Genomic DNA, 57,671 nt, shown 5'->3' with positions numbered 1-57,671 from the left:
GTCGAGTAGGGCTATTTTCAATAGTAGCGGTGATGATAATTCGGCACCTTTTCTGTCAACAAGCTTTTGGAAGTGTGTTGGACAGTGCGCAAACATCACAGCTCCCCCCTAGCAGTTACGAAGTTAAGATAGTCGAAAGTAGTGAGCTCGACTATGCCTCTCATGCCTATTACTCTGCATTACTTAAATTAGCGCTTAGCAAAACAGAAGACCCTATTAAACCAACATATCTCGTAGAGAGTAGCGGCAATTTGGTGCAAGAACGCGTTCTGCGCCAACTAAACCAAGAAGGGGGAATTGACGTTTTTTGGACAGTGACGTCAAAACTACGTGAACAGCAAGCCATTCCGGTGCGGGTTCCTCTATTGAACGGAATCATGGGCTATCGCGTCTCTTTGATCCGCCAAAGTACTCTACGTGAGTTTAACAATGTTCGTAGCGCGCCTGACCTAAAGCGGTTTATTGCAGGTCAAGGTCACGACTGGCCCGATTTTCAGATTCTAGAGCACAACGGATTTACTACGTTAGGAACCAGTAATTACGACATTATCATTGAGCTTTTAAAGGCTGGTAGAATTGATTACTTTCCACGTGCGGCTCATGAGGCGGTGGTAGAGGCGAAATCACTAAACGACCCAGACATTATCATAGAGCCTTCAGTTTTATTGTATTACCCGTCTTACATGTTCTTCTTCGTTTCACAATCGAAACCTGAATTAGCGCAGCGCATAGAACGGGGATTAAATATTGCTCGACAAGACGGAAGCTTCGCCGCGTTATTTGAAAAATACATTAGTTTTAAAGATATTGAAAAAGCGCTGAAGCTTTCAGAGAGAACCGTACTTAAACTTAATAATCCACACCTCTCCGAAGCGACGCTAGAGGCAACAGCATCAGAAGCCCAACAACTTGAGGTTGTACAATAGGTAGCTCGAATAGCACGTTATAAGACTACAGCATCCTTATCAGTGTTACTTCTCATCAAGGAAAGTACTCCATTGATTCAACCGCACATGTAAAGTGAGAGACTTTTAAAGTACCTCTTCTGAAGCTGTATCCAAGTCCATATCTACTGCGACAAACAAAGTGCTTAAGCGCTTTACAGTTCGAAAAAATCCTCAACGAACGAATATCAAATGGTCGATTTTAGGTACTCACTACGTAGTAAGAGCATTGTTTATTTCGTGGAAATTATGTGTAGTGCATCCATCAACATGGCTTAAAGCTGACGACACTGGCCTGTATTGCGAGCCGGGTGAATTTTATATTGACCCGATGAATGAAGTGGCCACAGCACTTGTCACTCACGGACACGCTGATCATGCGCGCGCAGGCCACCACAGTGTCTATGCCAGTGCAGAAACACTGGCCATTATGAAAACCCGCTACGGCGATGAAATGGCAACACACCAACACGCCATAACGCTAGGTAAGTCAGTGACATTTAATGACGTTGCGGTCACTTTTTTCCCCGCCGGGCACATTTTAGGCTCTACCCAAATTCTTATCGAATATTCAGGTTATCGCGTTGTAGTTTCCGGCGACTACAAACGTCGCCACGATCCTACCTGCCCGCCGTTTGAAGTTGTCCCTTGCGATGTATTGATTACCGAGGCCACTTTTGGCCTTCCTGTATTTAAACATCCACCTATAGAGCACGAAATAGATAAGCTCCTTCACTCGTTACGTGTTTTTCCCGAACGATGCCACCTTGTTGGTGCGTATTCCCTAGGGAAATGCCAGAGGGTTATTTTAGCGCTACGTGAAGCGGGGTACGAAAAGCCCATCTACTTACATGGTGCGCAGCTAAAGCTATGCGATTTATATGAACAGCTTGGAATAAGTCTAGGCGCTTTAATTCCTGTATCCGACGTCGCAGATAAAAAAGCACTGGCAGGTGAGATTGTATTAGCGCCCCCCTCGGCATTGGCCGACAGGTGGTCGAGAAGCTTACCCAATGTGCGCCCTGTTATGGCGTCTGGCTGGATGCAAATTCGCGCCCGTGCGAAGCAAAGAAATGCCGAACTACCGCTTATTATTTCCGATCACTGCGATTGGCCAGAATTATTACAAACCATTGAAGAAGTGAATCCCAAAGAAGTATGGGTGACCCACGGTAGAGAAGACGCGTTAATGTATCAAGCTGAAAAAATGGGGTTCAAAGCTAGGGCATTATCGCTTGTCGGCTACGATGAAGAAGAGCAAGGAGGCGACTAATGAAAGCATTTAGTAATTTGCTTGAGCAACTTTATTACACGTCGGGAAACAAAGCCAAAGCGCAACTCATTGCTGATTACATTGCCAACACACCTGACCCTGATCGTGGCTGGGCTATAGCCGCTATGGCCGGTACGTTGCGATTCGATTTTTTTAAGCGTAACACTGTGAAAAAGCTCATTACCGAACACACTGACTCTGCACTTTTTGCAATGAGCTACGATTATGTGGGAGAGGTTAGCGAAACCGTGGCGCATTTATGGCCTTACAGTGAACCTACGGATAATCTTCCAAGTCTTACTGAAGTCGTAGAAACCTTTGCGTCTGTGAGTAAACAGAAGGTGTCGGAAACGCTAGCCAACTACCTGACGATAATGACCCCTGCACAGCGCTGGGCTTTATTGAAACTTGGCACCCGCGGATTGCGCATAGGCGTGTCGGCTCGCTCCATTAAACAAATACTGGCCGATTATGGCAATAAAGATATCAAAGAAATTGAAACGCTGTGGCACGCGGTTACACCACCCTACACCGACATGCTTGCTTGGCTAGAAGGCAAAGCTGACAAACCTGACATTGAAAATGCAGTTACTTTCCACCCCGTGATGCTCTCCCACCCTATTGAGGACAGCGATATTGATGCTTTTACGGAAAGCACGTGGCAAATTGAAAACAAGTACGACGGTATTCGCGTTCAGCTTGCTGTTAAATCGGAGCCTATTGCCAGTAAATGCGCCACAAGAAAAGACCAGAACGATAACAAAAAAGGGCAAACAATAGATGAAGAGACGCCGGATAAGGCGCTTTTCTCACGCACAGGAGATGACATTAGCCATTCTTTTCCCGACCTACTTGAAACGGTAAAAGGAAATATGGTGTTAGACGGCGAACTACTGGTTATTCATAACGTAAAAGGCGACGCTTATGACGCTATGGCTTCACAGCCGAATGTCGACACATTCAATGCACTTCAGCAACGCCTCAACAAGAAAAAGCCAAGTAAAGCACTGCAAGCGTCTTCACCTGTTGGACTTATTGTCTACGATGCCTTGGTGCTAGATGGCAAAGATTTAACTGAGAAAACGTTGAAGGAACGTCGCCAGGCGCTCCAAGAATGGTTTAACCATAACAAAAGCGAGCGCTTGTTTTTATCGGAAACCCTTTCTGCGAGCTCTCCTAAAAGCCTTCGTGAACTTCATGCCCACGTTTGTCAAAATCGCGCGGTGGAAGGGTTGATGATAAAGCGCTTAGATAGCAAGTACATCCCCGGCCGTCCCAAAGGGCAATGGTTCAAGTGGAAGCGCGACCCGCTGGTGGTTGATGCGGTAATGATGTACGCGCAGCGAGGGCACGGGAAACGATCGAGCTTCTATTCCGATTACACGTTCGGTGCATGGGAAGACGACCAGCTTCTGCCAATAGGAAAAGCATATTCTGGATTTACCGACGAAGAACTTAAGAAGCTAGACAACTGGGTACGGCGCAATGCAGTGGGGCGCTTTGGCCCTGTGCGGGAGGTAAAGAAAGATCTGGTGTTAGAAGTGGCTTTCGACGCGGTTCATCCTTCTTCAAGACATAAATCGGGGGTAGCGCTGCGCTTCCCTCGCATTCACCGTATTCGTTGGGATAAACCCGCCGCCGAAGCTGACACGCTAACCAACGTTAAAGCGTTAATCGAAAACTAACCACGTAAAAATACTTCCTAAGTAAGAAAAAATCGCTGAAAATGAAGTTTTACAGATGACCTCGGGCGGATTGCCTGAAGAGAACAAAAATAGGAAATCGCCATGCCTAAGGCTAGTGAAATCAAAAAGAATAACACCGTGGTATTTGACGGTAAGACCTGCATAGTTAGAGACATAGAACGTTCTGTACCCCAAGGTCGTGCAGGTGGCAGCATTTATCGCATGCGCATGTATGACGTCGTCACAGGTGCTAAGTACGACGAAACATTTAAAGACTCAGACACATTAGATATGGCTGATTTAATTCGTCGTCCGGCAATGTTTTCTTATGTTGATGGTGACGAATACATTTTCATGGATAAGGAAGACTACACGCCTTATCACTTGAACAAAGAAAGTATTGAAAATGAGGCGCTATTCATTAATGAAGACACCGACGGTATTCAGGTGGTTATCGTAAGTGAAGTGCCAGTAGCGTTAGATTTGCCAATGAGCGTAGAGCTTGAAGTTGTTGAGACAGACCCATCTATTAAAGGCGCCTCTGCTACGTCTCGAACCAAGCCTGCCACGCTTTCAACCGGACTGGTTGTACAGGTGCCTGAATACATCAGCACTGGCGAATGGATTAAGGTAAACACCGAGGAACGCAAGTTCCAAAGTAGAGCGGATAAGCACTAAGCAACCAATACATCAGCTGACGCCACCTTTGCCGGTGCGCAGCGATTGAAGAAAAAAGGGTTCATTTTGAACCCTTTTGTTTATCTTAAGATAATCGATACTTATTTAGCGATATTAGCCTGCGTTGGCAATGCGCTAAATGCACCATACTGCGTTACCGTGTAAGCACCACAGCGGATAGCAAATTCCGTAGCTTCGCTTACATTCTCGAAGTTCTCCGCCCACGCGTCGAAGTCATCAGCGCTTTTCACTTTTGTAGATAGGAAATATAAGAAGCCACCAATAAAAGAGTCACCCGCTGCCGTCGTGTCTTTTACATCCATTTTAGGTGACGCTAACGTGCCGCTGAAGGACTTGGTAATATAGTGAATGGGCTCACCACCATCGGTGACTAGCACCACTTTAACGCCACTATCTAACCACTGCTGAACCTTTGTATCAGCATTTTCTTCGCCATATAGCTCTGCGAGTTCTTCTCGGCTAGCCTTTAAAACAGACACTTTCTTTGCAGCTTCATCTATACGTGACGGCGCATTCGCTGTGTCATCCCAAAACGCTGGGCGATAGTTAATATCCAAACAAACCATCATGCCGTTTTCCTTCGCCTTGTTCAGAATAAACTCGGTACCAGGAATAAGTTCAGGGCCTGAAATAGAACCTGAGCAAAAATGAAGCACTGTATTTTTATCACAATCTATCGTCGACAAATCTTGCTCTGAAATGTGTTTATGCGCGGCATTATCAACATAAAAATCAAAAGAGCGTTCGCCGTCTGCATCCAAGTTTACAAATGCCAGAGCCGTATTACCTTCTTGTGTAGTCCACACGAAGTCAGTGTTTACTTTGTAATGCTCTAGCATTTCTTTAAGAAACGCGCCAAAAGTATCGTCACCTACTTTCGAGACCATCGCACTCTCACCACCTAGCTGAGCTACAGCGACTGCCACATTAGCAGGTGCACCACCCGCGTAGGGCTGGAAAGGTTTCATTGCTGGTATGTTGCCATCTTTGGGCGCAGCACCTTGGCTTAACATATCAATTAGCACTTCACCTAAACATAAAATCTTCATACCAGCCTCACTTAACAGAATTTAAAAATTGCAGCTTACCTATGCACAGTTCGCGCAAGGTTAACGAATCGTTAATTAATTGGGGCATAGTATTGTCGAAAGAATCAATTAAATCAACCTAATTGATTTAACCTTTTGCGCAAAAATCAATGGGTGTGATAGGGTTGACCTAGTACTGTCGAATAAAGTTATGTCTGAACAAGTACCTACACCATTTCTTAAATTTGATACACGGCTAGGTTGTTATTACACTCTAGCTTCTTAAAACGATAGATTGTAAATACATTGAATACTGAATCGGCCTTTCACCTGCCATCACAAAAAGCACCTACATTGCTTGATAGCCGCTCAGCGAATGAACGGGATATCCTTACCCTAATTCGCCAACGTTCTTCATTGCCTAAAGCTGAAATAGCACAGTTAACGGGGCTGTCTGCACAATCAGCGACAGTGATCATTAAAAAACTAGAGGCTGACGGCCTGGTAAGGCGACTAAAGCCAATCAAAGGCGGAGTAGGCCAGCCCAAGGTGCCGTTTGGTCTAAATGAAAACGGCGCGTTTGGTATAGGGCTGAAAGTAGGTCGACGAAGTTTCGATATGACGTTACTCGACTTGAAAGGCAATGTAAGAGCAACACTTCACGAGAAATTTGCCTACCCGACCGTAAGCAATCTGCTTACCTTTGCAAAACGTGCTTTCAATGTACTCATTAAAAATTTAGATACCGACCAACAGCGCCTAATCCGAGGTTTAGGCGTTGCTATGCCCTTCGAAATTTGGAGTTGGGCAGAAGAAGCCGGAGCCCCAAAAAATGAATTGGAAGAGTGGAGAGAGTTTAATCCACAGGCGGCGTTGGAAGATTTATTATCACTTCCTGTTTTTATAAAAAATGATGCTGGAGCAGCGTGCAGCGCAGAGATGTCTTTCGGTAATTCCCAAAACTACAATAGTTTTCTTTACATCTTTGTTGGCACATTCTTAGGTGGTGGCCTGGTACTCAATAACCAGTTAGTTAATGGAAAAACAGGCAACGCTGGGGCCATTGGCTCTTTACCTTTTTACAATGGCAGTACACAAAGCCAGCTAATAACCCAGTCTTCACTTTATTTGCTGGAAAGAAAGCTAAACGACGCTGGGCATAACGGTCAGCATATTTATGAATCGCCATCCCACTGGTCTTGTGACACGCGCTCAATAGAAGACTGGTTGAGCGAAACTGCCAGAGGATTGGCCTTTGCGACTCAATGTGCAATGAGCTTGTTAGACCTAGACGGCGTAATCATAGATGGCGCAATTCCTGATGATGTCAAAAACGCATTGGTCGCGCATACGCAAAGCGCGATGGAGACGCTTGATATGCGTGGCCTTGCTCAGGTACACATAAGCGAAGGTCTTGTAGGCAGAAAAGCGCAATCCATTGGAAGTGCAAACCTAGCCCTTCAGGCAAATTATTACTAATCATCTCACATCTCAAAAGGTTTGGCTTGGGGCAGCATGAAAGAAGGAATGCATGACATTTTAATTTTAGATGGCGGCATGGGGCGAGAGCTGAAAAAGACAGGTGCACCCTTTAAGCAGCCAGAGTGGTCAGCACTGGCACTAATGCAAACACCTGAATTAGTAGGTGATGTGCACAAACGTTTTCTTGAAGCTGGTGCCTGTGTTATTACCACTAACGCCTATGCGCTTGTACCTTTTCATATTGGGGAAAATACATTTAGGGAGCAGGCTTTTACTCTCGCTCAGAATGCGGCCGAACTCGCTCGAGGCGCAGTAAACGCACTAAAGAGCGATGGTGACAAGAGGCGATTTGTCGCGGGTAGCGTTCCTCCAGCTTTTGGTTCTTACCGCCCGGATTTATTTGATGCGAGCCGTGTAGCCGACATTCTCACCCCGCTTATTAAAGCCCAGGAGCCCTATGTTGATGTTTGGTTGATTGAAACTGCAAGTTCGGTAGAAGAAGCTAAAGCCGCGGTGTCACTTATAAAACAGCACTCTTCACTGCCTATATGGCTGTCATTCTCCGTTAGTAATCGAGAAACATCTAACGAGCCTGTGACATTGCGCTCTGGTGAGCCGCTAAGTGAGATAGCGCCAATATTGAGCGAAGTACAAAGCGTACTTTTCAATTGCTCGCAGCCGGAAGAGATGGAAGACGCTATTTCAATAACGCGAAGTTTAAATACTTCGATTAATATTGGCGCTTATGCAAATAGCTTTTCTGAGAGAAAACGTACACACGCGGCCAACGCGCTACTTTCCGAAATACGTGACGATATAACCCCCGCCCGCTATGTTGAATACGTTAAGACTTGGGTAGCTGCTGGCGCAACTATCATCGGGGGCTGCTGTGGTATCGGCCCTGAACATATTAAAGCCATCAGCGACGTTTAAACAGCAATTCAACGAATGTCAGTTTCGATTCACTTAGCCACTGACTACCGCCTCGTTCAAAGTGCCCCGCTCAATTCGCTATCGATGTAATGATTTTGGCACGCTGATATCCATTGTTCGACAAGGACTGGCCTTGGCCTACGTGCCTGACTTCATAGCAAAAAGCCATAACCTTACTAGCGTCGATGTATTAGGTTATGACTTTTATCATACGGAGCACTTCGAACTTGTTTACAAACCTAGCATGGCATCGGGATGGCTCAACCGGTTTGTCGACTCAGTTAAAAGCGCTATTTCGTAACAACATTTTTAGCCCCTTTGATCAGTGCTTCTCTGTCAATTTTATTCGGGACTTCCACTCCACGCCGTGCGGCTGGCCTCGCTTCAATACTGTTTTTCCAACGGGTTAAGTTGTCTAACCCTTCTATGCTTACACCAGACCATTCATAGGTACGCACCCAACACCAGTTCGCCATGTCAGCAATACTATAGTCGTCGACCAAATACTCTCGATTTTCTAGCCTCCCATCAAGCACAGTAAATAGGCGGCGTACTTCGTTCTGATAACGTGCTATCGCCACTGGAATTTTTTCTTCTAGGTAGCGGTGGAACACATTAGCTTGGCCCATCATTGGGCCTATGCCTCCCATCTGAAACATGACCCACTGTAAAACCTGGCTTTTTCGCTTTGCGTCGGAGGGTAAAAACATACCGCTTTTTTCTGCGAGATAAATCATGATAGCGCCAGACTCAAACACGATGTGACCGTCGGCTTCTCTATCCACAATTACAGGAATGCGGCCATTGGGGTTCATCGCCAAAAATTCAGGAGTTTTCTGCTCTCCCTTCATCAGGTTTACGGCATGGGCGGTGTATTCAAGCCCCATTTCTTCAAGCGCTACCGACGCTTTCCAACCGTTCGGTGTGGCTGCGGTGTATAAATCTATCATTAGGCTTTTGCACTCTCTCTGTTACTTACCGCCTCATACCAGCGCGCCAGATTGACATGCTCGTCAGTCATACGAATTTTTACCACACGGGCGAAATCCATAGCGCATAACGCAGTTATATCGGCAATAGAAAAGGTGTCCCCAGCAATAAACTCTTTAACACCAAGTCGACGCTCTAAAATGTTCAAATATTTCGACGCATTAATACCCGCTTCCTTACCGAATTCAGGAACCGGCGTCATACGATCTTTAAAGTAGCCTGTAGTATGTTGAAAACACATACCAATTTGCATCATAAACGCGAACTCTACTTGTCGTTGCCACATAGAAATAGTCGCTTTTTCAACGGGCGTTGTTCCCATTAGCGGAGGCTCTGGCTGCAGTGCTTCAAAATACGTACAAATGGCATCGGTTTCGGCAATACAGGTGCCGTCATCAAGCTCTAAAATAGGTATCTTTCCCAGCGGGTTCTTCGCGCGCATTTCCGCAGTTAGATTTTCACCCTTTTGAATGTCGACCTGAACGTAGTCAACGTCAATGCCCTTCTCAGCCAAAAACATTCGTACTCGACGTGGGTTGGGCGCAGTCTTCGTTTCGTAGATTTTCATAATGATGATTACGGGCCTTATGGTGATTAGTCAGGAATTGTAATAACCCAAGATTAGTAACTGTGCAGTACGCTTTCAAATCACTCTGTATATGACTCATACTATTCAGCGCCTTTATGGTTATACCTCTGTATTTTTCGCAGATAGTTAGCCAGTTGCAGGTCTTGAACCAGCTCTATCTAGATGCTGCTACAGCGCTGTGAGTACTTTAAGACGCTTTATTTCATTGTCAGTAAAATGGGCAGATTGATACTCTTGCAGTGCTTTTTCTATTGCGTTTGAATCAAGAGATTGCTGAGCCAAGTTATCGCGGAATGTTTTGTATTCGGCAATTCTGTTTTGCCACTGAGCTTGTTGTGCCCATGTTTTGGAAAAGCGTTCTGCAACTTCGCTACCAAATTCAGCCGCCACTGCGTTATAGCGATCGTTAATAGTGCTGTGGTTGTTTTTTATTTCGTTTATTCGATGCATATTAAGCGTGGGCTGGAAGGCTTCACGTTCGGCAGAGTTTCCCGCTTTAATTGACTCGACGATAAGGGCCTTTCTCTCGTCTCTGGATAAGGTGTTTTCTTGGGCAACACTTAAACGTGCTAGCGCCGCCTCATCTACCTGCGCTTCTTGACTAAACAGATAGTGGTATTCAGTATTATTAAAGTAAGTTCGCCTAATTTCCTCTCGCTCATCTAGCTTAAACGACACATCCTGCAAGCTGTGACTGGCAAGGTCGACGTCCAATTCAACCAAAGACAGCGCCACTTTGTAATCGACATACCGGGCAAATAAGTCGATTGCGTCACCTTGCGTGCTGAGTGTGAATACTCCGTGAGCATGGGTTGTGTAGGCAAGTTTCACTGCTTGCGGCACTTCTGAGGAGCGTGTAAATACGAAGCGATCGAAAGCGTCTTTGGTCGAGTAATTGAGTTCAAAGGGAATGAGATCAGCTGCAATATCAGTGTCACTATCCCGATGACTACCTACATCAGTTACTTGATGTACTGCACCGCCTCCTTCTAACTCATATTCTCCGGCTTTCGCTTGTTCACCTAAGGATGAGCGTTGACTGAAAATTTCTGAATTAGAGGTTTGGGATTCAGACGCTAACTGGTTGTAAAGAATAGCACCGAATACTAAGAGGGCGAGCAGCCCTCCTAGTATTGGAAAAACACGGCGTAATTGACGCTTCTCCACTACAGTCCTAAGCCTTTCAGTCGGTTAGCCTGACGAACAAACACGTCAACTGGGTCGGTTTCAAACCAGTGCGTTATGCCAAAGCTCTGGTTGACTTCATCAAGGTGGTTCATTTTATAGTTGTCTTTAAGTACTTTGCCTAAATGAGAACTACAGGTCGATACTAGCCCATCGTTTGGCTCTTTGAATGCGGTGCCAGTAATAGCTAAGAATGGGTCAACTACATCAAGTGCATTGGTGTAAGTTCTGCCTCCGCTCCACGAGAAATAGTACACGCCATTTTCAGCCAACATTTTTCCATCGTTGCGGCAGTAGGCAGTAGGCATCCCTTCTGGATATTTTTGATTGAAAGCAACAGAGCCAGACGTAGACAATGAATTAAGCGCAGCGATTGAATCTGTAGGTTTGTCTCGCGGATCTGACCCAGAGGCAATCTCGATGATATTGGCGAACGCATTAACTACAACGCCCGCAGCACCCTCGCCCACTGAACCTTCAGAAAAAGCGTCTCGTAGTTCATCTGCCACTTTGCTTCCCCAGTTTACGCCGGCAACTGAACTTACCGAAGCAACCTTATCTGGGGCAATGCTTGCGGCGTAACGTGCCGTTGGACCACCGTGACTGTGTCCAATTAAATTCACTTTGTCAGCTCCTGATAGCGCCAGAACTTCATCAATGTAATCGAGTAACTGTTCACCGCGGACTTCGGTCGAGTTTGCTGGTGAGACCTCTGCGATATAGACAACAGCGCCGTTTCGGCTAAGTTTGTGCGGTACCTTATAGAAATAATCAACAAATAAGATATCTTCGAACCCAAACAGACCGTGAACTAACACAATAGGGTGCTTGGTTTTTGCGTAGGTGCCAGCGTAGGCTTGGCTAGACAAGCCTAATGTCATACTGAACAAAGCTAAAAACACGGCGAATTTACCGAGCCATGGTTTTGTAGAGCGTATTCTTGTAGAGCGTAAGTGGTTATGTAATGTCATCGAGTTTTTCCCATAATTATGGTTATATGTGGCCTGTGGTCAGACCTTTGTTATAATTATGTAAACAAGATGTAAAGATCAACCTTTGTATGAAATCTTTAACAAAGGCTTTTACTGTGTATAGGTAAATTCTCGACGGAGTTAGTTACTATTAGTCAGTTAATTCATAAAGATAGCGTCAGGCATGAAGTATGTTAACTCATACCATTCGCTCTGAAAATACAGGGAATAAATAATACTTATAGTTGCTTATTTATGTTTGGAATATGCTTGAACGTAGTTTACGGCTAGGCTCGAAGTGGTTAGCCACTCTCCTTTAAGTGGGTTTAGCCTCATACCGACCTGATACTTAAGGGTAAACTCATTTCCAATCCAGCGTTTTAATTCGCCGGGCTTAACAAATTTCTTCCAGTCATGGGTTCCTATTGGTAAGTAGCGCATTACGTATTCCGCTCCCACTATGGCAACAACATAACTTTTCAGCGTGCGGTTCAGCGTTGCCAAAATCAGCAGGCCACCCGGCTTAACCAAACTTGCGCACTCGAGCATAAGCTGCTGCTGGTCAGGCACGTGCTCAACTACTTCGGCGTTAATTACCACATCATATTGCCGACCTTCTTCTACTACCTCGCTTGAAAGTTTGTGCTGATAGTCTACCTTCACTCCTGTATTTTGAGCATGGCGCTTTGCCACTTCTACGCTCACCGCACTGGCATCTATTCCTGTAACTTGGGCGCCTAATTTTGCTAGCGGTTCGCTTATTAGCCCACCGCCACTGCCAATATCTATCACTGATAAGGCGGAATAATCGGGAGGCAAGTTGCCCTGACCGAAATGATTTTCTATTTGTGCTTTTATAACGTTTAGTCTTGCCCGATTAAAATCCAGCGCGGTTTTGTATTTGCCTTCTGGATCCCACCAAGAGTCAGCCAGCGCATCGAAGCGCGCAATCTCTTGTTCAGAAAAGTTACTGTCGCCTGTTTTTTTGCTTTTATCGAGCACGATTTTTTACCTTAAAACGTAGTTACCGTAGTGCTTATTGTTGACCCTTGTCGAGCAGGGTCATAAGGTGGATAGATAAGGTTCTATTCATCCTAAATTCGCTACTTGGCGATTTGAATAAGACATACCTATTAAACCATACGTTGTAAAAGAGGGTTCTGATTTTGGCGAACGCAAAAAATGTTTATGGACGCCCACTCCAGCTATGCTGTGGAAATACTGGATTTACGCGAGAAGGATTTTGCTATGTACCAGACGCTGATGTGGGTAATCACAGCGTATGCGCGGTTGTCACTGACGAATTTCTTCAATTTTCGCTACGACAAGGCAACGACCTCATCACGCCGTGGCCTAGTATGACATTTCCTGGCCTGTTAGCAGGCGACAGATGGTGTTTGTGTGCCGCTCGCTGGCTACAAGCCTATGAGGCAGGTGTAGCGCCGAAAGTACGCTTGGAAGCCACACATGAAAAAGCGTTAGACATTATTCCACTTTCACTGCTAGAAGAGTACGCGGCAGATTAATCTAAACCTGCCGCCTCGCCCTCGAATGCTTATATTCGCACTATTGCGCGAACATTGCTTGATTGAGCAGTGAAACTCAATCTACTACTGAGGAGTACGAATTACCATAAGGCGAGTCTCAGACATATCTTCAATCGCATAGCGAATACCTTCGCGACCTAAGCCTGAGTCCTTCACGCCACCATAGGGCATGTTGTCCACCCGCCAGCTAGGTACATCTCCAATGACCACACCACCAACGTCAAGCACGTCCCATGCTTTGTGCGCTTTGTATATATCGCGGGTAAACACACCTGCTTGAAGTCCGTAGCGGCTGTTGTTTACTTCTTCAAGCGCTTCGTCATAGTCATCGAATGGCACCAGAATAGATAGAGGGCCAAACGCTTCTTCGGCACTGGCATCACAATCCTTTGGTACATTTTCCATTACCGTAGCCTCAAGCATGGCGCCGTCTCGCGTTCCGCCGCATAGAATGGTGGCACCTTTCTCTTTTGCTTCTTCAACCCAGCCGTGAAGGCGCTCTGCTTCGCCTTCTGAGATCATAGGGCCAATAAAGGTGTCTTCATTAGACGGGTCGCCAGACACTAACGCTTTCACTTTTTCCACATAGCGCGACTTAAACTCATCGTATATTTTGCTATGCACTAAAAGGCGCTGAACACTTATACAACTTTGCCCTGATTGATAATAAGCTCCGACAATTACCCGGTCGATGGCGTCTTCAATATCGGCATCTTCATCAACTACGCATGCGGCGTTACCGCCAAGCTCCAATACCACCGGCTTCTTTCCTGCTTTTGCTTTAAGCGCCCAGCCCACATCAGGTGAACCTGTGAAGCTAAGCAGTTTTAGTCTTTCATCAGTAGTGAATAAGTCAGCGCCGTCGCGGCTACAAGGTAGAATAGAAAATGCGCCTTTGGGTAAGTCAGTTTCAGCTAATACCTCACCAATAATGAGCGCACCAATAGGGGTTCGCGAGGCAGGCTTAAGTACAAAGGTACAGCCTGCTGCGATTGCAGGAGCCACCTTGTGCGCAGCCAAATTCAGAGGAAAATTAAACGGCGATATAAATGAACATGGACCTATAGGGACCTTCTTGGTCATGCCCTGATAACCTTTGGCACGCGCCGAGATTTCTAAATTCACCACCTCGCCGTTAATACGCACTGATTCTTCTGCCGCTATTTTGAAGGTATCGATAAGGCGGCTGACTTCGCCCTTAGCGTCTTTAATTGGCTTACCAGCCTCTATACAAAGCGCTTGTGCCAACTCATCGGCTCTTTCGGTAAAGCGCTTCACACAGTGCTCTAGCACCGCTTGTCTCTCGAAAGGAGCCATGGCGGCCATCGCAGGCTGCGCTTCTTCTGCTGCAGCAATGGCCTTATCGATGGTATCCGCATCGGCCATCGCCACCTTGGTTGCTACCTCTCCGGTGTATTTATTAGTCACGTCCAAGTCGGTATTGGCATAATGTGGCTCACTCGCTAAATAATAGGGATAGCTTTCCTTCAACATTTTTTACTCCTTACCTTTTCTATTACGTTTGGCTTAAAGCTTGGCGCTAAGCTCTTTAATCGTATGATTTAGTGTTTTGTCATTCATACTGTAATCAACTGGACAATCGATAATATGTACGCCTTTTGTGTTCAAACACTTATCAACCAAGTGAATAAGTACATCCGCATCGTCAACTCTCCAGCCCTGTGCGCCGTAACTTTGTGCGTATTTAACAAAGTTGGGGTTGCCATAATCTAAACCAAACTCATCGAACTGCATGTTTGCTTGTTTCCACTTGATCATTCCGTACGCATCGTCGCGCAAGATGATCACCACAAGGTCAAGCTTAAGCCTAACGGCAGTCTCAATTTCTTGGCTATTCATCATAAAGCCGCCATCGCCGCATACGCTTACCACAGGGACATCAGGCTTCACTAGTTTGGCTGCTATAGCTGATGGCAAACCGGCTCCCATTGAAGCCAGTGCGTTGTCTAAAAGCAGGGTATTCGGATGATATGCGGGGTAATTTCGGGCAAACCATATTTTATATACGCCGTTGTCTAACGTAACAATGCCGTTATCAGGCATAACTTTACGAATATCACGTACAAGACGTTCTGGTAAGATAGGGAATCGATTATCGTCTTCTGCTTCAGCACGGTGGTCTACATAGGCTTGATGCACATCTTTGTAGAAGTCGAGTTTCCAACTGTCTTGGGGAGTAATGCCTTCTTTTATTTGCCAGATGCTGTTAGCAATATCTCCAACGACTTCGAGTTGCGGGAAGTAAACAGGGTCTACGGCAGCCGAATCAAAGTTGACATGAATCACTTTTTTATCGTTGTGATGCATGAAGAACGGTGGCTTTTCTACCACATCGTGGCCTACGTTGATAATAAGATCGGCACGCTCTATTGCCCTGTGTACAAAATCACCGTCAGACAGAGCAGTGTTCCCTGCAAAGCGCGGGTCGCTTTCATTTAGTACCCCTTTACCCATTTGGGTGGTAACAAATGGAATGCAGGTTTTATCAACAAACTCCCTGAGCATTTTCGCTGTTAGCTTTCTGTTTGCTCCGGCGCCAATCAATAACAAAGGTGACTGGGCTTCTTCAATCATAGTAACCGCAGCAGCAATTGCTTTGTATTCGGCGATAGGTCGACGGGCCATGCTAGGTGTCAGTATTTGGGCACTGGTTTGTTCTGCGGCAATGTCTTCTGGCAGTTCAATGTGTACAGCGCCCGGGCGCTCTTCATGGGCTAGACGAAATGCCTCTCGCACAGTAGAAGGAATTCTATCGCCACTCACAATCTGGTTAGTGAATTTAGTGATCGGCCGCATCATGTCAACGATGTCGATAACTTGAAAGCGACCTTGTTTGCTGGTTTTGATCGGCTTTTGCCCAGTAATCATCAACATTGGCATAGCACCAAGTTGAGCGTAAGCCGCGGGAGTAACTAAATTAGTGGCCCCAGGTCCTAAGGTCGAAAGGCACACTCCCACTTTTCCGGTAAGCCTGCCGTAAGTAGCAGCCATAAAGCCAGCGCCTTGCTCGTGACGAGTCAGCACCAGTTTAATAGAGGACTCGCGCAACGACTCAAGTAAGTCGAGGTTTTCTTCACCTGGGATACCAAAGACGTATTCCACGCCTTCTGCTTCTAACGCTTTAACAAATAAATCGGACGCTTTCATGTGCTGCACGCTCCTTGTAATTTGAGCAGAAAATAAAGTGCTTATTAGTTGTGCTACGAAACAATGCTGCGAATGGGTTTACTGTGCGTAATAAAATGCCCGTTGCTAACGGGCATGTTAAAAAATAGTGTATAGGAGAGAAAAAGGAAGTCTAATCACTGATTATTATGCGCTTGTATGCGAGCAAAGAACCATCTTCGTTTTGTGACACACTAAATGTATATTCATTGTAGTCACTGCCAAACACTGTATCTTGCCCCAGCAACGTGTCTGGCTCACCCCGGTGACTGTAGTCGGGATGATTGGTACAAATGTCTTGGCAAAAGCTATCGGAAAAGCCAAATTGAGAAACCAATTGATCAGTATTGTTGCGACGTATACGAAAATGGATGTGGATAGCTCGGCTGCTGTACCAGCCGGGAAAACAGCTTTTTAGGTTTATTCTTCCGCTAGCATCTGTCACCGCAATACCTCTGAACCACTTCGCACTTAATGCATCCACTTCATTTCCCGTGCAAAATGCCGAATTAAATCCGCTGGCATCGGCACTATCACTGGTATCTCCTGAATAAACGCCATCTACATCGCAATGCCATACTTCAATTTCATAACCCGATAGGGGATTACACGCTTCATCAATTAACTGAAGACACAACATCATCGGCAAACCTGTTTGCTCATATGAGATGTCGTCAAGATAGTCACTTTGAAAATAGCACGGGCCTTCCGTTTGAGAACCTGTGAGAGCCACACTGCATACAGAAGCAGTGTCAAATAAACTATCGTCTGGAAAGTCTGACGTCATAGCTGACGTGCCACCGCTTGCCCAACCGTCAAAATCTTCTTCAGGTTCGGCATTTGAATCGGTGTCGTTATTGGAAGTTGAGGAGTTAGATGCTGTGGAACTTGTAGAGGTGGAATTAGAACCTCCACAACCCCACAACCCGATAGCAATAGGAGCCAATGTAAGCCCCACCGCTGTTTTCATAAAGCGGCGTCGCTTGAGCGGCTTTTCCGTTAATTTTTTTGATGTCATCGTGCGTTGCCCTTGGTTGTCTTTGCAAAAAAGACATTTAGCTAAAGGACAAGGTTCTCTTATTTACTCAAGCTTTACGTAGCTTTACACAGTAAATAAGCAAAGTGAAAAAAGCGCAGGTATTTGGGTAACTAAACCTAGGTTATTCAGCACTCCATTCGGATAGCGCCTTCTGTGTTACTTTATCTACCTCATGTTTATTTTCGCTTATCCACCAGCGCTCCATAATACGGACATTTTTCTGATTCGCTTTATAGAATATATCCACGATGTCGCCAACAAATGGAATAAAACCTAAGCCAAAGTCGATTGCTGAGTTTTTTACCATTTGAGCTATTAGCGCTTTGGGCATACCCAATGATTTTCCCAGCCAAACTATTCGAAGTGAAACGAAGAGCATCAGCGCGTCACCGGCTCCAGGGATAAGTCCCACGATTGAATCCAAGCCTATTCTTATTGGGATAAAAGGGAGCTTTACAGCAGTATCCAGCAAGTTCGCCAGTTTTTGCGCTTTAAGTAGTGCCTTTGGTGCTTTGCCTTCCACGACCTTATCTCCCTTTCAATATAATAAATGCGCCACCAAGGGTGATTTCCCTATTGGTTTTCCTCGAAACGTTTACTGTCAGCTTTTTTAAACGCTACTTTTCAGCGCCTAGCGCTCTTGCTAAGCCTGCGCGCAAACCGTTGTCCGACTGTACTGTCCACCCATGCAGGTTTTCTTGCACTATGTCAAAAAGCACGTCTATATGTTCTTTGTCACTGTTAAGTGCCGCGATGTATTCATAGCGCTCACCACCAGCTTCCATAAAGTACTCGCGATTCTCTTCACCAATTTCTTCAATAGTTTCCAAGCAATCGGCTGAGAAGCCAGGGCACATAACCTGAATGGATTTCACCCCTTTTTCAGGTAAAGACTTTAACGTTTCATCTGTATACGGTTTCAACCACTCTTCTCGACCAAAACGAGATTGGAAGGTCGTCATATATTCGTCGTGTGAAAGGCCAAGTTTCTCGGCAAGCAAGCGTGACGTTTTGTGGCACTCGCAGTGATAGGGGTCACCATTCATTAAATAGCGCTTTGGAATACCGTGGTAAGACAAAATAAGCTTGTCCGCCCTTCCATGGGTTTCCCAATGCGCTTTTACTTTGTTCGCCAGCGCGGTGATGAAATTATCGCGATCGTGATAGTGATTCACGAAGCGAAGTTCTGGGAGCCAACGGCGAGAGGTGAAATCCTTAGCGATAGCATCAAATGTGGAGCCAGTTGTCGACGCGCTGTATTGAGGGTAAAGCGGTAAAACGACGAGTTTACGTACGCCTTTTTCCAACATGGACTCGATGGTATCACCTATGGCAGGCTTGCCGTAGCGCATGGCAAAGTCGACTATTACGTCATCGCCATATTGGGCTTTACAGCGTTCAGCAATAGCTGATGCTTGCGCTTTAGTAATAGCCATAAGTGGAGAGCCTTCTTCCGTCCATACGGTGGAATAAGCCTCAGCAGAACGCTTAGGGCGAAAGTTTAAAATGATACCATTTAATACAAACCACCAAATCGCTTTAGGCACTTCCACAACCCGCGGATCAGAAAGAAACTCTTTCAAATAAGGGCGTAACGCCTGCTTAGTTGGCGCTTCCGGTGTCCCCAAATTCGTTACCAGTACGCCAATTTTATCTGGTTGCCCGTGAGTAAAACCTTTGTTCGATTTGTATTTCATGTTTTCATAGTCCGAGAAGTACTGCGCTATATCCGTATTATACTGAATTACCTTAGATTATGATCTGCTATAACGCCAAAAAAGTGCGATTGCGCTAATAGATTTTGGGCATTAAAAAAGCGACAGGTGTTCGAAAATACTTTTCAAAAACACATGCCGCTTTCTTAGTTTGCTGCCGCATTATGCGTGTGGCAGCGCGTAAAGCTATCTATTTAAGGCTGATAGTAAGTCGCTGCGCCCGGGCCTACCGGCATACCGAGTAGGAACACCCAAATGTAGAACAAAATTGTCCAACCTACGATAAACACCATTGAGTAAGGCAGCATCATGGCAATGAGCGTGCCCATTCCCAAGTCTTTCTTGTACCTTGCAGCCATGGCCAAGATTAGTCCGAAATAGCTCATCATAGGTGCGATAACGTTTGTGACTGAATCACCAATACGGTATGCAGCTTGAATCACTTCAGGCGCGTAGCCTATGAGCATGAGCATTGGTACAAAAATAGGTGCTGTTACCGCCCATTGCGCTGATGCACTCCCTAGCGACAGGTTCACTACACCACACATCAGAATGAACAGAATAAACACCGCTGGGCCATCTAACCCTGCCGCTTGTAACAACGCAGCACCTTTAACGGCTAATACTGTGCCTAGGTTTGTCCATTTGAAAAACGCAACAAACTGCGCAGCAAAGAATACTAGCGTAATGTAAAGACCCATTGCCCCCATGCTTTTAGACATGGCATCAATAACATCTTTGTCGTTCTTCATCGACTTGGTAACTTTACCGTAAACAAAGCCAGGAATAGCAAAGGTGATAAATATGAATGCAACAATGCCTTTAAGGAACGGAGAGCCCGCTACTTCACCTGTTTCTGGATGACGCAATATACCGTTTTCTGGCACTACCGTTAGCGCTAGTATTGCGCAAACAATAACAAACGATATACCTGCCCAACGCAGGCCTTTCTTTTCTAAATCCGTAGGCGCGTCCATAGATTGCTTGCCTAAATCTATGGAAGCATCAGCAGGGTCAAATTTACCGAGTCTCGGCTCAACAACCTTTTCGGTGACCAACGCTCCCATTGTGGCTACAACGAAGGTACTGATGAACATGAAGTACCAGTTTACTTCTGGGCCTACCATATAGTCGGGGTCAATCATGTGAGCAGCGGCTTCCGTGATACCCGACAACAGTGGGTCGACAGTTCCAAGTAGTAGGTTGGCGCTATAGCCAGCCGATACACCTGCAAACGCGGCGGCCAGACCCGCTAACGGGTGACGACCTAACGAGTGGAAAATCATCGCTGCCAGCGGAATTAGTACCACGTAGCCAAGCTCTGATGCTGTATTTGAAATGATACCTGCGAAGACGATAGCAAAGGTCACGGCACGTTTAGAGGCATTCATCACCAACGCGCGCATTGCTGCTGATAACAGGCCAGAATGTTCTGCAACCGATACACCAAGAAGCGCAACAAGTACGGTACCCAGTGGAGCAAAGCCTGTGAAATTGGTAACCAAGCCTGTCACTATTCGCTGCAAACCTTCTGCGCTCATCAGCGATATGACTTCAATCATACCGTCTTCTTCACGCCCCTTTGCACCTATTGGGCGAGGGTCAGCTACAGCAATGTCAAAGTAACCAAGTATCCCACTAAGTAACACAATGAAAAGTGAAAGCAGTGCGAACAGCGTTACTGGATGTGGGAGCAGGTTTCCTAACCATTCCACCGTGGTGAGAAATCGCGAGAATAACCCACCTTGTCCGCCCCTATCATCGGCAGACACTGTATTTGTATTTTCCGTTGTCAAAATCTTCCCTCTGTCGTTTATTGACGTCTACCACACCAAGGTTAATGCTGGGAAGGCATCAACGTTGTACATAAATAGTGACGTGTTTTAATAGTATTCAGACGGTATTTTACCCGATTTAGTAAAATTTTGGCAGTGGATAGGGTAAATGAAGGGTTAAGTCAGTGTACATTTTCCTAAATTGTCCGGCTACGCTGATTAGATATAACCCGCTATATCATACCGTTAGCCTTTCAAAAGGCGTAAAAAAACCAGTCTAAAAAGACTGGTTTTTAAAGCTTTAAATTTCGGCTATTTAGTTACCGTTTGACTTGTTCATATACTTGAAGAAGTCGCTGTCTGGTGCAATAACCATGACATCTTGTTTGCTGTTAAAGCTTTGCTTATACGCGTCCATACTGCGCAGGAAGCTGTAAAAATCAGCGTTCTTTGAGTAAGCGTCAGCGTAAATTTGTGCCGCAATCGCATCACCTTCACCGCGAAGTTGACGTGCATTACGCTCAGCATCAGCAAGCATTACCGTTACCTTAGCATCGATATTTGCCTTAATGACTTCGGCTTGCTCTTGACCTTCTGAACGGTGCTCACGAGCTACGGCGGCACGCTCTGCGCGCATACGCTGGAAGATCGAGTTGCTCACCTCAGTAGGTAAGTTAATCTGCTTAACACGTACGTCTACAATTTCAATACCAAGCTCGTCAGACGATGTAGAAGCTTGTTCCATTGCTTGGTTCATAAGCGCTGAACGCTCACCAGAAACGATTTGTGCAATAGTACGAGTACCAAACTCAGAACGTAGACCGTTGTTTACTTTTTGCTTCAGTAGTGCTTCTGCTTGCAGCTTGTTGCCACCCGTTGATAGGTAGTAACGTGCAAAGTCTTCTATGCGCCACTTAACATAAGAGTCAACAATTAGATCTTTCTTCTCGCTTGTTACAAAGCGATCAGGCGTTCCATCCAACGTTTGAATACGCGCATCTAGATGGCGTACCGAGTCAATAAACGGAAGTTTAAAGTGTAAACCTGGCTCAAAAACCCGAGTTTCACCGGTCGCGTCATCGCGCTGAACCTTACCAAACTGAATAACAATGGCGCGCTCGCCTTCTTTAACTGCAAACAGTGAGCCTGATGCAAGCAATACAAGAAGAACGAATACTGCAATTAACAAATTCTTCATTGTGCTTATCTCCCCTCTCTGTAGCTATCGCCACGCAAGCCTGTACTTGGCGAGCTGTTGCGGCTGCGGCCGTTAGCATCAGTTACTGGTGCTTGTAAGCCTTCCAGTGTATTGCGCGTATTCTTGTTGTTCGTAGATTGCTGACGCTCCATAATTTTATCAAGAGGCAGATACATCATGTTGTTTCCGCCTTTGCTATCAACCATAATTTTGCTGGTGTTACCCAACACTTCTTCCATGGTTTCAAGATAGATACGTTCGCGAGTAACCTGAGGTGCGCGCTCATATTGTGGAAGCAGCTCTTCAAAACGTGCCACTTCACCCTGCGCTTCCAACGTTACACGCTCTTTATAGGCTTGCGCTTCTTCATTCATACGATTTACTTGACCACGTGCACGTGGCTCAATCTCTCTCGCATAAGCTTCAGCTTCACGAATAAAACGTTGTTGATCTTCCTGTGCAGCAATCGCATCATCAAATGCATCTTTAACTTGCTCTGGTGGGCGGGCATCACGGAAGTTCATATCGATAATGGAAACACCCATGTTGTAGGGTTCAATGATCGCTTGAAGCTCTTCCCATACACGCTGACGCGTTACTTCACGGCCGTCGGTAAGTACGTCGTCCATTTTAGAGTGGCCAACTACGTAGCGAATAGCGCTATCAAGAGACTGACTTAAACTCTGCTCAGGGCTTTCAACGGCAAACGTCCAACGATATGGGTCTACAACGCGAAACTGCATTTCCATTTGAACGCTTACCACGTTTTCGTCTTCTGTAAGCATAGAGCCTGAAGATGACTGGTCGCGAATTGACTGAACATCAACTGGGATTACTGAGTCAATGAACGTTGGCGCCCAACGAAGACCCGGCTCAACCTGCTCGTGATACTCACCGAAGCGAAGCACTACGCCACGCTCTGCTTCACGAATAGTGTAAAAACCACTAATGAACCAAATTACGACAAGTAAACCTACAAGAATACCAGCGCCGATACCACCTAGGCTTTTGCCTGAGCCGCCACCGTTGCCACCTGACTTTCCAAACTTACCAAATAAGTTCTTAAAAACATCGTCCAAATCTGGGGGACCTTGCTCTTTCCCACCGCGATTCTTCCACGGGTCGTTATTATTGCCACCCGGCTCATTCCAAGCCATGCTGATACTCCATAGATTACTGTTATATTTTTGAATTTCGCATGCTCAATGCAGTGACTAGCACTGACTAATGTCGCACAACATACTCTGATATTCCGTTTTCCAGACGTTTTTCAAGTCTGTTCCAGTCAGCGGCGGGCATTCTTACATCAACTACCCAGTCTCCCTGACTGTCGTATTCTTCACTAGCAATACAGTTTAGTTCGTACAACACGCCGCGCAATCGACTTTGTGCAGGCGGAATCTTCAACGTATAGTTCACCATGCTTTTGCCTAAACATTCGGTTAAAGCCTGGCTCAATAATTCCGTCCCTTCGCCTGTTTGTGCAGATAGCCACACTCTAACAGGCACGCCTTCGTCGTTTCTTTCTATACGCGGTTGAACGTCGTCTAGTTTATCAATCTTATTACAGATTAGTAATTGTTGAATCTCTCCAGCTTCAATTTCTTCAAGTACATCATTAACTTCATCCATGGTTTCGCGATATTTTGCATCAGCAATATCAACCACATGAAGCAGTAAATCAGCCTCTTGCGTTTCTTGAAGCGTTGCTTTAAACGCAGCAACGAGGTCGTGGGGAAGATGACGAATAAAACCTACCGTGTCGGCTAAAATAGCCGGCCCTACGTCTTTTAACTCGATTTTGCGTAACGTGGGATCTAGCGTTGCAAACAGCTGATCGGCAGCGTAAACGTGTGAATCGGTAATGGTGTTAAACAGCGTCGATTTTCCCGCATTCGTATAGCCAACTAAGGATACCGTTGGAATTTCAGCGCGTTTGCGCGAGCGGCGACCCTGCTCGCGTTGCTTTTGCACTTTTTCCAAACGACGAAGAATGGCTTTAATACGACCACGAAGTAGCCGACGGTCAGTTTCTAGCTGTGTCTCACCTGGACCGCGAAGACCAATACCACCTTTTTGACGCTCAAGGTGGGTCCATCCTCTGATGAGACGAGTTGAGATATGCCTCAACTGGGCTAGTTCGACCTGAAGCTTACCCTCATGTGTTCTTGCGCGCTGCGCAAAAATATCGAGAATTAGCCCCGTTCTATCTAACACCCGGCATTTACACACCGCTTCTAAATTACGCTCCTGAGAAGGAGAAAGCGCGTGGTTGAAAATAACAACGTTGGCATCGTGTGCTTTCACTGCCGCTGCTATTTCCTCTGCCTTACCTGAACCAACAAAAAACTTAGCATGAGGCGCACTGCGCGAAGTCGTAATAACTTCTACCGCATTAACCCCTGCTGAAGACACAAGCAATTCAAGCTCACTTAAGTCTTCTTTACTGTTCTCGTCGGAAAAATTAACATGAACAAGTACAGCCTGTTCACCGGCTTCATAACGGTCAAACAAGCGCGTTACCTTTTAAATTATTCACCTTTAGTATTTTCAGAATCTCCTGCGCTAGGCATTGTGATAGCGCGTGCTGGAACAACAGTAGAAATCGCGTGCTTATACACCATTTGGCTTACTGTGTTCTTCAGTAAAATTACGAACTGGTCGAAAGATTCAACCTGTCCCTGAAGTTTAATACCGTTTACCAGATAAATTGATACTGGAATACGTTCCTTACGCAAAGCGTTCAAGAATGGGTCTTGTAAAGATTGCCCTTTAGCCATTTGATATCCTTAGTTTTTATTATTCGTGATAGGAATTTCACTATCACTGCACGTCTAATATATACCACACTCAAACATTTAAAGTGTGACTTTCGCTGTAATTTTAGTCAAATTATCGTTAGCAAATGTGTCTAGCCATGTAACCTGCTCCCAGCCCCGTAACCACGTGAGTTGACGCTTGGCGAGCTGTCTTGTAGCGATAATGCCTCTTTCACGCATTTCTGCGTAACTCAATTGGCCGTCTAGGTACTGCCACATCTGTCTGTACCCTACCGAACGAATAGAAGGCAAATCTTCATGAAGATCACTGCGTTCGTAGAGTTTTACTACTTCATTCTCAAACCCTTGCTCCAACATCAAATCAAAGCGGGTCGCTATACGTTCGTGCAACACTGCCCTGTCTGCGGGCGCTATGGCAAATTGTGCAATGTTATAACGGCACTTTTCACCCTCTTGTTGTTGCCAATGTGTCAACGTCTTGCCGGTACTTCTATACACTTCCAGCGCACGGGTAATTCGCTGTGGGTCGTTGGGGTGAATTCTCTCACCACTAATTGGGTCTACACCACGTAATTCATCGTGTAATTTAGACCAACCCAAGCGTTGTGCCTGCTGTGTTATTTCGTCCCGTATCTTTTCATCTGACTTAGGTAGTGGCGAAATTCCATTTATCAAGGCATTAAAGTACATCATTGTACCTCCAGCCAAAATTGGCACCTTGCCACGCGCTAAAATATCGCCAATTAGCGCATTAGTGTCGTTTACAAATTGCGACACCGAATAGCTTTGTGCAGGGTCGATAATATCAATTAGATGATGTACTACACCTGCTTGCTCTTCCTGCGTTGGCTTCGCAGTGCCGATGTCCATACCTTTATAAACAAGGGCTGAATCAACACTAATTACTTCGCTTTCAACCTTGGCCGCTATATCAAGCGCCAAGCCTGTCTTGCCTGATGCCGTGGGGCCCATAATTGCTATTACTGGCAATGCAGAATTTATGCCATTGGACACCTTATTCTCCCCATACATCTAGCACTGAATTTAAGGGGCGCACTTTAGCAAATTGCTCAATAATTTCCCATTGTTTCACTTCGCTCTGCTGATCCAACCAGTACCACAGCGCATTTGATGTCTCTTCATCTAAAACATGTTCAGGCAAAACCAATGATTTTACGGCATCATCAAGTGAATTTACTTCATCATTTAGTTCAACTAATAAGAAGTATTCAAACCACTTGAGCCACGGCAAGTGCCTGGTGCCGGCCGGCACCTGTTGCAGCCGATATTTGCCAGCCACTTTATTCACTTCAAAATGCGCGTCGTTTAGCAGTGTAACCAGTTGCTCATTGACATTATTGAGCGAAACAGCAACGGGCATTAACAACGGTTGTCCATGCTGCGCTTTTAAAAATAGTTCGCTTAACCAGATACTTGCAACTTTAGTTGCACAAAGAAGGTAAATTTTTTCTGATTTTGGGTAAATTCTACACTGGGAAGTTAGATTAACGTGCTCTGCAACGGGCATCGGGTCTGCATTGTTGTTAATAATGTCGCTATTTGGCGTCATTAACGCATTGTAATTTGACTGATATGCCGCACTTGGCCCTCGACTTTGCTTATGTGCAGCGCCACCACTTCGTCCACCACTGGCACTTCCCGAGGATGTATTTCTTGGACTGCCTGTAAATTGCCCATAAGACTGTGGCGCGCCTTGCGAGATTCCCCCCGTCGAGTAACGAGAAGACTCGTTGAACGCCTGTGCATTATCCGACGTTTGATTCTGTAAAGGCCTAATGTAATCGTGTTCTACCTGAGAAGACATGAAATCTGAGCCCGAAGGACGGCTTGCGTCCATTCCTGATAAAGGCTGTTCGTCGGTCATGGCATGCAGCGCATCACTCACGGTTTTACAGATAAAGTCGTGTACCAATCTGCCTTGTTGAAACCTCACCTCATGCTTGGCGGGATGAACATTTACATCCACATCTTTAGGGTTAACCGTTAAGTACACCACAAAGCTTGGTTGCTCCACCACCCCCCAAACGCTTTCGTACGCTTGGCGAATAGCGTGCATAATAAGCTTATCTCGCATGCCTCTGCCGTTAACAAAACTGAACTGGCAATCATTACTGCTGCGAAGCATGGCCTCATTACCTAGCCAAGCATCAATGTGAAGACCTTCATACTCAGTACTAATATGTACGGCGTTTTGAACAAACTTTTGTCCAACCACAGCGCCAATTCGGGTGGCTAAACTGCCTGCTTTGTCGGCGATAAAGCGCTTTGCTACTTTATCGTTGTGTTTTAAAACAAATGAAACCTTGGGATAGCTCAGTGCTATGCGTTTTATGACTTCTTCAATATGCTGAAATTCGGTTTTTTCGGTGCGTAAAAACTTACGTCTTGCTGGCGTGTTGTAAAACAGATCTGCCACGTCAATTGTGGTGCCAACAGGGTGGGCCGCTGGCTGGATATTTACCGCCATTTCCCTACCCTCACAATAGGCCTGCCACGCCTCACCTTGAGACTCAGTGCGCGATGTCAGTGTTAACCGGCTTACCGAGCTAATACTGGCCAGCGCTTCGCCACGAAAGCCAAGAGAGAGAATTTGTTCTAAGTCATCCAGAGTGGTGATTTTGCTGGTTGCATGGCGACTCAATGCCAGCTGCAGTTCACTTTTGACAATGCCTGACCCATTGTCTTTTATTCGAATGCGTTTGTGGCCACCTTTTTCAATATCGACTTCTATTTTGGTGGCACCAGCATCAAGGCTGTTTTCTAGTAATTCTTTAACCACAGACGCGGGGCGCTCAACCACTTCACCAGCGGCAATCTGGTTTGCAAGTTGGGGAGATAAAAGCTGTATAGGCAAAGGACTACCCTATGATATTAACTATATGGATTCGTGGCGATACGACATGTAAGTGCAATGAGTGCTGAAAAAGCCGATGAAACAAAACCTAGGTTTAGGTTCTCGGAATATTTAGTACCTGCCCTACGCGTACAACATCACTTGAAAGATCATTCGCTGCTTTGATGCTGCTTACTTTTACATTGTAACGCTGTGCTAATAACGAGAGCGACTCGCCGCTTCTTACTTTGTGCGTTCGGTTGTTCGCCCTTTCTTGTGCCCACAGTGTACCATCAGGGGGAACTTGCTTGAAGTAACGCTTAGTCGCATTAAACATGGCATTCGCTAAGCGTTCGCGATGTTTAGACCAGTTCAGATTCTTCTCTTCTTGCGGATTAGAAATGAAACCAACTTCGACCAAAATAGAGGGGATGTCAGGCGCGGTCAAAACTGCAAAACTGGCGGCTTGTGGTTTTCTTTTATGCAGACTGGTCACCTGCTTTAGCTCTTCAACCACTTTATTACCTAAATCGTGGCTGGTCGCCATGCTGTGATCCATCGATAAACCCAGTATGGTTTCAGTAAGATATCGCTCGCTTGATTTATCATTGATCACTTCAGCTGCACCACCGAGTAATTCAGAGTGACGTTCAGATTTCTCTAGCCAGCGGCCTAATTCAGTGTCTGCTCTTCGCATGGATAGTACCCACACCGAACCACCTCGCGGTTGAGGCTGACTAAACGCATCGGCGTGGATGGAAATAAGCAAATCGGCTTTTTTCTCGCGCGCAATTTCAGGACGTCGATTAGGAGAAACATAATAATCATCGCCACGAGTCATGATGGCGCGCATACCTCGCTCCCGGTTTATCATGTCTTCCAGTTTTTTGGCGATACTCAGGGTGATGTGCTTTTCATAGGTGCCAGCCGGACCGATTGAACCTGGGTCATGTCCACCATGCCCGGCGTCGATGGCGACGATAATGTCTCGGTCTCGGGCACTGGTAGAATCATCAATAACGACAGAGCCAGTTGATGCCGACGCTGATAACGTTGGCGACGGCTTCGGCGCGCTATCTGGTAAATCGACAACCAGCCTGTGTCCGTAAGCACCATCGGGGGTTACTGCAAATAACGAAGGCTTGGTATTTCTATTGAGCTCAACAACCACTCTGGCAGATGATTTGTTTTTCGGTGTGGAGTAGCGCAGCTTTTTAATCAAATCACCGCTGTTTTCAATGCCAGAAAGCTTAGCGGTGTCGCTGGTGTTGTTAAGATCGATGACAAGCCGAAGCGGATTTTTAAGTGTAAAATAGGTGAACTCTGGCGCTGATTTCATATCGAAAACAACGCGCGTATTGTCCGGCGACGGCCATATCCTAACCCCGTCGATGTTATTTTGCGCACCGTGTGCGAATTGCACGACGAAACACAATAATAATACCGAAACTATACTGCGCACCATAATTAGCCTTTCTGTTATTGTTATGCTGCTCTCGTCAACTCCGGAGCGGCTATTTATTCAGTTTTTCTTTCATTTCGCATTTGCGCTAAACGCGCTTGCATTGCTGAAGCAATTTAGCACCGTGGGCACTTTTTGCTTCCAAATTAAACTGCCTACCCGATGGCGTAATATTTATACTAATCACTAAGTCTGGGGATGCCAAGTATTCGCCCCCTTTTTCCGACCATTCAATAAGCGCGATAGCGCCCGAACCAAAGTAATCGCGAATTCCCATGAACTCTAACTCTTCTGGGTCGGCTAAGCGATACAGGTCGAAGTGATAGATATTGACGCCATCCAACTCATAAGGTTCAACCAATGTATAGGTTGGACTTTTAACGCTACCTGAATGACCTAAAGATTGAATGAAATATCGGCTAAATGTCGTTTTCCCTGCACCTAAGTCGCCGTTTAAATAAATAACAGCATCGGTAGGGAGTTGACTCGAAACAGCCTGCGCTAAATCTCTGGCAAGCTGCGCAGTATCATCTACTTCATTAGCAAAAAAAGAGGTATGCGGGTAAGACATCAACAATATTCCACAGTAATAGAAAGCCGAATAACACAGTAGATGCCTGCCCGTTCAAGACAAAACCACGCTAACTAGTGGTTTATAAGCGCACGTACTGCGTCAAACAAATCGCTCGCTATCATACCACGTTGACCATACAGTTGGGCAATATCATCGCCAGCCTTAGCATGAAGCACTACACCATATTTCGCTGCAATATCTGTTTCTACGCCTTGCGCGAGCAACGCGCCCAATATTCCGCTTAATACATCACCGCTTCCTGCGGTAGCCATACCTGGATTACCGTGACGGCAAACCCAGGTTTTCTTTTCATTGTCGATAAGCGTGCCCGCCCCTTTTAGTACACAGACCGCATGGTATCGCTGTGAGCACTGCCTTGCGTAGTTAAAACGGTCGCTTTCTACATCATCAATAGAAACACCGAGTAAACGCGCTGCTTCGCCTGCGTGAGGGGTTAAAATACTGTCAGACAAGGTGTACGCGGTTGACTGCTGACACAACAGATTTAGCGCGTCAGCATCAATGACCACAGGCTTATTTTGGCTTTGACAGTGCTTCATTGTGGTTTCAAATGCGCTTTCTGCCCATTCATCTTGCCCAAGACCCGGTCCAATAACCATACAGGTTGCCCAAGCTAATGCATCTTCCAAATTAAAGTCGGTGACCATGAGTTCAGGTCTGCCTGCACTGACCTGAACGACTGACGACTCATGGGTATACACGCGTACCATGCCCGCACCGCTTCTCAGTGCGGCTTCACTGGCGAGTCGAATGGCACCTGCTGTTCCGCGGTTACCGCCAATGCACAACAGTCGACCGTAAGTCCCTTTATGACTGTTAATCTCCCGTGGCCCCATACCTTTAAAGTGGTCGATATTTAGCATGGTCGCGCTCGCTTTGGCTAATGCTTGGAACGCTTTGCCGATACCCAAATCCGCATACACTAACTTACCGCACGATTGTTTACCCGCACCAGTAACAAGCCCCGGCTTAATGCCTACAAAAGTAACGGTGATATCAGCCTGAACACATCGCCCCAGGCTCTGTCCTGTATTTGCATCAAGCCCTGACGGCACATCAACGCTTACTACCGGTGTTGATGACGCATTCACCGCATCAATGATGTCTGCAAACTCATTGCGAATATAGCTATTAATACCTGTACCGAGAAGCGCATCAATCACTACATCAGACTTCTCGAGGAGCGTAGCGTCAAACCCATTGATACTGCCTCCTGAATCGAGCCAGCGCTGCTGTGCTTTGCCAGCATCACCATCCAGCGTACGTTCAGGCTCAACCGCACATAAATGCACTTGTTTACCCGCAAGTTTTGCGTTTATTGCTGCAATGTAGCCGTCACCCGCATTGTTACCTTGGCCCACCAGCACTAAGTAAACGTCTGAGTTTGGCATAAGCTCAAGACACTGCTTGAACACCACATCACCAGCTCGTTGCATCAACGTGAACATATCGCAGCCCGAATTCGCGGCGGCTTGTCCCTCATTTTCCCTAACCTGATCGGCCCGAAATAATTTGTATGATAAACTTGACGTTAATTGAGTATCTAGCATGAGCACATGTCCGAATTTAGTTCTATCGACCTTGTTGAATTAACCAACAATATCAAGGCTTGGGGTACAGCGCTAGGCTTTCAGCAGGTTGGCATCAGCGATATTGATCTGCATCAGCACGAGGCACACCTTCAGGAATGGTTAGACAATGGGTATCACGGTGACATGGCCTTTATGGAGAGTCATGGGATGAAGCGTGCCCGGCCTCATGAGTTGGTCCCAGGGACATTACGGGTTATCAGCGTTCGCATGAACTACTTACCTCCTGACGCCTCGTTTGCCAAGCATTTAAAAAAGCCAGAAATAGGATACATCAGCCGCTATGCATTGGGCCGTGACTACCACAAAGTGCTGCGCAAACGTCTGAAGCAATTGGGAGAGAAAATCACAGCATCCTTGGCGCATACCCAATATCGCCCGTTTGTAGACTCAGCCCCCGTATTGGAACACGCTATTGCTGAAAAAGCGGGTATTGGCTGGACGGGGAAACACAGCCTGACACTCAACAAAGAAGCCGGCTCTTGGTTCTTCTTAGGTGAGCTGTTCATCAATTTGCCATTACCCACTGACTCACCAATTGAAGAGGGTTGCGGCACCTGCACGGCGTGTCTAACCATCTGCCCGACCAATGCAATTGTTGCGCCTTATAAAGTAGATGCCCGTCGCTGTATTTCCTATCTCACCATTGAATCAGACAAAGATATTCCCGAAGATTTGCGCCCCATGATGGGCAATCGCATTTATGGCTGTGACGATTGCCAACTTGTTTGCCCTTGGAATCGCTTTGCCGACGTTACCAGTGAAGAAGATTTCCACCCGCGACAAGTGCTACACGGCCAAAGTCTCAATGCGCTTTTCGGCTGGTCTGAAGAAACCTTCTTGCGAAATACGGAAGGCTCCCCCATCAGGCGGATTGGCTTTGAGAAGTGGCAGCGTAATATTGCCGTTGCGTTAGGAAACGCTCCGTATGATGAACAAAGCATTCTGCTTTTGAAAGAAAGACGAGGGAGCGTGAGTGACTTGGTGGACAGACATATTGATTGGGCTCTTAAGCGGCAGCAAGAGAAGCAACAAGCGTCTGATGCAAAAAACAGGCAGCAAGCGCGGCTTATTCGCGTAATTGAAAAAGGCTTACCAAGAGACGCCTAACGCCAGTACACGCTTGAATAAGGCATACCGCGAATTCAATTGGCGATATACACGTTTTGGGGTTAACCCGCTGAGGCAAGCTGACTGTTTAAATCGGCCTGAGTGCTATTCCGATAACGCACACGAGCATTTGGCGAATGGGATGCGGCGAAAGAAACGTTAAGTTTGAGGCCTCGCTGTGCCACTTGCGTGGTTATGATAGGCGAGCCGAATTCCCACCACGGCTCCTGTTCCAATGCTTCAATAACTCGCGACAGCTCAGTTTCAGAACCGTCATACTCACCCGTTATTTCGCAATGTCCGTTCTCACACTTTACCGAGTCTAAAACAAAGCGCTCGTTATTAGGCGGCAGCGCAAAAAACGTATTGAGTGAGCCTTCGGTTTTCGTGTAGAAAACCTCTGGCGCCATGATTTGGACATTCTCAGCAACGGGGGCAACATTCATCTCGCCGTTTTTTGTAACGCTTGTATCCAAGAGCACCGCACCTGTTTCATTTGAAACCAACTTGGCGGCGGGCTTAATAACTTTCAGTTCACTCGTTTCCGTGGCACGAGAGCGCGCTAACACATTGGTTAGTCGCTCTTTTTCTGCATTGGATTCACTGAGTTGGTGTTGATAGCCAGAAAATTTATACCCTGCTATCAATGCAAACGCTATCAGCAACAACACAAGCCACGTTTTCATTTTACTTCCTTTATCGAAGTCGCTTACTTGTGATATTGCTTACTAAGTTCATGTACCGCATTAACGAACACACCTGCATTTTCAGGTGGTACGTCTAGATGGATACCGTGACCTAAATTAAATACGTGACCGCTACCTTCACCGTAACCTTCTAGAATGGACGCCACTTCTTGCTCAATTCTTTGCGGTTGAGCATACAGCATTGATGGATCCATATTACCTTGAAGTGCAACTTTATCGCCAATGCGCGCACGCGCTTCTTTAATGTCGATAGTCCAGTCTAAACCTACTGCGTCGCAGCCTGTCGCCGCAATCGATTCTAGCCACATGCCACCGTTTTTGGTGAACAAGGTAACAGGTACTTTACGGCCTTCATTTTCACGGGTCAGCCCACTTACAATGCGCTCCATGTACTGAAGCGAGAATTCTTTGTAGTCACGAGGAGATAACACGCCACCCCAAGTATCAAATACCATGACTGACTGCGCGCCCGCAGCGATTTGAGCATTTAAATACTCAGTAACAGAATCAGCCAGTTTTGCTAGTAACGCATGAAGCGTTGCTGGCTCAGCAAATGCCATTTTCTTGATTTTGGTAAAGGCTTTACTTGAACCACCTTCAATCATGTAAGTCGCGAGTGTCCAAGGGCTTCCAGAAAAACCAATTAATGGCACTTCACCTTTAAGCTCACGGCGAATAGTACGAACGGCATTCATTACGTACTGTAATTCACCTTCTGGATCAGGAAGGCCGATTTTATCCACATCCGCTTTACACGTGATTGGATTTTTAAAGCGAGGGCCTTCACCTGTTTCAAAGTAAAGACCGAGGCCCATCGCATCTGGAATGGTCAAAATATCCGAAAAGAGAATTGCAGCGTCGAGAGGAAAGCGACGTAAAGGTTGTAGCGTCACCTCACATGCAAGTTCTGCATTCTTGCACAACGACATAAAATCGCCTGCTACTGCACGAGTCGCTTTGTACTCTGGGAGGTAGCGCCCGGCTTGTCGCATCATCCATACAGGTGTGACATCAACCGGCTGCTTAAGTAACGCACGTAAGTAACGATCGTTCTTTAACGCGGGCTTATCAACACTGGGGAAATTTTGCGACATATAACTCACCTAAATTACTGAAGATATTTGAGCGCGAAAGTATACCAGTATTCTTAACTAAGGTGTGCTAAAACCTGTATTAAAAAATCAATGTTTTAACGACAAATCGGTGTAGTGTCGATTATTAAAGACAAACAATACTTGAACATTACTTTAAAAAGACGCTTGCACTTAAAGTGAGTGTTTGCTATTACTATAACCGTTAAAGAAAAGAAGCCCTACATGGGACCGTGCTAAACTTATTGAAACCCTGCCTCGGCAGGGTTTTTTATTTGTCGCCGATCAGAGACACCGTTTCAGCAATTAATTGTCCCGCAATAGACACTTTCGGTGGAATAGTCGGCAGCGCATCTATATCAAACCATTGCGCATCATCTATCTCGTTCTCCTGACAACGAATTTCCCCTTCGTCATACTCGGCAACAAACCCGACCATTAAGGAATGTGGAAATGGCCATGGCTGACTATTGTAATAGCGCAAGTTTTTAACCTTAACGCCAACTTCTTCGAAAACTTCTCTGTGGACCGCTTGCTCCAGACTTTCACCACTTTCTACGAAGCCTGCAAGGGTTGAATACATATTGGATTCTCGGTGGCGAACGCCTTTGGCCAACAATATTTTTTCGTTGTCGTGTATAGAAACAATGATACAGGGAGACACTCTTGGATAACTGCGATGTTGACAGCGGTGACAATGCATTGCCATTTCCCAATCTACGCGTTCAGTCTTGGCTCCACATTGCCCGCAAAATTGATGAGTACGCAAGAAGTGGATGTATTGCCAGGCTCGCCCAATAACGGAAAAGGCAATATCGTATTCGGCAAAAAGAAGCTGTCTAAGCGATACCCGTTCCCAACCGGGTTCGTCAACATGCTCAGCGCCCAAATCAACAACATATACGGGCAGATCTCTATGCGCCGTCTCATTGAGCGGCGGAAGTTGATGAATTTCATCGATATAAGATGCTAAAAATGGAATATCACTCAGGTAAGCAACGGGGATAGACTCAGACGATTCTTGTACTACAATTTTGCCGCGACTAAAAACTACCCACAGGGCTTGCTGAGCAGCTAGTTTCGCCTCATCCAACTTTATCATCATTGCACATCACTCCTGTTCTTTAATGCTTCATACTACACTAAATACTGAGCGTATAGATCGCCACCATACATTTTGAAACGAACTTTTTCGCGCAAAATTTGTGTCGCTAGTGCACAGTGTTATACTGAAACTTATTGTCGCTAAACGGGTAACACATCAAAATGTTGCAACAGTTAGAAAGCGTTAAATCAAAATGGGGCGGGAAAAGCCAGGTTATTGACCGCTGGTTAATGGACAGACAGGCACTGTTAGTTTCTTTCTGTGAACTAGCAGGTATTAACAAGCGAAGCGAGTGTTTACCTGACCCAGATGAGATAGACAACTTTTGCAGCGCATTACTCGATTATTTGTCGGTAGGACACTTTGAGGTTTTCGATATGTTGGTTGAAAACGACAATGACGGCCTTGCACTACGAGATAAACTTTACCCCAGATTGACAAAAACCACTGACGCAGCACTCGCATTTAATGATACGTTTGCACAAGCAGTAACGCCCGAGCAGGCAGCTGAATTTGACTCAGCGCTAGCCAAGCTTGGTGAGACATTAGAAGAGCGTTTTGCCTTGGAAGATGAGTTAATAGCTCATGTACACACTAAAAAACGTGATCCAGAAGTGACGCATTAATATAACAATGAAAGTCGAGTTTACGGTTATCATCAATGAACAAAACCACACTTATTCAAAAGGCACGGGCTTATTGCGAGCAACGCGGCGCCAGATTCACACCGCTTAGAGAAAAGGTGTATGAAATTCTTGTTTCAAAGCACGGCCCTATGGGTGCTTATGAACTACTCGACTCACTAAAAGAAACAGAGTCTAGTGCCAAACCTGCGACAGTCTATCGCGCCCTTGATTTTCTTCTCGATTTTGGGTTCATTCATCGTTTAGAGTCTACGAATGCGTTTGTGGCCTGCTATCATTTTGGTTGTAACCACCCTGTTCAGTTTCTAATTTGTGACAGCTGTGGTGATGTTGCTGAAATTCAATCTGAAGGTCTTCAAGAGACCCTTGATAGCCAAGCAAAGCAACACGGATTCAAAGTATCGAAACAAACTATAGAGGCCCATGGATTATGTGCCGATTGTCAACAAACGGAAGATCACGCTGCTCAGGAGAGTGTACATGAATGCTGATTTTGTGAACCCGTTTATTGCTGGTCTTTTGAACGTGCTTGAAACCATGGCTCAAACTAAATTGACCCCGGGCAAGCCCAAGCGCAAACAAAGTGATATCGCCAAAGGCGATGTATCGGGGCTAATTGGCATGGTGGGCCCAGACATTCGCGGCTCTATGTCTATTACTTTTGACGAGTCTTTGGCCCTCACCATAATGGAGAGAATGGTGGGCGAGCGCCCTGAGAAGCTTGATGCAGAAGTAGGCGACATGGTTGGCGAAGTTACCAACATGATTTGCGGTAACGCAAAACGAGATCTTGCTGAGCGGGGTTACGAATTTGGAATGGCAACACCAATCGTTGTATCAGGAAAGCAACATACGATTAGTCACCAAGTTGATGGTGCTAAAATTATTCTTCCTTTCATGTGCGACGAAGGATTAGCCCATTTGGAAATCTGTTTTGACAAATAATTTCTGGCAGTCTGAAAAAATTACACTCGACAGCTATCCGAGAGGATTCCACCTCATTACGCAGCAGTTGGAATCTGCATTACCTAGCATTCGTCAGGTTGAAGTTGGGCTTTTACACCTTTGGCTTCAGCATACAAGTGCAAGTTTGACAATCAATGAAAACGCCGATCCAACAGTAAGGCAGGATATGGAGGCGTTCTTCAACCATAGTGTAAAAGAAGAACTTTCTTTTTTCAGGCATACTTACGAAGGTAAAGATGATATGCCAGCTCACTTAAAATCGAGTATACTAGGGTGTCAACTTACTATACCTGTCCAACAAGGCAAACTTGCACTTGGCACGTGGCAGGGTATCATGCTCGGCGAACACCGAGATCATGGTGGAAGACGAACAATTATTGCCACATTACAAGGGATCGCAGCCTAACCCATATTATAAATGGCACAATTTGTGCTAGTGTATTACGCAAAGCACAACACAAAATTATCAAAAATCGGTAATCACTCAACGTTAAACAGGATGTGACTATGAAACAACACTTTAAAATGGCAGCGCTATCTCTTGCTGTAATTACTTCGACTAATGCATTTGCACAAGATTCTTCTGAGCCAGAGTACAAAAACTGGTTTGGTTTGTCTGGCATGTATTACAACACTGACGACTCACGTCCGTTAGATCTAACTGATGGCGGCCTTTACGACGATGGTCGTGGCGTAGCTTTTGAATACGGTTTCCGTTTTACTCAAAGCTGGGCAGCTCGTGTTGAATTTACAGCCCTAGACCTTGATTATGCAGGCGGCGGTGATGAAAGCGGCGAAATGGTTGGTGTTGACGCACTTTACTTCATGCCAAATGATGCATGGTTCTTATTCGGTGGTGTTAAGCGTCAAGCAGTAGGCGAATCAACTACCCTTGGTAACATCGGTATCGGTAAACACTGGGACATCCACGAAGATGTTAAGCTTGTTACTGAAATCGCCGCTTATCACGACTTCGGTGAAGATTACAATGACTACAGTGTTAAAGTTGGTATCGCGATCCCATTTGGTAAAGGCACTCCTGCCGCATCTAAAGACAGCGACAACGATGGCGTTGTAGACAGCAAAGACCAGTGCCCAATGACACCAGCGGGTGTTCGTGTTGACGCAAATGGCTGTAGCATCGATGACGACAACGATGGCGTATTAAACAACGTTGATCAGTGTCCTAACACACCTGCTGGCGCTAAAGTAGATGCAACTGGTTGTGCAATCAAAGATTCTGACAACGATGGCGTTGTAGACAGCAAAGACATGTGCCCTGACACACCTGCAGGCGTTAAAGTTGACGCTAAAGGTTGTACAGTATTTGACGAAGAGACAGTAGAAATCACACTACGCGTTCTATTCGACAACGAAAGTGCTGTTGTTAAGATGCCAAAAGATCCAGAAATTGCTGAATTCGCTGAATTCATGAAGCAGTATCCTTCAACAACTGCGGTAATCGAAGGTCACACTTCTGCACCAGGTACTGAAGCTTACAACATGGACCTTTCTAAGCGTCGTGCTGCTAACTTCAAAGAAGTTATGGTAGACATGTACGGAATCGAAGGCTCTCGTTTAGACACTATCGGTTACGGCGAAACTCAGCTTCTAGATAAAGGTAAGAACGCTGAAGCACACCGTGTTAACCGTCGCATTTCAGTGACAGTTAAAGACACTGTGAAAGTAGCTGAAGAAAAATAATTCATTTTATATGAATTGAAAAAGGCGCCTTACGGCGCCTTTTTTGTGTCTGAAATACTTTAACTTGTTAACCCTTAAAATGAAGACCGTGGCCGCGGTCGAAGCCTTTAGTCGCCATAAGAGGGGCTAATATTCGTCGGCTATGGCAGGGCCTGCATAGTTGTCAAATCGTGAGAACTGACCTTGGAACGTAAGTCGACAGGTACCAATTGGGCCGTTACGCTGTTTACCAATGATAATCTCTGCAATTCCCTTATACTCACTGTTTTCGTGATAAACCTCATCACGATAAATAAACATAATAAGGTCGGCATCCTGCTCGATTGAGCCAGACTCACGAAGGTCAGAGTTTACAGGACGTTTATCGGCGCGTTGTTCTAGCGTACGGTTAAGCTGTGAAAGGGCAACTACCGGCACTTCAAGCTCTTTAGCCAATGCTTTCAATGAGCGAGAGATCTCTGCAATTTCCAATGTTCGGTTATCGCTAAGAGAAGGTACGCGCATCAACTGAAGATAATCCACCATGATGAGACTGATTCCACCGCGTTCGCGAGCGAGTTTTCTTGCGCGACTTCGCACGTCCATTGGTGTAAGGCCTGATGAATCATCAACAAACAAACAATCTTTGTCTTTGAGCATAGCCATGGTGTTGGAGATACGTGCCCAATCTTCATCATCCAGCTGAGCAGTACGAATTTTGGTTTGGTCAACGCGGCTTAATGACGCCAACATACGCATCATGATTTGTTCTGAGGGCATCTCAAGACTGAAAACAAGTACAGGTTTGTCTTCTGCCATCATGGCGTTTTCAATCAAGTTCATGGCGAAGGTGGTCTTACCCATCGATGGACGAGCCGCCACGATAATAAGGTCAGAGGGCTGCATACCACTGGTCATTTTGTCTAGGTCGGTAAAGCCGGTAGTAACACCGGTAACGTCTTTATTGGTTTTCACCAATTCTTCTAGACGGTCAATGGTCTTCCCTAAGATAGACTCGACATCGCGAGGACCTTCGTTTTCACCAGTTCTTCGCTCGGCAATTTCAAATACTTTACTTTCGGCCAGGTCAAGAATGTCTGCACTGTCACGGCCTTCGGGGTTGTACCCAACTTCCGCTATTTCATGCGCCACGCCAATAAGCTCACGGGTTATCGCGCGCTCACTGATAATTTGCGCATAAGACACAACGTTCGCAGAACTTGGCGTGTTTTTGGCAAGTTCACCTAAGTAGGCAAAACCACCGGCATCTTCCAGTTCATCATGCTTTTCCAGCTCTTCTGATACTGTTATAAGATCTATTGGCTGGCTACTGTTTAGTAGTCGAGTGATAGCACGAAAGATAATTTGGTGTGAGCGATTGTAGAAATCGTTATCGGTAACAAGCTCCGCGACTTTGTCCCAGCTTTCAGGGTCAATAAGCATGCTGCCCAAAACAGATTGCTCAGCCTCAATGCTATGAGGTGGAACCTTCAATTTTTCAACATTCTTATCGTTTTTAGACGCAGACGCCACGAGTGAAACCTATTCCAATGCACAAAAGTCAGTTGGATATTATGCGCTTTTAACGTCCATCACTCAACAAAGGAAGTCGTCATTTTGTTGCGAAAGCGCAAAAAGACAACATCGCTTAAAGCGTTTTCTCCAGCTTTAAAAACGTACCATCAACCAAGGTGTAGGCGCTGCCACCTTCCTGAAAAATGAGTGTAGAACCCATGATTGCTGAATTATCAAGGCACGACAAACTTACTTCAGTAATCTTGTCGTCGCTAAAGCCGAGCGATGATGGAGAGGCTTTAAAAGCAGCATAAAAATCTTGATTACTGATATTTTTCGTTAAATACACCGGTGACTCACAGAATGCCTGATCGAGTTTAGCCGAGTCTGAAGCATAGGTTACCGAGCGACCCAAGAACTTTTCTGACTCTATTGATGAGTGAGCTGAAACACCTACATTATAGGCCTTAGTCACCACCCAAGTACCTTCGTAATAAGCGGGTTCCTGAACAGCACAGCCTAGCGTAAATGCGCATATTCCAAACGCACCAATAATTAGACTATGAAATCGCCAAAACCTTTTGACGTGTCCAACAATACTCAATTTAACCTCCAATCAAAAAATAACAAACCATGTGATGATGTGGGTGAAGCGTGCAGGTCCGCTAACTTGTAACTAAGAGCCATTAAAACGCACTTTTGTTACTTACAAACGCTCAGCTACACATTTTTAGCGACCAAACCAAAAAAGCTGCGATCACTCGCAGCTTTTCATTAATCACCACATGTCTGATTAATAAATGTGGACTAAATTCATTTTTTCAACCTAAAGTTTCAATTGTGTTGCCTATAGCTTATTCACTTTTGGTCTATTTCAATTCGCCCGTGTACCGTAGAGATGTCTACATTTGCAGCCCCACCGTTGTGGATAAAGCGTAGCCAGCTACCTGGGCCATACTTAGGCTTTTGCGACTTTTCATCACTGATATTGTTTACAATGTTGCCGCCAGCGTGCGTCTCAATATCAAATTGTGCCGATACGCCATCTTGAAAGACAAATTCCATCGCACCGCCTACAGAATTCGCTTTTACGCTACCGTTCTTATTAAGACCTAAACTTGCGTAAGTCCTTCCATTAACCGTATTGATTTGCAGTACGTCCACCGCTTGAAGAGACACATCGATTCGACCGTTGACGGTTTCTACTGATACGTCTGGGCTATCGGAAGTGATGTCGAGCTTGCCATTAACTGACGCAAAGCTCACTGGCGTGTTTCCTGAGTGTGACGCTTCAATTTCGCCATTCACTGTTTCCGCCTCTAAACGGCCTCTCACATTCTCAAGCACGATATCGCCATTAACCGACTCAACTTCAACCCGCTCACCTATGTTTTTAAGGGTTACGTCGCCGTTTACCACCTCAACATCTACTGCTTTTGTTATACCTTCTGCAATAAGATCAGCATTGACTGCGGTATAGTGAAGGTCGCTTGCTGAAGGTATATAGATAACAAGGTCGTCGCCATCTTTACCTTTATTAAACCAGCTCTTTGAGTGGCGCTCGACTTCAACGTGTATAACCACGACATCTCCACGTCTTTCAAAGATAAACTCTTCAGTTTGATCGCCCAGTTCACCGGTGACACGAACCTGAGACTTATCCCAAACTCGGATGTCTGCTTTTCCGTTGATGTGTTCAATGTCCACTTTCGGCGAAGACGATGTGTCGATGGTCTTATCTACTTTTTCTCCTGCAAACGCCGCAGTAGCGATACTTAGCAGCGCAGTAGTAAGTAATACCTTGGCCCCCAAAGGTGCCATGAACGTGTGCAAAAATGTGCTTTTCGTATTTATATTCATCTTTAAACCCTTATTAAATTTGCTGCCACTTTGGCGCGTGCACTCGCTCAATTAAGGCAATCTGCTGTTGATATACGTGATGCAGCATTTTGATTAATGCTGAGTTGTCTGGATCGTCCTTTAATGCCGCTTTAATAACATCTGCAGCATCGTCCAATTCTTTCAATTGCTCTTGCCAATCTTCCGTTAGCGCCGTTGTACTTTCATAACTAGCAAGAAGACTATTCACTTGTTGTTGCTGCTGCATACTCATTGCGTCAATCAAGGCATAGCCATCGCTTCGACTTTCATCAGCTTTAAACGCAAAAGGAGCCGCAAACCACAATACAGTAACTAAACAAACGCTTGCGGCTATCGCCATCCACTGTTTTGATGTAACCGTAGATGATGAAGCGTCGTCTTGTGAAGCGTCGTCTTGTGAAGCGTCGCCTTGCTGCGATGTTATGCCGAGTTCAATACCTCGCCACAAATCTCGTTCTGGCTGCTTCTCTTTTGATATCTCAGAAATATGCTGAGCAAGCTTGTCGTCAAAATTACTCATCATCGACTCCCATAAAATCTTTCAATAATTGCTTAGCACGGAAAAATTGTGCTTTGCTTGAGCCCACTGCCATGTTCAACATGCTGGCAATGTCTTCATGCCTGTAACCTTCAATTGCATGGAGGACAAAAACCATTCTGGCTCGCTCGGGTAAGCGAATAACTAATGCTTCTAAATCCACATCGGTGCTGTTTTCTTCAGCCGGCATCTCGTTAATGCCGCTGTTTTCCAAGTTAAACATGCGCTGCACCCACCCTTTCTGCTTGCGCATATAAGAGATGGTAATGTTTGCCGTAACACTGTGTAACCATGTGGAAAATTGGCTTTGCCCATCAAAATTACCCAATTTTTTCCATAGCTGAATAAAGACTTCTTGCGAAGCATCTTCTGCCATTCCCTTTTCACCTGTAAGCCGGTAACAAAGCGCGTAGACTCGCCCAATATGTTCATCGTAAAGGGACCGAAACGCCTGCTTATCGCCCTTTTTCGCTTTAGATATCAGCTCATTTTCGCTTTTATTACCAAACACCACATTGGCGTGTACAACACGTTGTTGTGTGTGTTCCATTCTTTTCTCTTTGTTATTTGTGGTGCTGATTAGCAAAATACCAATCCGCATAGATAATTGCCCACTCAGAAGGTGCTGGCAAGTTTACTAGCAAAGCGTGGGAATGCAGGAATGGCTGTTCCCTTTCAAATTCCCAGAATGCAGCTAGGAAGCTTGCCAGACCTTCCCGAAGGGCGAGTTTAAAATGTCCGTACTCTTTGTTGTGTCACCTTGGTGTAGAACCACTATACCTGCGGTAACACGCCGCGATTACGAACATTTTAACTCTCGCTGAGTGGGTAATTATCTATGCGGACTGGTATAAGCACTTGTTAGTGTTATAAGGTTAGTCGTACCCTATAGTAGAAAGGTTTAAATGCACAAAAATATTTTTTGGAGATGCCATGTCTACCTCATTTTCTGTTAACGCTCTGTTTGCTGGAAAACCTCAGCCGCTAGGCCCTCGTGGGGCACCAAGCAGTATTGTTAAAGCCCCCGTCGACGCGTTAACGGTGCATATGGACAGAACCGATGAAGACGAACAGGCCAACAAACGGCTTCACGGTGGACCGGAGAAAGTGCTGCATCAGTTCAACCCGACCAACTATCTGACATTAAGAAAGCATTTTCCTGAAGGCGACTTTTCGCTGGGCAGCATTGGCGAAAACATCAGTGTAGAGGGCATGGACGATGCTACCGTTTATATCGGCGATATATGGAAGCTCGGCGAGGTAGAACTGCAAGTAAGCGCACCCCGTGCCCCTTGCAATAAAATCTCGCAACGCTTCGAAGTGCCCAATTTAGATAGATTTGTCGGAGAACGAGGTATCACTGGCTGGTATTACCGGGTTATTAAAACCGGAACCATCAGTGTTGGCGACGAAGTAACACTACTGCACCGTGAGGACGATACCGTTAATGTTCACACCCTAATGCAATGCGCCCATACCAAAGCAGACAAAGCCCTGGCCCAAAAGCTAGCGAATCTTGAGGCGCTTGATGACGAATGGCGCGGAAAATGCCAAAAAATTGCGGATAAGATTGCGGATAAATAAGCCATTTATCCGTAGCTTAAATTAAAAAGACGCCTGTTCACCTTCATTCAAAATAACCCAAGGCATTGCAGGGTTTAGCTGCTTCTTCATTTTCATAAGACGAAATAGCGCAGAATGTGACGTCTTGTCACCCATCATCCAGCTGGCATTTCCATAGCCCCAAGGCACTACGGCTTTACAGCCTAGGTCTTGGGCCGCAACAATGGCATCTTCTGGCGTAGTATGTACCTTGCGATACCATTTAGGTGAGGTTTCGCTGAAATAAGACGCTATAGGTAACAGGCAAACATCTATTTCACCAAAGCGCGCTTTAATATCCATGAAGTGCGGTGAATATCCCGTATCCCCCGCAAAGAACAATGTTTTGCCTTCATTCTCAAATACCCAACCACCCCACAGTGTCGCATTGTCGTCCTCGTACAAATAAGGCACCCAAATTCGGTTACTGAAATGATGGGCCGGCACGAAGTGGATAGAGGTTTTGCCTACGTTTTTGCTGGTATACCACGCCATTTCTTTAATGGTGTAGCCTCTATTAGGGAAGTGCTCTGCGAAACCTAACGGAACAAGATATTCGGGCTTTGTGCCTAATTCGGCAATATCGGCTTTATTGAAATGATCATAGTGAATATGGGAATAAACCACAGCATCGGTTTGTGCGAGTTTGTCTTCACCTACCTCAGCGGGTTCGTTGCGGCTGAACCCCTCCGCCAATCGAAAAGCCCAATTAACGGGCCAATCAAACTGCCCAAACACAGGGTCAATAAGTATTTGCTCACCACTTGCGGTGTTAAGTAAAAAACTTGCGTGCCCTAACCAGGTGACATTAAAGCCGGTGTTCGAGTTCACTGTCGGGTTGTTGCCAACGAACTGACAATTTTGCATGTCACTTTCACATTCAATATCGGCAGACGCTGGGTAGCAATCATTAGTGCACGTGACGGGGTATGCTTTAAAACCGTCGTAAATATTGCTGAATCTGTCCTCATACCCAGGTTCATTGGTGTGCTTGATTACAGCATTTTCACCTTCTATCTGAGTAACATGATTAGAGCTGGCGCAACCAGTCACGACACTTCCTGCTACTACTAGCGACGCCGACAACGTCGTTAACTTCTTTAAACTCATTACCATTTTTAAGATCGTGTCCTTGTAGCTCCAACCTAGCAGGCAAAGCGCTTAGTTGACTGCTGCGTCTATGCTTTATTTACTCAATTGTGCAGACATCAAGAGAACCGCAGTTTAGCGCAAGCACTAAGATAGCTGTTAACCGTTATTGTAAAGCGAGAAACCATCAGCACCACAGTAAATTTGTAACAATATAAAAGCGCGCGTTAGCGGCCGCATTTATCGTCACAAACCGATTAGTTGCAAATGATAACTATTATTAATAGTATGTTTAAAATTCTTTCCTGAAGCCATTATGCGTAAAACCCGAATACTCATTGTTGAAGATGACGCGACGTTAAGTGAACAAATCACACAGCTGTTGCAGTCTCGAGGATTTGACACTCGCCACGAAAGTGACGGTAACGCTGGATTACAAGCTGTGCTTGAGGAGAACTTTGACCTTGTGTTACTCGACATACGCCTTCCCTCTTTAAACGGCTTGTCGCTGTTAAACCAATTAAGGCAAATAAAGCAAACCCCGGTGATGATGATCACCGCGTCAGGTGCCGAGCAAGAAAGGATTGAAGGCTACCGTAAGGGCGCAGATGACTACTTACCCAAGCCCTTCAATTTTACTGAAATGATGCTTCGCATCGACGCACTGTTGCGACGCAGCAAAACACTAAACGACTCAGGCACGCAAAAGTCGGAAATCATTGTTGATGTGCTTTATTTAAATCGCATTCAGCAAGTTACCAAATACCACTCAAGACTACTCGAATTCACGCCAATACAATTTAAGCTTCTTTGGATGTTAGTAGATAACAAAGGGGAAACGTTGAGCAAAGCATTTCTTTATCACAGCGTGCTTAACAAACCCTTTTCGAGGTACGACCGAAGCTTAGATATGCATTTGTCTAGAGTACGCAAAAAGCTCGTTGAGACTGGCATGCCCCCTGAACGCCTTGCCACTGTCCACGGCCAAGGATATCGCTTTTCGTGAAAAATAAACTGCTATGGCGACTGTGCGCATTTATTGCCGTTGGTACTGTTCTGTTATTTTGGGCCATCGCGTAGCTTACCAATCATACCGAGACCAGCATGAGTTTTATCGATAAAGCTCATCAAGAAACCCTTTATTCCTATGGTCAAGAAGCGGAGAAAATCTACCTGGAGGATGGAGAACAAGCGTTAGCTGCTTTTTTGCAAGAAGTGAAGACAAAGGAAGACACGTGGCTTGCCGTAGTTAACTCCCAAATGACCACATTCGCTGACACCCAAATGTTAGATGAGTTTGTTGACCGATTTCAAATAGGCCGCAGCCCCGAATGGAAAATACATTTGTACTTTTCTGAAAACCCTGTGATGGAAGTCCCCTTCGTCGATGACAATACGCACTTTTTAATTCAACTTCCACAGCGTATGCGCCCAGGTTCGTTATTGCTCGCCACACGCTTAACGCTTCAAATTGCATTACCTCTAGTGATATTAAGTCTGTTGAGTTTTATGCTGTATCGACACCTAATGACGCCACTAAAGCAATTAGAAAATGCCACAAAAGATTTCGCAAATGGCAATTTAGAAGCCCGTGCAATGGCTGCAATGCCCAAGCGAAATGACGAACTTACTGGGCTTGCCCAAACGTTCGACAAGATGGCCCAAAGAACCAGCAGTCTCATTTATAATCAAAGAAGTTTGCTTGCTGATCTCTCTCACGAGCTTCGCACGCCTCTTGCCCGCATTGATATGGCAATAGACTTTGTAGAGCAAGACATTAATCGTGAACAAGCACTTTCACGCCTGCGTTATGAAGCGAGCACGATGAGAGAGCTTGTTGAAGATACCCTAACCTTTGCATGGCTAAATACAGAATCGCCACAATTGAACAGCGATGACTTTGACTTGGTAGAACTTATCAATGTTATTTGTGAAGATGCGCGGTTTGAATACCCTGATAGAACCTTGCATGTCGACACACCTGAATGCGCGAATATTGAAAAGAGCAGCCAGCTTGCTTTGGGGCAGGCGTTAGAAAATATTATTCGTAATGCTTTGCGTCATACCCCTGAGCAAAGCAAAGTGAGTTTAACGCTGACCAGCGATAATAATAACTATGTTATCACGGTTACAGACGAAGGCACCGGCGTCCCTGAATCAATGCTAGACGCCATATTCGAACCTTTTTTCAGGGTAGACAAGGCACGGGCAGCCAAAAACTACGTACATGCCGCAAAGCGCTCTGGCTTTGGTCTAGGGCTTGCACTGGCGAAACGTCAAATTGCCGCTGTGGGCGGCGACATTTCGGCGATAAATCGCGCTGCACTAATCAAAGGCAACGCATTACATAGAGACGCTAGCGCTACAAAGCAAACAGGGCTAGTCGTTACCATTACCCTGCCTAAGTCTTTTAATGCTGCTTTCGCAAATTGAGAAGTCTCTGCACACCAAGTAGTGTGCCAGTATAAACTAAGATACAGCAAAGCAAGCTTACCAGCCCTGCGATGGTCTGCCCTATAAAGCCAAAGTATTCTCCCGTGTGCAAAAAGCGGGAAGTACCCCAAGCCTGACTCCCTTTGGGCCAATCGGTTTTGTAAAGTGTCCTAGTGAATGTCACCGGTTCCCGTGTCGAAATACAGTGAATACGCTAACTCTTGCCTGTGCCCTATACTTTTATCGATATAAAACCGTGCAACACCCTCACTTTTGCCAATTTCCATCCACATGGAATACCAATCCTGATAGCCATTTTCATTGGCGTGTTGCTGAGCTTTGGTAAATAGCGTGTCGTAACTGACAACGTCGGCGTCTAGCGTCTCAGGCATAGCTTTCTTTTCGCGAGTAGGGACTTGTTCACCGTACATTCCATACAATGCTTTGTTTGCCCACTCAAAATAAAACAGGGTAGCCGTTAGTCCAATCACAGCTAAAAAAGGCAGTGACCACATACCAAAAACAAAATGCCAATGTCGGCGACGGTGCTGTTTATTAGTGTACTTTTGCCGTAACCACATTTGCTGCTTTAAGGATTTTTTCGATATGTGTTTGGGCAACCATATGATGACTCCCGATAACAGCAAAAAAATAAAAATAAGATTGCTATAAGCCGTTATGGTTTTGCCAATTAATTGGTAATCCCCTTCCATTAAAAGATATCGATGCAGGTCAGTTATGACATGAAATGCTTCTTCAACGACCCCTTCTCCTTCTCTTAATATATCTCCGGTATAGGGGTGAATAAGATAGCTGTGTTCGCCGGCCCATGCGGGAATTGCCGCTCCCTCGCTATTGACCCATCGAACAAAAATATGCGCTTCGTTAGGATGCTTTTCACGAAGTATTGCTACAACCCGCTCAGTCGAGATTACCGACTTTTCGATATCAATCGTTTGTGCATAAGCCATTTCACTTAGCTCTTTGAACTGGCGCTCGTAAGTGAGTAATACACCGGTAAAAGCCATAATGAAAACGACAATGCTGGCCAATAAGCCAGCAAAGAGGTGGGCCCAAAAGACCCACCTTTTAAACGTGGAAAAGTTCATCTAAAGGCGTTGCTTAGAAATCGTAAGTCACAGACAAACGAATATCTCGTCCAGCTTCTTGCGGACCAATAACGCTTGGGAATACTTCGCTGTAGTCACCCACACTTGAATGGTCGATATACGCTTCATCAAACAAGTTCGTTACCGCCAGATTTAAGCGAAGGTCGTTTGTGACTTCCCACTCGCCATAAATATCCACTAGGGTATAGTCTGCTTTGTTAAGTGAATAAAGCGAGTCGGTCCAACCGTTTTCCAAGGCCTGATGTAGTGTATCTATGTTGATGTCGTCAACCATAGTGATGTTAAAGCCAACGCTAATGTCTGCAGTAACGGTGTAATCTGCACCAAGTACCCACGTATTACCGCGACTATTACCTAAGCCAACAAACTCGTATCCGTTAATATCGATGCTGTTATAGGGTACGCTGTACAGATCTTCACGAGGCATCAATTCAACATCTACGCTTGAAAACCCAAAGTACACGTCAACAGAGTCCCAGCGATACGCAAGGTTAAACTCTACGCCAGATGATTCTAGGTCGCCGATATTATTAAATACCGAGTTGCCTTGATAACCGCTAAATAGCACATCATCAATAGTAGATTCATAGGCGCTAAGGCGCGCATTAAGGTTATTCGCGCTGTATTCGATTGACGCTTCAATATTAGTGACAGTTTCAGGCACCACGTCACTGGCAACAACGGGAACGTCCTCACCATCATATAAGTATTCGTCAAGCGTGAAACCATCACCAATTTGCTTACCGCGCGCCGCTTCTGCGTAACCAAGAGCAAGGGTCCAAGCTTCGGTAAGCTGATACTCAAGACCGACGTTAAAGCTAAGTTCATTGTCGTCTAGTCCAGATGGCTCATCGGTAACGGGTGTGCCGTAATAGTCATCGATCAAGATTTGTTGCTGAAAATCAAAGTCGTCATAACGAACACCGTAGCTCATCAACAACTCTGGTGTGATATTGCTATGAGCTTGCGCGTAAATACCCATTACGCTGCCTTCTTCTGCGTTCTGCACAGGACCTACGCCAGGACCACTTTCTACCTCATCTTTACGATAGTCGATACCGTAGGTGAATACGTGGTTTGAAATGTCGGTGGTGTTTCTAATATCAAAACCATAGGTATCGATATCAGACAAGAAATCGAAACGGCCGCCGCGGAACGATGATGAAGTTTGGTATGCAGTGGCCTCTAAGAAAACCAATGCGCTGTGGTCAAAGCGGTAGTTCGCTACGTAGGTATCACGCTCTGCTTCACTAGGATAAAGTGGAGCACCTTCTAGTACTACCCAGTTAGGTCTTGCCGAAAACTCACCCTCTTCATCGCGTTGCTCTGCACTTATTGAAAGGTATTGATTATCCGCAATGTAACCACTGGCTTTAAGGAACATGAGATCTTGATCTGCGGCAGTACCCAGCACTTCGTTGCCGTCGCCGTCTTCAAAGTTATCTCTGTCAACCGTGCTGTAATAACCTAGCAAGCCCCATGAATCACTTAGCTTTCCATAAAGGCTGCCGCTATATCGGGTGCCTTCGTTTGAGAAATAACTCGCTTTTACTCGACCACCAAATTGTTCGTCGCCTCTCAATAAATCTTGTGCATCTTTGGTTTTAAAGCGGATTGAACCACCAATGGCACCTGGGCCACTGGTTGCTTCACCTGCACCAGCCTGCACATCGATTTGCTTCAAAAGATCGGGATCTAGCGTTACGCGGCCTATGTGGTGAAATAGGGTTGAGGTTTGTTGCGCGCCATCTACGGTTACATTCAGGTAGGCATCTTCTAGTCCACGGATAAAGATTTTCTGTGCTACACCTACTGAACCGCCAACGCTGACCGACGGAGACTCTCTAAAAACGTCAGCTAAATCGTTTGCCTGAAACTGCTCAATATCCTCGGCAGTAATGCTCAAGTTAGTTGCTGCGCCTACCACAGCAACTCGCTCTATAGACTTGGTTTCTTCATTCTGGCTTTCTAGGGATTGCGCAAATACTACCGGACTGGATAGCGTGCACACTGCACTGGCTAAAACTAACTTTTTCAAGGATGTCTCCATTTGATAATCAACAATTACAAATAAGAAACATTCTCATTAACTTTAGTCTAAATGGATAGCACTTTTACATTTGTTACAATTCTCTCAGTTCTTCGCTGTCAAAGACTCACGCTCATTGTTGTAACGTACTTTCTGGCCTGCACGCAGACGTTCAGCTCCTCTCACCACAACCGAGCGCTTCGGGTTCACATCGCCAAACACTTCAATTCTATCGCCCATCCCCACCCCGGTTGTCACCTTAACCTGCTCCGCTTCATTATTTTCATTGAGCTGATAGATAAAGGTGCCCGACTTTCTTAGTACCAGTGCATCGCGGGGTATGGTGACACCATCATGAGTATCGCTGCTAGGCAGCGCCACGCGCACTGCACTACCTATAGGAAAGTCACCGGGGTTGATGGCAATTCGTAGCTCCATCATGCGCGATGTACTGTTGCCTACCGGTACAATGGCACGAATAGATTCTTCTACTTGGTTCACGTTATTGTGAACGCTTACGCTCATGCCGTTAGCAATATAGGGTAATACGTTGAGCGGTGCACGCACCTGAACTTCAACGCTATCAGGGTTTACCACGCGAAGCAGGGTTTGCCCTACCCCAGTGTATTCGCCCGGCGACTGTAGCCTTTCAACCACCAAAGCCGTAAAGGGAGCACGAATACTGCTTTGTGCTATCTGATATTCGGTGAATTCTAAATCCAATTTGGCTTGCGCTAACTCCTGCTTAGCATTCTCTAAGTCAGCTTGAACTTCCTCTAACTCACCTCTGGACGTGTTTTGACTTGCTTGAAGGTTTTTGTACCTCGCTAGACGTTTGGTAAACAGTTCAACCTGCGACTGCCATCTGGCAATATTTGAGGCATTTTGATTGCGGGTAATGCTTAAGCGAGTATCGTCGACTTTAACTAAAGGCTCCCCTGCTTTAACCACATCACCTACATCTGCCATCCAAGTGATGCGACCGTCTACCTCAGAGGCAAGGTTTGCATCGATAACGCTTAGTACCGTTCCAGGAACCCAGGTTAGTTGTGAAATCGCTTGCTCTCTGGCTTCATCTATTTGAACCAGCACCGGCGGTGGTTGCTTGCTATCCTGCGCGTGTGCGCTCAACGATACACTGCTTGCAAATAAGGCAAACACACTAAGGGCGAGAGTAGAAGTCATTGCTTTCATGGTTGTATTTTCCTTACACATGATCGTTGTATTTATTTTGTTTTACGGTGGATGAGGTAGTCGGCGAAGCGCCGGTGCTCTCTATGCGCTCGGCCAGGGGTTTGAGTATATTTACAGGTGACTTTGAAGCCGTCATACGCAGCAAGGTAGGCAGTAATAGCAAGGTGAATATGGTACTCACCGTCATTCCTCCCACAATAACAGCCGCAAGACCTCGGTAAATAACGCTGCCTGCACCTGGTAGCAACAGCAGGGGCAGCATGCCAAAGATTGAAGTCAGCGTGCTCATAAAGATAGGCCGTAAACGTAGTTTGATTGCTTGTTCTACCGCGTCATCACGGGTCAGCCCTTCTTGCTCTCCTATACGAGTCTGATGCACGAGTAAAATGGCATTGTTCACCACAAGCCCTAGCAAAATAATGAAGCCAATCATGGTTAACAGGTCCATGGGCTGGAAGGTAAAGATGTTCATGATACGAATAGCAATCACCCCGCCCACCGTGGCTAGCGGAATAGAAAGTACTACCAGCACGCTGTCTTTTAACGATTTAAACAACCCCGCCATTAACAGCAGTAGCAACACCATGGCAAAAAGAAAGTTATCAGCCATCGAGGCAATAGCGCCTTTTAAGCTATCCGCGCTACCACCATAATTAATAGCGCCATCGGTAGGCATCATGGCCATAATGGCAGGTTCAACCTCAGAGGTAATCACTTTCATGGCTTCTTCTAAACTCATACCCTCTGGCGGATTTACGTTTAGCGTAAGGGTTCTTCGACCATCAATGCGCTGAATACGACTTGGCCCTACGGCTCTTTCAATACCTACCAGTTCGCCTAATTGCACCACCTCGCCTGATGGCGTCATGACTGGCGTGCTATTTAAGTCTTCGGGTGTAAACCAGGGGGCTGAGCGGAAGATAATATTCATGCGTTTGGTGCCATCGAAGTACTCCCCCACATACATACCATCACCCATGGCACGTACCAGGTTCCCCATACTGCCGCGATTTAACCCGACTTCCATCATTCGGCTGTCATTAGGGTAAAAGCGAAGCTCTGGTTCGGCTTGCTCTAGAGGAGGATTCGAACGCGCATTAGCGTTAGGGAAAACTTCTCTCAATTTGTCTAAACCTGCTTGCGCAGCGATGCCGAGCATGGCTTGGTCGGTACCTTGAAGATGAATGTCGATTGAGCGACCGTTTCCAAAGCCGCCGAACAAATTGCCTTGTTGTGAAAAGGTCTGTGTATCCGGCAAATCCTTTAAAATTTCATCGCGAACAATGGCTTCTAACTCTTTGACCTTAGACTGATCTTTAGCGCGCACACCCAAATTTCCGCCATTTGGCCATGTGATAATGTAGTAGTTTTTCAGCGCTGGCTGCTTTTCTCCGTCCATATAAGGCTGCAGTCGCTCAACGATAATTGGCATCACTTCTTCGCTAATAAAGTTTTCACTAGCACCTGCAGGCAAACTTAAGAAGGCGTCAACGGCATCGCGTTTTACGGGTGGCAAATAGTCCATGGAAGGCATAAGCAGAACACTACCTGTTATAGGCACGCCCATGAGCGTTATAACTAATACAAGGCGGCGAAGCGGCGTGCTTGATAGCGACATAATAGCGCGGGTTATCTTTGCCCATACCCGCTGTAAGCTATCAGCTGGCATGTTGCCATTAAGATATCGAGCGGCAACAACAGGCAATACCGTTACCGCAACCACTAGCGACATACACACTGCAATGGCAATGGTAAGAGCGAGGTCAGCAAACAATTGCCCTTCAACATCTTCCAAAAACATGACGGGAATAAAAATAGCAACGGTGGTGGCTGTTGACGCCATGAGGGCACCAAACACTCCTTTCGTTCCCCGATGGGCACAATCCTCCATGTGCGTTTGTGAATGTGGGTCTTTATTTTCGATTTCGGCTTCGGCGCTCTTGCGCGTTCTTACAATGTTTTCCAGCACGACAATAGCGGCATCTAGCACCATACCTACCGCGAAGGCGAGTCCTGCCAGTGAAATGATATTGAGCGAGCGACCGGTAAGTTGAAGCACCACAAAAGTGCTAAGTAGTGAGATAGGAATGGCCAATGCCACAATGAGCGTTGCCCGCAGCTGGCGCATAAAGAGCCAAAGCACGGCAATGGCAAGCAGCACGCCTATAAATAAATTGCTGGTAACTAGCTGCACCGCTCTATAGATAAACACTGAGGCATCGAAGCTTTGCGCCATTACTAACTGTTCAGGGGCCAAGTCCTGTTCGTTTATTTGTGCAACTTTTGCTTTTACGGCTTCTAAGGTAGCTAAAACATTGGCGTTGTTTTGTCTGTCTACGCGAATAGATATAGCCGGATTGCCGTTTTGCACACTGTAGTTTGCACCGTCAGCGCGGGTGATTTTAATTTCGGCAATGTCATTTAGCGTGATAGGGCTGCCGTCTCGCCATTCAAGGATCATTTCACCCATTTGCGTAGGCTCGTAGCGACCTTCAAAACGCAGGGTATAGCGTCTTCTGCCCACATCGACAAAGCCGCCTGAAATATCATTCGCACGCCCCAACTCGTTGGCAACTGCCGTTAGGTCAATGCCTAACTGCGCCGCTTTAAACGGGTCGAAAACAATTTGAAACTCCTCAACGCCGCCAACCCCGCTTTCCATACGCGCCCTTGCAACGCCCGGGATGGATTCAAGCTGAGGTTTAATGACATCGGTAAAAAAGGTTACATAGGTATTAATTTCGTTTGGATTGCCCGGAAGGCGCTGAAGAAAAAAGTAGGTCAAAGCGGGGGCGTCTCCCCCACTTCCAGCAAGCATAATATTAGGGGACAAGGCATCGCGAGGTAGTGGCGGTACGCGATTCATGCGGCTAATCACTTCAATGAGCGTTTTCTGCATGTCCGTATCTAAACCAAACTCTAGATTAATCCACGCATTACCTTGGTTTGCCCATGCATTCATCGACTCAAGGCCAGGGATCCCTTGCAGCACTTCCTCTTGAGGCTCAATGATCTCAGATTCGATTTCTTGAGGCGACGCAGCGCGCCAAGAGGTCTGGATGTTAATATTCGGTCTTTCAATGTCAGGAAACAGCTGTACAGGTAAATTAAACAGGCTATATAGCCCTAAAAATACCAGCAGTGTTATTCCGATACCTACCCCAGTCGCGTTTTTTATTGCTTGCTTAGTGATGTCCATAATATGGCACTTATGCTTTTTATTGTTTGGTTTACTATAGGTCGCAGGAATGACAGAAAAAGTTTAAAGCCATGACACTAAGAATTTCAGCGATTATTAACATTTTGTTTAAATACCGTTTAAAAAACGTTATTTATCGCAGATGAGTGGACCTCAAAAATACGCCATTTGTCGGCGCTGGACATATTTGCTTACACCCATCGTTAATTAGGCGTCGCGACGTGGAGTGAGGGTAGGGATATTTTAAACTCGCCCTTCGGGAAGGTCTGGCAAGCTTCACTCTGGGAATTTGAAAAGCAACGGCCATTCCTACATTCCCACGCTTTGCTAGGAAACTTACCAGCACCTTCTGGGTGGGCAATCATCTATGCGGATTGGTATTGTTCTTTAAGTATCGAACAAAAATTTAGAGCAAAAAAAAGCCGCTCTAGGAGCGGCTTTTTTCAAATACGTCAGCGATTACGCTTCAGCAATGATGATCACTTTGATTGAAGTGATAACGTCAGAGTGAAGTTGTAAGTCGATGTCATACTCACCAGTTTCACGAAGAGTACCAGTAGGTAGTTTAACTTCTGCTTTTTGTACTTCAACGCCAGCTGCAGTGATTGCATCAGCGATGTCACGAGTACCAACAGAGCCAAAAAGTTTACCTTCGTCACCAGCAGGAGCTGCGATTGTAACTTCAGCAAGCTCAGCAACTTTTTCAGCGCGTGCGTTAGCAGCAGCTAGTTGCTCAGCAATTTTCGCTTCAAGTTCAGCACGACGTGCTTCGAACTTTTCAACGTTGTCTTTAGTTGCAGGAACCGCTTTACCCTGTGGGAAAAGGAAGTTACGAGCGTAACCAGACTTAACAGTCACTTGGTCGCCCAGGCCGCCAAGGTTGGCGATTTTATCTAGTAGGATGATATTCATCTTAGCTAACCCTTATATTCGCCAAATTACTTGTGTGAATCAGTGTACGGAAGCAACGCAAGGAAACGTGCGCGCTTGATCGCAGAAGACAGCTGACGCTGATATTTTGCGCTTGTACCAGTAATACGGCTAGGGACAATTTTACCGCTCTCAGTGATGTAGTTCTTAAGAGTAGCGATATCTTTGTAATCAATCTCAGTCACACCTTCTGCAGTGAAACGGCAGAACTTACGACGTCTGAAAAAACGAGCCATGGGTGATCTCCTTAAGCGTTGTCTTCAGTGGTTTCAGTTTTCTTTTCCGCGCGATCTTGGCGAGGAGCAGAATCGTCACGACGCTCACGACGAGGCTCTTCTTTCATCATTGGAGAAGGCTCAGTCACAGCAGTCTTAGTGCGCATAACCATGTTACGTAGGATCACGTCGTTGAAACGGAAAGCATTTTCCAATTCATCAACAGCTTCTGCAGACGCTTCAGCATTGATTAGTACGTAGTGGGCTTTGTGCAGCTTTTCAATTGGGTAAGCCAGTTGACGACGGCCCCAATCTTCTAAACGATGAATCTGACCACCGTCTTGCTTTAGGATTGTGGTATAACGCTCGATCATACCAGGTACTTGTTCACTCTGATCAGGGTGAACCATAAATACGATTTCGTAATGACGCATTATAGCTCCTTACGGTTGTAGCCTCGACAGTACAGCCGACTGTATGGAGACAAGGAACGAATTGGGATGGCTGTAAGGGCGCGCATTATACGCAGCAGTTACTAATTGCACAAGCATTAATCACCTTTAGAACAATCATTTGCCCTTTCCCCAAACACTACGCTCAGACATCTAATCAAAATACTGTTTATTTATACAGTAAAATACTGTACAGTTTTTGTGTCTTTAATAAACAGGGGACCTACCATGGCCATTACCACACAGTATGTTGTTACGCACAAAGGGGTAGAAAAATTGGTAACTACCGACAAAAAAGAAGCCGATCAGTATGACAAAATGCTCGATGCAGCAGATAACCTTGCTGACTACATTCATGCGAAGGGCATCAAGCTAGACGATAGCGTAGTGGAAGAGCTCACCATCATGCTGTCTAAAAACAAAGATAAAATCAGTAAGATTTTCAAAGGCGCTACCGCAGAAAGCGTATTAGAAGATGAAAGCGCAGAAGTGGTAAAGCTACAAGCTAACGGCTGATAATTTAGGCACGCCTCTCTTTTGCGTCGTTATGATGAGCAATTAATAAGAGCAATTGCCGCTTTAGGCTGATGAGATCTGATAGCATAGCTATACGCAAAAATGTTATTTGATAACATTACC

The 57,671-nt window shown here is 45.8% G+C and carries 52 protein-coding genes and 2 pseudogenes (1 of these 54 running past the window's edge); 17 read left to right on the top strand and 37 right to left on the bottom strand.

The annotated features are described in order from the left end of the window. From QME20_RS02425 to yeiP, 4 genes are all read left to right on the top strand, one after another. Positions 1 to 926, top strand: the 3' portion of a protein-coding gene (locus QME20_RS02425) for a transporter substrate-binding domain-containing protein (protein ID WP_239240904.1). 16 nt of this gene lie to the left of the window's left edge; the window shows 926 of its 942 coding nt (coding positions 17-942); its start codon lies beyond the left edge, outside the window; the stop codon is at positions 924 to 926. A gap of 274 nt (positions 927 to 1,200) precedes the next feature. Then, positions 1,201 to 2,217 carry a ligase-associated DNA damage response exonuclease gene (locus QME20_RS02420; RefSeq protein ID WP_281715383.1) on the top strand — a complete coding sequence of 339 codons (1,017 nt, stop codon included), beginning with the start codon at positions 1,201 to 1,203 and terminating at the stop codon, positions 2,215 to 2,217. After that, a complete protein-coding gene (locus tag QME20_RS02415) occupies positions 2,217 to 3,902 on the top strand; it encodes a cisplatin damage response ATP-dependent DNA ligase (protein WP_281715382.1) in 1,686 nt (561 codons plus the stop codon). The genes QME20_RS02420 and QME20_RS02415 overlap by 1 nt, the downstream gene beginning before the upstream one ends. Positions 3,903 to 4,004: 102 nt before the next feature. Continuing rightward, positions 4,005 to 4,580 (top strand): elongation factor P-like protein YeiP, encoded by a 576-nt coding sequence (gene yeiP / locus QME20_RS02410; protein ID WP_014951071.1) that lies wholly within the window; start codon positions 4,005 to 4,007, stop codon positions 4,578 to 4,580. Positions 4,581 to 4,681: 101 nt separating this feature from the next. On the opposite strand, the gene QME20_RS02405 is transcribed toward yeiP, so the two are convergent. Continuing rightward, positions 4,682 to 5,650: a carbohydrate kinase gene (locus QME20_RS02405; protein WP_014951072.1), complete on the bottom strand. Its 969-nt coding sequence runs from the start codon at positions 5,648 to 5,650 to the stop codon at positions 4,682 to 4,684. 285 nt (positions 5,651 to 5,935) lie between these two features. Between QME20_RS02405 and QME20_RS02400 the strand changes: the two genes are divergently transcribed. Next, positions 5,936 to 7,108, top strand: coding sequence for an ROK family transcriptional regulator (locus QME20_RS02400; protein ID WP_014951073.1), 1,173 nt, complete (start codon positions 5,936 to 5,938; stop codon positions 7,106 to 7,108). Between the two features lie 36 nt (positions 7,109 to 7,144). Next, positions 7,145 to 8,044: a homocysteine S-methyltransferase family protein gene (locus QME20_RS02395; protein WP_281715381.1), complete on the top strand. Its 900-nt coding sequence runs from the start codon at positions 7,145 to 7,147 to the stop codon at positions 8,042 to 8,044. Positions 8,045 to 8,334: 290 nt separating this feature from the next. On the opposite strand, the gene QME20_RS02390 is transcribed toward QME20_RS02395, so the two are convergent. The 5 genes from QME20_RS02390 to ubiG all read right to left on the bottom strand — a co-directional run bounded on the left by QME20_RS02390 (position 8,335) and on the right by ubiG (position 12,781). Then, positions 8,335 to 8,994, bottom strand: a complete 660-nt coding sequence (locus tag QME20_RS02390; RefSeq protein WP_014951077.1) for a glutathione S-transferase N-terminal domain-containing protein — start codon at positions 8,992 to 8,994, stop codon at positions 8,335 to 8,337. Then, a complete protein-coding gene (locus QME20_RS02385) occupies positions 8,994 to 9,602 on the bottom strand; it encodes a glutathione S-transferase family protein (protein ID WP_014951078.1) in 609 nt (202 codons plus the stop codon). The genes QME20_RS02390 and QME20_RS02385 overlap by 1 nt, the downstream gene beginning before the upstream one ends. A 189-nt stretch (positions 9,603 to 9,791) precedes the next feature. Continuing rightward, the gene (locus tag QME20_RS02380; RefSeq protein ID WP_281715380.1) at positions 9,792 to 10,790 is read right to left on the bottom strand and encodes a lipase chaperone family protein; all 999 of its coding nucleotides are present in this window, start codon (positions 10,788 to 10,790) and stop codon (positions 9,792 to 9,794) included. Next, positions 10,790 to 11,779 (bottom strand): triacylglycerol lipase, encoded by a 990-nt coding sequence (locus QME20_RS02375; RefSeq protein ID WP_168532732.1) that lies wholly within the window; start codon positions 11,777 to 11,779, stop codon positions 10,790 to 10,792. The genes QME20_RS02380 and QME20_RS02375 overlap by 1 nt, the downstream gene beginning before the upstream one ends. Before the next feature lie 249 nt (positions 11,780 to 12,028). Beyond that, positions 12,029 to 12,781, bottom strand: a complete 753-nt coding sequence (ubiG, locus tag QME20_RS02370) for a bifunctional 2-polyprenyl-6-hydroxyphenol methylase/3-demethylubiquinol 3-O-methyltransferase UbiG (RefSeq protein ID WP_281715379.1) — start codon at positions 12,779 to 12,781, stop codon at positions 12,029 to 12,031. Between the two features lie 164 nt (positions 12,782 to 12,945). Between ubiG and QME20_RS02365 the strand changes: the two genes are divergently transcribed. Next, on the top strand, positions 12,946 to 13,305 hold the full coding sequence (locus tag QME20_RS02365) for a DUF2237 domain-containing protein (protein ID WP_014951082.1): 360 nt from the start codon (positions 12,946 to 12,948) through the stop codon (positions 13,303 to 13,305). An 84-nt stretch (positions 13,306 to 13,389) separates the two neighbouring features. Here the strand turns inward: QME20_RS02365 and QME20_RS02360 are convergent, their stop codons facing one another. The 15 genes from QME20_RS02360 to QME20_RS02290 all read right to left on the bottom strand — a co-directional run bounded on the left by QME20_RS02360 (position 13,390) and on the right by QME20_RS02290 (position 31,480). Continuing rightward, a complete protein-coding gene (locus tag QME20_RS02360) occupies positions 13,390 to 14,820 on the bottom strand; it encodes an aldehyde dehydrogenase family protein (RefSeq protein ID WP_061096080.1) in 1,431 nt (476 codons plus the stop codon). A gap of 33 nt (positions 14,821 to 14,853) precedes the next feature. After that, positions 14,854 to 16,494, bottom strand: a complete 1,641-nt coding sequence (locus QME20_RS02355) for an acetolactate synthase large subunit (RefSeq protein ID WP_014951084.1) — start codon at positions 16,492 to 16,494, stop codon at positions 14,854 to 14,856. Positions 16,495 to 16,645: 151 nt separating this feature from the next. Further along, positions 16,646 to 17,530: an intradiol ring-cleavage dioxygenase gene (locus QME20_RS02350; protein WP_281715378.1), complete on the bottom strand. Its 885-nt coding sequence runs from the start codon at positions 17,528 to 17,530 to the stop codon at positions 16,646 to 16,648. A 142-nt stretch (positions 17,531 to 17,672) separates the two neighbouring features. After that, on the bottom strand, positions 17,673 to 18,074 hold the full coding sequence (locus QME20_RS02345; RefSeq protein ID WP_014977648.1) for a DUF4112 domain-containing protein: 402 nt from the start codon (positions 18,072 to 18,074) through the stop codon (positions 17,673 to 17,675). Between the two features lie 94 nt (positions 18,075 to 18,168). Then, complete coding sequence (hemH, locus tag QME20_RS02340; protein WP_014951087.1) at positions 18,169 to 19,248, bottom strand: ferrochelatase; 1,080 nt, start codon at positions 19,246 to 19,248, stop codon at positions 18,169 to 18,171. A gap of 212 nt (positions 19,249 to 19,460) precedes the next feature. After that, positions 19,461 to 21,038, bottom strand: coding sequence for an AbgT family transporter (locus QME20_RS02335; RefSeq protein WP_014951088.1), 1,578 nt, complete (start codon positions 21,036 to 21,038; stop codon positions 19,461 to 19,463). A 319-nt stretch (positions 21,039 to 21,357) separates the two neighbouring features. Continuing rightward, entirely contained in the window at positions 21,358 to 22,239 is an 882-nt protein-coding gene (hflC, locus tag QME20_RS02330; RefSeq protein WP_014980558.1) for a protease modulator HflC, read from the bottom strand. Between the two features lie 5 nt (positions 22,240 to 22,244). After that, a complete protein-coding gene (hflK, locus tag QME20_RS02325; protein ID WP_281715377.1) occupies positions 22,245 to 23,396 on the bottom strand; it encodes an FtsH protease activity modulator HflK in 1,152 nt (383 codons plus the stop codon). 67 nt (positions 23,397 to 23,463) lie between these two features. Beyond that, positions 23,464 to 24,753: a ribosome rescue GTPase HflX gene (gene hflX / locus QME20_RS02320; RefSeq protein ID WP_281715376.1), complete on the bottom strand. Its 1,290-nt coding sequence runs from the start codon at positions 24,751 to 24,753 to the stop codon at positions 23,464 to 23,466. 17 nt (positions 24,754 to 24,770) lie between these two features. Next, complete coding sequence (gene hfq / locus QME20_RS02315) at positions 24,771 to 25,019, bottom strand: RNA chaperone Hfq (RefSeq protein WP_014951092.1); 249 nt, start codon at positions 25,017 to 25,019, stop codon at positions 24,771 to 24,773. Positions 25,020 to 25,097: 78 nt separating this feature from the next. Beyond that, positions 25,098 to 26,051, bottom strand: a complete 954-nt coding sequence (gene miaA / locus QME20_RS02310) for a tRNA (adenosine(37)-N6)-dimethylallyltransferase MiaA (protein WP_281715375.1) — start codon at positions 26,049 to 26,051, stop codon at positions 25,098 to 25,100. After that, positions 26,035 to 27,894 (bottom strand): DNA mismatch repair endonuclease MutL, encoded by a 1,860-nt coding sequence (mutL, locus tag QME20_RS02305; protein WP_014951094.1) that lies wholly within the window; start codon positions 27,892 to 27,894, stop codon positions 26,035 to 26,037. The genes miaA and mutL overlap by 17 nt, the downstream gene beginning before the upstream one ends. A 94-nt stretch (positions 27,895 to 27,988) precedes the next feature. Next, the gene (locus QME20_RS02300; RefSeq protein ID WP_014951095.1) at positions 27,989 to 29,338 is read right to left on the bottom strand and encodes an N-acetylmuramoyl-L-alanine amidase; all 1,350 of its coding nucleotides are present in this window, start codon (positions 29,336 to 29,338) and stop codon (positions 27,989 to 27,991) included. An 85-nt stretch (positions 29,339 to 29,423) separates the two neighbouring features. Further along, on the bottom strand, positions 29,424 to 29,906 hold the full coding sequence (tsaE, locus tag QME20_RS02295; protein WP_014951096.1) for a tRNA (adenosine(37)-N6)-threonylcarbamoyltransferase complex ATPase subunit type 1 TsaE: 483 nt from the start codon (positions 29,904 to 29,906) through the stop codon (positions 29,424 to 29,426). 74 nt (positions 29,907 to 29,980) lie between these two features. Continuing rightward, on the bottom strand, positions 29,981 to 31,480 hold the full coding sequence (locus QME20_RS02290) for an NAD(P)H-hydrate dehydratase (protein WP_281715374.1): 1,500 nt from the start codon (positions 31,478 to 31,480) through the stop codon (positions 29,981 to 29,983). A gap of 6 nt (positions 31,481 to 31,486) precedes the next feature. Between QME20_RS02290 and queG the strand changes: the two genes are divergently transcribed. After that, positions 31,487 to 32,629 (top strand): tRNA epoxyqueuosine(34) reductase QueG, encoded by a 1,143-nt coding sequence (gene queG, locus QME20_RS02285; RefSeq protein WP_281715373.1) that lies wholly within the window; start codon positions 31,487 to 31,489, stop codon positions 32,627 to 32,629. Positions 32,630 to 32,691: 62 nt separating this feature from the next. On the opposite strand, the gene QME20_RS02280 is transcribed toward queG, so the two are convergent. From QME20_RS02280 to nudC, 3 genes are all read right to left on the bottom strand, one after another. Continuing rightward, positions 32,692 to 33,315 (bottom strand): hypothetical protein, encoded by a 624-nt coding sequence (locus QME20_RS02280; protein ID WP_069945116.1) that lies wholly within the window; start codon positions 33,313 to 33,315, stop codon positions 32,692 to 32,694. 23 nt (positions 33,316 to 33,338) lie between these two features. Beyond that, positions 33,339 to 34,430 (bottom strand): uroporphyrinogen decarboxylase, encoded by a 1,092-nt coding sequence (hemE, locus tag QME20_RS02275; RefSeq protein ID WP_014951100.1) that lies wholly within the window; start codon positions 34,428 to 34,430, stop codon positions 33,339 to 33,341. Between the two features lie 268 nt (positions 34,431 to 34,698). Further along, positions 34,699 to 35,532 (bottom strand): NAD(+) diphosphatase, encoded by an 834-nt coding sequence (nudC, locus tag QME20_RS02270; protein ID WP_080986364.1) that lies wholly within the window; start codon positions 35,530 to 35,532, stop codon positions 34,699 to 34,701. A 161-nt stretch (positions 35,533 to 35,693) separates the two neighbouring features. On the opposite strand from nudC, the gene rsd reads away from it, so the two are divergent. From rsd to QME20_RS02245, 5 genes are all read left to right on the top strand, one after another. After that, complete coding sequence (gene rsd, locus QME20_RS02265; protein ID WP_281715372.1) at positions 35,694 to 36,158, top strand: sigma D regulator; 465 nt, start codon at positions 35,694 to 35,696, stop codon at positions 36,156 to 36,158. Positions 36,159 to 36,193: 35 nt separating this feature from the next. Beyond that, positions 36,194 to 36,667: a transcriptional repressor gene (locus tag QME20_RS02260; protein ID WP_281715371.1), complete on the top strand. Its 474-nt coding sequence runs from the start codon at positions 36,194 to 36,196 to the stop codon at positions 36,665 to 36,667. Continuing rightward, positions 36,657 to 37,121, top strand: coding sequence for a chemotaxis protein CheX (locus QME20_RS02255; RefSeq protein WP_061096093.1), 465 nt, complete (start codon positions 36,657 to 36,659; stop codon positions 37,119 to 37,121). The genes QME20_RS02260 and QME20_RS02255 overlap by 11 nt, the downstream gene beginning before the upstream one ends. Continuing rightward, positions 37,111 to 37,548 carry a secondary thiamine-phosphate synthase enzyme YjbQ gene (locus tag QME20_RS02250; RefSeq protein ID WP_281715370.1) on the top strand — a complete coding sequence of 146 codons (438 nt, stop codon included), beginning with the start codon at positions 37,111 to 37,113 and terminating at the stop codon, positions 37,546 to 37,548. The genes QME20_RS02255 and QME20_RS02250 overlap by 11 nt, the downstream gene beginning before the upstream one ends. Positions 37,549 to 37,649: 101 nt before the next feature. After that, a complete protein-coding gene (locus tag QME20_RS02245) occupies positions 37,650 to 38,846 on the top strand; it encodes an OmpA family protein (protein WP_281715369.1) in 1,197 nt (398 codons plus the stop codon). Positions 38,847 to 38,972: 126 nt separating this feature from the next. Here the strand turns inward: QME20_RS02245 and dnaB are convergent, their stop codons facing one another. The 5 genes from dnaB to QME20_RS02220 form a co-directional block, all read right to left on the bottom strand. Continuing rightward, positions 38,973 to 40,358, bottom strand: a complete 1,386-nt coding sequence (gene dnaB / locus QME20_RS02240; RefSeq protein WP_014951107.1) for a replicative DNA helicase — start codon at positions 40,356 to 40,358, stop codon at positions 38,973 to 38,975. Between the two features lie 115 nt (positions 40,359 to 40,473). Next, positions 40,474 to 40,944: a hypothetical protein gene (locus QME20_RS02235; protein ID WP_061486735.1), complete on the bottom strand. Its 471-nt coding sequence runs from the start codon at positions 40,942 to 40,944 to the stop codon at positions 40,474 to 40,476. A gap of 254 nt (positions 40,945 to 41,198) precedes the next feature. Continuing rightward, complete coding sequence (locus tag QME20_RS02230; protein WP_014977658.1) at positions 41,199 to 42,200, bottom strand: DUF4097 family beta strand repeat-containing protein; 1,002 nt, start codon at positions 42,198 to 42,200, stop codon at positions 41,199 to 41,201. A 13-nt stretch (positions 42,201 to 42,213) separates the two neighbouring features. Continuing rightward, a complete protein-coding gene (locus QME20_RS02225) occupies positions 42,214 to 42,741 on the bottom strand; it encodes a hypothetical protein (RefSeq protein WP_061486736.1) in 528 nt (175 codons plus the stop codon). Continuing rightward, on the bottom strand, positions 42,734 to 43,309 hold the full coding sequence (locus QME20_RS02220) for an RNA polymerase sigma factor (RefSeq protein ID WP_014951111.1): 576 nt from the start codon (positions 43,307 to 43,309) through the stop codon (positions 42,734 to 42,736). The genes QME20_RS02225 and QME20_RS02220 overlap by 8 nt, the downstream gene beginning before the upstream one ends. Before the next feature lie 383 nt (positions 43,310 to 43,692). On the opposite strand from QME20_RS02220, the gene QME20_RS02215 reads away from it, so the two are divergent. After that, positions 43,693 to 44,343 carry an MOSC domain-containing protein gene (locus QME20_RS02215; RefSeq protein ID WP_239240939.1) on the top strand — a complete coding sequence of 217 codons (651 nt, stop codon included), beginning with the start codon at positions 43,693 to 43,695 and terminating at the stop codon, positions 44,341 to 44,343. A 21-nt stretch (positions 44,344 to 44,364) separates the two neighbouring features. Here QME20_RS02215 and QME20_RS02210 read toward each other — a convergent pair whose 3' ends face one another. After that, entirely contained in the window at positions 44,365 to 45,477 is a 1,113-nt protein-coding gene (locus tag QME20_RS02210; protein WP_281715368.1) for an MBL fold metallo-hydrolase, read from the bottom strand. A gap of 289 nt (positions 45,478 to 45,766) precedes the next feature. Here QME20_RS02210 and QME20_RS02205 point away from each other — a divergent pair, with 289 nt between their 5' ends. Further along, complete coding sequence (locus tag QME20_RS02205) at positions 45,767 to 46,456, top strand: response regulator transcription factor (RefSeq protein ID WP_014977663.1); 690 nt, start codon at positions 45,767 to 45,769, stop codon at positions 46,454 to 46,456. Further along, positions 46,453 to 47,883 (top strand): annotated as a pseudogene (locus tag QME20_RS02200) (sensor histidine kinase). Before QME20_RS02205 ends, QME20_RS02200 begins: the two are co-directional and overlap by 4 nt. Here QME20_RS02200 and QME20_RS02195 read toward each other — a convergent pair. From QME20_RS02195 to rpsF, 7 genes and pseudogenes are all read right to left on the bottom strand, one after another. Then, positions 47,861 to 48,992 (bottom strand): annotated as a pseudogene (locus QME20_RS02195) (PepSY-associated TM helix domain-containing protein). The pseudogenes QME20_RS02200 and QME20_RS02195 overlap by 23 nt on opposite strands. Positions 48,993 to 49,005: 13 nt before the next feature. Beyond that, the gene (locus QME20_RS02190) at positions 49,006 to 51,051 is read right to left on the bottom strand and encodes a TonB-dependent receptor (protein WP_281715367.1); all 2,046 of its coding nucleotides are present in this window, start codon (positions 51,049 to 51,051) and stop codon (positions 49,006 to 49,008) included. Positions 51,052 to 51,147: 96 nt separating this feature from the next. After that, positions 51,148 to 52,236: an efflux RND transporter periplasmic adaptor subunit gene (locus QME20_RS02185; protein ID WP_168463113.1), complete on the bottom strand. Its 1,089-nt coding sequence runs from the start codon at positions 52,234 to 52,236 to the stop codon at positions 51,148 to 51,150. Between the two features lie 13 nt (positions 52,237 to 52,249). Then, positions 52,250 to 55,435, bottom strand: a complete 3,186-nt coding sequence (locus tag QME20_RS02180; protein WP_049585677.1) for an efflux RND transporter permease subunit — start codon at positions 55,433 to 55,435, stop codon at positions 52,250 to 52,252. Positions 55,436 to 55,894: 459 nt separating this feature from the next. Continuing rightward, positions 55,895 to 56,347: a 50S ribosomal protein L9 gene (rplI, locus tag QME20_RS02175; protein ID WP_012519953.1), complete on the bottom strand. Its 453-nt coding sequence runs from the start codon at positions 56,345 to 56,347 to the stop codon at positions 55,895 to 55,897. 26 nt (positions 56,348 to 56,373) lie between these two features. Further along, the gene (gene rpsR, locus QME20_RS02170; protein WP_012519954.1) at positions 56,374 to 56,601 is read right to left on the bottom strand and encodes a 30S ribosomal protein S18; all 228 of its coding nucleotides are present in this window, start codon (positions 56,599 to 56,601) and stop codon (positions 56,374 to 56,376) included. 11 nt (positions 56,602 to 56,612) lie between these two features. Beyond that, positions 56,613 to 57,014 (bottom strand): 30S ribosomal protein S6, encoded by a 402-nt coding sequence (gene rpsF, locus QME20_RS02165; protein WP_014951120.1) that lies wholly within the window; start codon positions 57,012 to 57,014, stop codon positions 56,613 to 56,615. A 246-nt stretch (positions 57,015 to 57,260) separates the two neighbouring features. Between rpsF and QME20_RS02160 the strand changes: the two genes are divergently transcribed. Beyond that, on the top strand, positions 57,261 to 57,548 hold the full coding sequence (locus QME20_RS02160) for a YebG family protein (protein WP_014951121.1): 288 nt from the start codon (positions 57,261 to 57,263) through the stop codon (positions 57,546 to 57,548). Positions 57,549 to 57,671 lie beyond the last annotated feature (123 nt).

Source organism: Alteromonas sp. CyTr2 (genome assembly GCF_947311905.1).
Classification (GTDB): domain Bacteria; phylum Pseudomonadota; class Gammaproteobacteria; order Enterobacterales; family Alteromonadaceae; genus Alteromonas; species Alteromonas macleodii.
The sequence above is the reverse complement of the archived record's forward strand: the minus strand, read 5'-3'. Positions and strand labels throughout refer to the sequence as shown.

Excerpts from the sequence above, each read along its gene's own strand:
- hflC (WP_014980558.1), bottom strand. The coding sequence starts at position 22,239 with ATGAAGAATTTGTTAATTGCAGTATTCGTTCTTCTTGTATTGCTTGCA.
- tsaE (WP_014951096.1), bottom strand. The coding sequence starts at position 29,906 with ATGTCTTACCCGCATACCTCTTTTTTTGCTAATGAAGTAGATGATACT.
- QME20_RS02245 (WP_281715369.1), top strand. The coding sequence starts at position 37,650 with ATGAAACAACACTTTAAAATGGCAGCGCTATCTCTTGCTGTAATTACT.
- QME20_RS02390 (WP_014951077.1), bottom strand. The coding sequence starts at position 8,994 with ATGATAGATTTATACACCGCAGCCACACCGAACGGTTGGAAAGCGTCG.
- QME20_RS02360 (WP_061096080.1), bottom strand. The coding sequence starts at position 14,820 with ATGTTGAAGGAAAGCTATCCCTATTATTTAGCGAGTGAGCCACATTAT.
- QME20_RS02290 (WP_281715374.1), bottom strand. The coding sequence starts at position 31,480 with ATGCTAGATACTCAATTAACGTCAAGTTTATCATACAAATTATTTCGG.
- miaA (WP_281715375.1), bottom strand. The coding sequence starts at position 26,051 with ATGTATGGGGAGAATAAGGTGTCCAATGGCATAAATTCTGCATTGCCA.
- QME20_RS02280 (WP_069945116.1), bottom strand. The coding sequence starts at position 33,315 with ATGAAAACGTGGCTTGTGTTGTTGCTGATAGCGTTTGCATTGATAGCA.
- QME20_RS02350 (WP_281715378.1), bottom strand. The coding sequence starts at position 17,530 with ATGACATCAAAAAAATTAACGGAAAAGCCGCTCAAGCGACGCCGCTTT.
- hemH (WP_014951087.1), bottom strand. The coding sequence starts at position 19,248 with ATGAAATACAAATCGAACAAAGGTTTTACTCACGGGCAACCAGATAAA.
- yeiP (WP_014951071.1), top strand. The coding sequence starts at position 4,005 with ATGCCTAAGGCTAGTGAAATCAAAAAGAATAACACCGTGGTATTTGAC.
- QME20_RS02300 (WP_014951095.1), bottom strand. The coding sequence starts at position 29,338 with ATGGTGCGCAGTATAGTTTCGGTATTATTATTGTGTTTCGTCGTGCAA.
- QME20_RS02160 (WP_014951121.1), top strand. The coding sequence starts at position 57,261 with ATGGCCATTACCACACAGTATGTTGTTACGCACAAAGGGGTAGAAAAA.
- QME20_RS02405 (WP_014951072.1), bottom strand. The coding sequence starts at position 5,650 with ATGAAGATTTTATGTTTAGGTGAAGTGCTAATTGATATGTTAAGCCAA.
- QME20_RS02225 (WP_061486736.1), bottom strand. The coding sequence starts at position 42,741 with ATGAGTAATTTTGACGACAAGCTTGCTCAGCATATTTCTGAGATATCA.
- QME20_RS02385 (WP_014951078.1), bottom strand. The coding sequence starts at position 9,602 with ATGAAAATCTACGAAACGAAGACTGCGCCCAACCCACGTCGAGTACGA.
- QME20_RS02355 (WP_014951084.1), bottom strand. The coding sequence starts at position 16,494 with ATGAAAGCGTCCGATTTATTTGTTAAAGCGTTAGAAGCAGAAGGCGTG.
- queG (WP_281715373.1), top strand. The coding sequence starts at position 31,487 with ATGTCCGAATTTAGTTCTATCGACCTTGTTGAATTAACCAACAATATC.
- rplI (WP_012519953.1), bottom strand. The coding sequence starts at position 56,347 with ATGAATATCATCCTACTAGATAAAATCGCCAACCTTGGCGGCCTGGGC.
- hemE (WP_014951100.1), bottom strand. The coding sequence starts at position 34,430 with ATGTCGCAAAATTTCCCCAGTGTTGATAAGCCCGCGTTAAAGAACGAT.
- QME20_RS02395 (WP_281715381.1), top strand. The coding sequence starts at position 7,145 with ATGAAAGAAGGAATGCATGACATTTTAATTTTAGATGGCGGCATGGGG.
- QME20_RS02375 (WP_168532732.1), bottom strand. The coding sequence starts at position 11,779 with ATGACATTACATAACCACTTACGCTCTACAAGAATACGCTCTACAAAA.
- QME20_RS02260 (WP_281715371.1), top strand. The coding sequence starts at position 36,194 with ATGAACAAAACCACACTTATTCAAAAGGCACGGGCTTATTGCGAGCAA.
- QME20_RS02180 (WP_049585677.1), bottom strand. The coding sequence starts at position 55,435 with ATGGACATCACTAAGCAAGCAATAAAAAACGCGACTGGGGTAGGTATC.
- QME20_RS02210 (WP_281715368.1), bottom strand. The coding sequence starts at position 45,477 with ATGGTAATGAGTTTAAAGAAGTTAACGACGTTGTCGGCGTCGCTAGTA.
- rpsF (WP_014951120.1), bottom strand. The coding sequence starts at position 57,014 with ATGCGTCATTACGAAATCGTATTTATGGTTCACCCTGATCAGAGTGAA.
- QME20_RS02215 (WP_239240939.1), top strand. The coding sequence starts at position 43,693 with ATGTCTACCTCATTTTCTGTTAACGCTCTGTTTGCTGGAAAACCTCAG.
- QME20_RS02220 (WP_014951111.1), bottom strand. The coding sequence starts at position 43,309 with ATGGAACACACACAACAACGTGTTGTACACGCCAATGTGGTGTTTGGT.
- hfq (WP_014951092.1), bottom strand. The coding sequence starts at position 25,019 with ATGGCTAAAGGGCAATCTTTACAAGACCCATTCTTGAACGCTTTGCGT.
- QME20_RS02230 (WP_014977658.1), bottom strand. The coding sequence starts at position 42,200 with ATGAATATAAATACGAAAAGCACATTTTTGCACACGTTCATGGCACCT.
- rsd (WP_281715372.1), top strand. The coding sequence starts at position 35,694 with ATGTTGCAACAGTTAGAAAGCGTTAAATCAAAATGGGGCGGGAAAAGC.
- nudC (WP_080986364.1), bottom strand. The coding sequence starts at position 35,532 with ATGATGATAAAGTTGGATGAGGCGAAACTAGCTGCTCAGCAAGCCCTG.
- QME20_RS02185 (WP_168463113.1), bottom strand. The coding sequence starts at position 52,236 with ATGAAAGCAATGACTTCTACTCTCGCCCTTAGTGTGTTTGCCTTATTT.
- hflK (WP_281715377.1), bottom strand. The coding sequence starts at position 23,396 with ATGGCTTGGAATGAGCCGGGTGGCAATAATAACGACCCGTGGAAGAAT.
- QME20_RS02255 (WP_061096093.1), top strand. The coding sequence starts at position 36,657 with ATGAATGCTGATTTTGTGAACCCGTTTATTGCTGGTCTTTTGAACGTG.
- QME20_RS02205 (WP_014977663.1), top strand. The coding sequence starts at position 45,767 with ATGCGTAAAACCCGAATACTCATTGTTGAAGATGACGCGACGTTAAGT.
- QME20_RS02415 (WP_281715382.1), top strand. The coding sequence starts at position 2,217 with ATGAAAGCATTTAGTAATTTGCTTGAGCAACTTTATTACACGTCGGGA.
- rpsR (WP_012519954.1), bottom strand. The coding sequence starts at position 56,601 with ATGGCTCGTTTTTTCAGACGTCGTAAGTTCTGCCGTTTCACTGCAGAA.